The sequence below is a fragment of the Brevibacillus laterosporus genome (genome assembly GCA_007833815.1).
Taxonomy (GTDB): domain Bacteria; phylum Bacillota; class Bacilli; order Brevibacillales; family Brevibacillaceae; genus Brevibacillus_B; species Brevibacillus_B laterosporus_D.
In genome coordinates this window covers 4909187-4966857 of the sequence record CP033464.1, presented here as the reverse complement: position 1 = coordinate 4966857, position 57671 = coordinate 4909187, and the positions used below count along the sequence as shown (strand labels likewise).

The following is a 57671-nucleotide window of genomic DNA, read 5'->3' as shown; positions in this document are numbered from 1 at the left end:
ATCGATGAACAAAATTGTAAAAATGGAAGCACAGGATCATCTCATCATCCCGCCGTTCACAGGGAACAAGCAGATGCGGTTCATGAAACCGGTGAAGTTAAAAGGAGATTCATAATAATGTGGTTGCCGATTGTAGGGTTGATTGCAGGAGTAATAGCGGGATTTTATCTAAACATCAATGTACCTCAAGAGTATAGTAGTTACGTATCGATCGCATTGTTGGCTGGTTTGGATACGATTTTTGGTGGCATTCGATCTTATTTGGAACGAGTGTTCAATGTTCGGGTCTTTTTATCTGGGTTCTTTTTCAATACGCTGTTTGCCGCTGGACTAGCCTTTCTTGGAGCTTTTCTAGGCATTGATCTGTACATGGCAGCCATTGTAGCATTTGGGGTACGCTTATTTAATAACCTAGCCATCATACGTCGGATTTTGCTGGCAAAATGGTTAAATAAGCGTGATGTGTAAATAAATGAGCATCGGGTTCAACCAAATTATAACTTGGTTACAATTACCAATATGATTTTTAAAAAAGATTGTAAGAAAAAAAAGGGAATGGGTATCCTGTGTGGAATAAAATATGCAGATGTCATCACTTAATTAAAGTACAAGTTGAACTAGGGGAGGTGTCACTGGTTTGGTAAACAGTCAAAATGATCTTATTGTCAGCATCGATATTGGTACCTCTAAAGTACGCGTTATGATTGGAGAAGTAAATAACGGCAATATCAATATTATTGGTGTAGGCCAATCCCATTCAGAGGGCATTAGTAGAGGAACTATTGTAGATATCGACCAAACCGTGCATGCAATCCGAGAAGCAGTCGATCATGCTGAACGTATGGTAGGGGTAACAATTGAAGACGTTTATGTCGGAATATCTGGCACCCATATAGAGCTATTCGAAACGCAGGGCGTGGTAGCCGTTTCCAGTGAAGACCGCGAGATCCGTGAAGAAGATATTGATCGTGTTGTTCAAGCTGCAAAGGTTGTCGCACTGCCGCCAGATCGTGAAATTATCGATGTCGTACCGACGGAATTTGTTGTTGACGGTTTAGGAAAGATAAAAGATCCTCGGGGAATGATCGGCGTTCGTCTTGAGATGGAAGGCACCATTGTTACTGGATCCAAAACAGTGATCCACAATGTTGTACGATGTGCACAGCGAGCTGATTTACAGGTTGCTGGCATCTTTTTGCAACCATTGGCCGCAAGCTCCGTCGCCTTGACCAAAGACGATAAAAATCTAGGTGTTGTTCTAGTCGATATTGGCGCAGGCTCGACCACCATCGCAATTTTTGAACAGGGTCAATTAGTAGCTACTTCCACGCTCACAATCGGTGGAGACCATATCACCAATGATATTGCTCTCGGTTTACGCACACATACAGAAGTAGCAGAAAAAATGAAACGAAAACATGGGTGTGCTCTGATTGATGAAGCATCCGATGAAGAAAAATTCAAGGTAACACGTATCGGTAGTGAAGTGGAGAAACAATTCACTCAAGTCGATCTTGCCAATATTATCGAGCCACGGGCCGCAGAGATTTTCAACTTGATTGAAGATGAAGTATATCGTCTTGGGTTCCAGAATGAAATCGCTGGTGGATACGTTTTAACTGGTGGCACGGTTTGCATGCCAGGAATGTTAGAGCTTGCTAATGAAGAGCTAGCAGCACCTGTACGCATCGCCATACCTGATTATATTGGTGTACGTGACCCGGGATATACCATCGGTGTGGGCCTCATTCAATATGCCTCGATGCTGACGAATTATAAGTCCAAGAAGCCTGCCCCTGCAAAAGCGGCAAGCCGTCCGGCACCATCAGCACCGAAACGGGATTCTCAAGGGAATTTCATTGAAAAGATGAAGAATTGGTTTAGCGAATTCATTTAATCAAACCAACCGAACAGATAAAGAAGTTCAATAAAATTCGCCCCGTCGTCCTATAACAACGGGTTTTTAACAAAATTGAGAAAAGCGTGTATGAATGAATGAGGAGGAACTTTCAAGATGCTCGAATTTGACTTGGATATGGAACAATTAGCGCAAATAAAGGTTATTGGTTGTGGCGGCGGCGGTAGCAATGCTGTGAACCGAATGATTGCAGGCGGTGTAAAAGGTGTCGAATTCATTACGGTGAATACTGATGCCCAGGCGCTACATCTATCTAGCGCTGATATCAAGCTACAAATCGGGGAAAAGTTGACACGCGGCCTTGGTGCCGGCGCGAATCCTGACGTAGGTAAGAAAGCAGCAGAAGAAAGCCGTGAATTAATTGAGAATGCTCTACGCGGTTCTGACATGGTGTTTGTTACTGCAGGAATGGGTGGAGGTACCGGTACAGGTGCAGCCCCTGTGATTGCTGAAATTGCTAAAGAATTAGGTTCTCTAACAGTTGGTGTAGTAACAAGACCGTTCTCTTTTGAGGGCCGTAAACGCTCTCTGCAAGCAGAAGCGGGTATCGCTGCTTTAAAAGAAAAAGTAGATACGCTTATTGTCATTCCAAATGATCGTCTACTTGAAATCGTTGATAAAAATACGCCTATGCTAGAAGCTTTCCGAACAGCAGATAATGTACTAAGTCAAGGTGTACAGGGTATCTCTGATTTGATTGCAACCCCTGGTCTGATTAACCTTGACTTTGCTGATGTCAAAACAATTATGACTGAACGTGGATCTGCTCTTATGGGTATTGGTGTGGCTAGTGGAGAGAACCGTGCGGCTGAAGCAGCGCGTAAAGCAGTCTCCAGTCCATTACTAGAAACATCTATTGATGGAGCTCGTGGTGTTCTAATGAATATTACAGGTGGTACCAACCTGAGCTTATATGAGGTAAATGAAGCAGCGGATATTGTCTCTTCTGCGGCTGATCCGGAAGTAAATATGATTTTCGGTGCGGTTATTAACGAAGACCTGAAAAACGAAATCCTGGTAACGGTTATTGCAACTGGTTTTGCAGATAACCAACGCCATGTACCAGCGGCAACGCGTCGTCCACAGGCTGAAACGCAACAACAATCTGCTCGTAATATAGCACCACAACAGTCATCCTCTCCTTCCCGTTCTCGGGAAATGGAAGAAGAAAAGTCTATTAATATAAGCAACTTGGATAATCTAGACATCCCAGCATTCTTGCGCAATCGTCGTCGTAAGAATTAAGTAAGCGGATAAAATAGAGTGGAATAAGGATAACCTGAGGCCACAACCAACAAACATAGAAACCTTGTTCTCCTATAGAGAGCAAGGTTTTTTGCTTTGTAATTTTATTTTTTAACTTATTTGAAAGTGCACCATCTTCCCCATATGCAAGAACATGAATTTACAGAAGAACAGATGGAAGTTGTTTCCCATCTTATAAAACGAGGATATGTGTACAATTCAGAAGCTGAAGAGGAAGAGCTTCTAAAGCAAGCGATGGTGTTTGCTAGAAAAACACAAGTCATGCAGTATGTGATTTGCCCGACTTATACTTGCAATTTTCGTTGTCCTTACTGTTTTGAAAGCCATGAAATCCACGAGAAAATGTCTCTTTTAACGGATGAACAACCCAATGAGATATGGAAAGCCATTGATTTTTTTCACCAAGAGAGTGGTTTGAAAAAAGGAATGATTAACCTATTTGGTGGCGAACCATTATTACCATTTACACACAAAATCGTGCAAAAAATTTGTGAAAAAGCTGTTGAACTAGATTTTGAAATAGGTTGTAACACAAACGGGTATCATCTACCAACTTTTGTAGACCTCTTGGAAAACTATAAGGATCGACTCAACTTGACGATCACAATAGATGGTCCAGAACATATTCATGATCAAAGGCGAATCCTTGTGGGAGGAAAAGGTACGTTTAAAAAAATTGATAATAGCATTGTTGATGTACTTAATCGGGGAATATCAATAACAGTGCGTGTCAACATTGACAAGACAAACATAAATACCGTTTCCACTCTGATAGAGCATTACAAAGAAAATGAGATATTAGGCAGAGAAGGTTTTAAGATACATTTTGCTCCTGTAACCGATCATACGTGCCAAAGTACAGGTGATAACCTCATGCAAGGAATTGAGATTCTGAAACAATTGCGTCGAGATATTTCAAATCTGGAGGAATTGGAAAATCAGCAGAAGATAATAGTTGGCTCTGATATGTATCGATACATTTATTCTGTATCGCAGCTAGATCCCGAATTGCAAAGAAAAGCAATCCCATTTCTTCCAAACATCGTATTTTGTGAATCAGTGCAGGGTAGAAAAATTACTTTTGGCCCTGATAATCATATATATGCTTGTGCAGATTTGATTGGACGAGCCGAATATAAGATTGGTGATTATTACCCTGATTTTCTTCTTAAAGAATGGAAGTGGGATAAGTGGAAATCATTCAATTCTCTTACTATTCCACAATGTCGCAGTTGTTCATCTGCACCAATATGTGGTGGAGGGTGTGCCGCGGAAGCATTGGTGGTGTATGGAAATTTAGATCAACCGCATTGTACGCATGCAGGGGAACAAGTTCTTTCATATCTCGATTCCATTCGAAAAGAACTCACCACCATTTAATCATAAGAATAAGTGAGAAATTCTTTGGGTAAAGAGGGAGTGGTAAGCATGTTTTTCAGTACGTACAACTCATTTCATAAGCTTTCAAACGGAAGCTATGTTATCGTCAACTCTTTAAGCGGAGCGATTGACACGATTGAACCGGATGTAAAAAAAGTTCTAGATCAGATAAAATCAAAAACACAATGCGATTCAAATGCTGAACTAGACAATCTATTATCTTACTTGTTCAAGCGCGGATACCTCTTTGAAAGTAGGGAACAAGAGTGGGAGAAGCTGATTAAGCTTAGAGATGAAATGAATGCTCAGTTACAAGCTTCTTCACTGGGTGTCGTATTTAGTGTTTGCACAACGTACATGTGTAACCTACGCTGTCCCTATTGCTTTCAAGGACATGATATTCATAAAATCAATCATTCGCTTTCACAGGAAGAAATGGACAACATGTTTTTTGCGATTGATCGTATTCTGGAGACTGAAAAAGCGAGAGGCCGGTTCCAGAATGCCCAGCACACCATGCTTCTATATGGTGGGGAACCGCTACTTCCTACTTCAAAGAAGACGGTGCATGAAGTAGTACGTCGCGGCATAGAAGAATACGGTTTTCGTTCTTACGCGATTACAAACGGTACTTTCTTACATGAGTTTCTAGATTTTTTTGAACAATATAAATCAATGTGGGATTTTTTTCAGATCTCTATTGATGGACCAAAACATATTCATGATCAACGACGAGTCACAGCTGGTGGTCAAGGAACTTTTGACAAGATAGTCAGTAACATCGACTTGGCACTAACACGTGGATTCAAAATTGCTCTGCGAGCGAAGTATAAACATTTACGTAAGCAACTACAAATGAGGCAAACTGCTTCTTCACGTAGACGTTTGAAGAAAATCGGTCAACGAGAAAACCGTTGGATGACAGATGTTAATCACACTGTCAGTAAGGCACTCGTAGAAAAATATGGAGCAAATACACTCTTTGTTGTTGAAGACTTGACAGGTGTACGCAATGCTACTGAACGTGTACGTGTCAAAAATCGTTATGAATATGTATCTTGGGCATTCTATCAGTTGCGTCAAATGATAGAATACAAAGCTTTGATGCACCGATCAAAGGTGATGGCAGTTGACCCACGATACACATCGCAAACTTGTCCAAAGTGCGGGCATACAAAGAAAGCCAATCGAAACAAAAAAATACATGTATTCTGCTGTAAAGCCTGCCATTACACCTCAAACGATGATCGTATTGGGGCCATGAATCTTCAACGAAAAGGAATAGAGTACATCGTTGAAGTAACAACAGGAGCATAGCTTCTTTTGTTGGGTAGATGTCAACCTGCCCTGATGTAACACCACGCTTGTAAAAGCGAGAAAAGATAGGAGTCGAAAGATGCTTGTACTATCGGGTAGTTACAAGCTCGTGACTTTAGTCATGAGTTGTTGACCAGAATCATCTCTATTAGGGGGATTGTGGCAACGCTGGTGCTCGTCTCTTCATGCAACACAATTTTGTTATAGGCAATTGAACCTCTCATGGCTAAAGCCACGAGATTCCTGCGCTATCACATCCAACGAAGTGAGAATTAGCAGGCTATCCCCGTAGTCCCTACGGTTATTGAAAAAAAGTGTACGTTGGATTCTTCTCTCTGACCTACTGCTTGGTTTTCGCTTTTCGGTCAGAGAGGACGAAGGTGCTTGAATGTTTTACGCCACAAAGCATTCCTTATGGCAACCCCATACATTCAGTTTTCAATGAGCAATCTGTACAAGATTAGTATACCTGTTCTTGTTAGTTATTCAAAGAAGTAGTCGGACAATTAGCGTGTCAGAAGACACGTTTTGTCCGAAGCCGATTCATCTCATGATTAAAATCACGAGTGTTCTCGGCTAATTCATAAATTTGCTAGAATCATCTATGTTATAAGCAGTGAATATGAAACTAAAATATGAGTTTCACTATATAACAAAGCAGTTCTCCCAAAAACAGGCGAGAGACTGCTTTTTTCTTTACATCTTTACTCCTACATCCTTAACGCAAATACACATAAGAAAGAGACCGACCAACGGGAGGGAGAGGCGAATGGCTGGGGATATTTGTGCGACTCCAAACAGGAAAAGGTCTAGAATTCTACTATTGCCAAAATAAGCTACTGCCAAGGGGAAATGGGCCAACATCCCCAGTTTTTTCAACAAAAAAAGGGGAAAAACGCGGTCAAGTTTTGACAGACTTTACATATACATTGAGATATACTGTTTTTGCCAGACGGAGGTGAAGACAGTATATGGTGGTCTATCTGGATATCATTCTACTCCTAAATTTTGCAATTGATGCCTTATTGTTATGGTTTACCGCTTATTTTCGAAAAGAACGAATTGTTTGGTGGAGACTGTTAATTGCATCAGCAGTAGGGAGCTGTTATGTGGCCTTCTTCTTTTTTCCGTCTTTTTCGGGTATGTATGCGTGGTTTACAAAGCTACTCTTCTCATTATTTATTTTATGGATAGCCTTTGGGTGTAAACGTTTAACACATTTTTTACATCATCTAGCTATATTTTATTTTGTTGCATTTGTGTTTGGTGGAGGGGTATTTGCCCTTACTCTATTGACAACGAGCCAAAATGAAATTATTCAAGGCATTTTAGTTACCCATAACGATAGTTTCGGCGTAGGGACAAAACCAACACTACTCATCGTGTTTCTAGGATTTGTACTGGTATTTCTGTTAAGTAAAAAAAGCTATCAGTCTATCCAAGAGCCACGAAAAATAGAAGCATTCTTAGTGGAGGTAGAGGTGAAACTTACCGATCAAATCATTTTATGCCGTGGGCTTGTAGACACAGGCAACCAATTGCATGAGCCAATAACACGCATTCCAGTCATGGTTATGGAATGCAAATTGTTTAAAAAAATTTTACCGCTACCTATTTTACAAGTAGCAAGAGAGGAGGGAGAAAAGCTTCAGCGACTGGAGAACATTATGGATGAACTCCCGCTAGAGTGGCAAGGGAAATTGCGCCTTGTACCGTTTCGTAGCGTGTCTAGAGGAATGGATTTCATGGTAGCCATTCGTCCTGATCAAGTGGTGGTGGTACATGATGGGATGCGCCTCGTTACCGAACGTGTATTAATCGGGTTAAATCCGATTGAGTTATCAGCAGATGGCAAATATGAATCTATCGTGCATCCTGCATTAATTCAGCAAGAGGGAATAAACGAGAACACGAAAGAATCCAAAACAGTTCAATCAGCTAACATGATACAAGTAGTTCATACATCATCATTAGAACAGGAGGGCTAGCATGTACGTAAAAATTCGTCTATATGTCCAGTTAATGTGGTATCGCTTCTTGCTGAAAATCGGAGTGAAAGCGGAAGAAATATATTACATAGGTGGCAGTGAAGCGCTTCCCCCGCCCCTAACACGCGAAGAAGAAGAAGTCTTGCTCATTCGCCTTCCATCCGGTGATGGGGCAGTTCGAAGTATGTTGATTGAACGCAATTTACGTCTAGTTGTCTATATTGCCCGTAAGTTTGAAAATACGGGGATTAACATTGAGGATTTAGTTAGCATTGGAACAATTGGTTTAATTAAAGCGGTCAATACGTTCGATCCTGAAAAGAACATCAAGCTGGCTACCTATGCTTCCCGTTGTATCGAAAACGAGATTTTGATGTATTTGCGCCGTAATAATAAGATACGTTCGGAAGTATCATTTGATGAACCATTAAACATTGATTGGGATGGAAATGAGCTTCTGCTTTCTGACGTACTTGGCACAGAGAATGATACGATCTACAAAAATATCGAGGATCAGGTAGACCGTAAATTGTTGCATAAAGCGCTCGACAAGCTCTCGGATCGAGAGCGCGTGATTATGGAATTACGCTTTGGTTTGGCTGGGGAAGAAGAGAAGACGCAAAAGGATGTAGCTGATTTGCTAGGTATCTCGCAATCCTATATCTCACGTCTAGAAAAGCGAATAATCAAACGACTACGAAAAGAATTTAACAAAATGGTGTGACGCATAATTTATCCTCCTCTGGAAATACTGTTCCTATCCATACCAGAAAGTGGTTTTTTACAAACCATTTCTCCTGCCACCCTATTTTATAAATGGGATCATTTGCTTCTTTTCCTCGAATGCGGAGGGGGACGGAAGATAAGGCAGGGTACATACGGATAGGGACTTTTTTTCTCTGAGGAGGGAATGGTGTGTCACGCAACAAGGTTGAGATTTGTGGAGTAGACACTTCAAAGCTTCCAGTATTAAACAACAAAGAAATGCGGGAGCTCTTTGAACGATTACAGAGCGGTGAGCACTCTGCCAGAGAAAAGTTGGTGAATGGGAACTTACGTCTGGTGTTAAGTGTTATTCAACGGTTTAACAATCGTGGTGAATATGTTGACGATCTGTTTCAGGTGGGATGTATCGGCTTGATGAAAGCGATTGACAATTTTGATCTGGGACAGAACGTTAAGTTTTCAACATATGCTGTTCCCATGATTATTGGAGAAATCAGACGCTACTTGCGTGATAACAATCCGATTCGTGTATCCCGTTCCTTGCGAGATATCGCTTATAAAGCGTTGCAGGTACGCGACAGTCTGACGAATAAGCACTCGCGTGAGCCCACCATCGTGGAAATTTCTAGTGCATTAAATGTATCCAAAGAAGATGTCGTGTTTGCTCTCGATGCGATTCAGGACCCTGTTTCTTTGTTTGAGCCAATCTATCAGGACGGCGGAGATCCCATCTTTGTAATGGATCAGATCAGCGATGAAAAGAACAAAGATATCTTCTGGGTCGAGGAGATTGCTCTTCGTGAAGGCATGCAACGTTTAGGCGATCGAGAAAAAATGATTTTGTCTATGCGCTTCTATGAAGGGAAAACGCAGATGGAAGTAGCAGAGGAAATCGGGATTTCGCAAGCACAGGTCTCAAGACTGGAAAAAGCAGCGATTTCACATATGCAAAAGCATGTTCAATCGTAGCTAATCAATCACAGTTCCCATTAGCAGAATTATAGCAGGCTTTATACCACGCCTTGTTCAAGCAATGTTATGTTGCTTGGCAAGGCTATTTTTAACGGAGCTACTTTTTCAACGAAAGATACATATACATAAATAAGGGCTGTAGGCGAGTAGTTGAAAAGAAAGAGTGGTGAACTCCCATGGTGAAAATTTCCGAATTCCAAACCAAAGAGGTCGTCAACATAATAGATGGAAAGCGTTTAGGCCAAATTTCTGATTTAGAAATCGACTTAAAAGTAGGACGTGTCGAGGCTATCGTTGTCCCGGGAGAAGGACGATTTTTTGGATTATTTGCGGGGTCAAATGAGCATGTTATTCCATGGCGAAATATTGTTAAGATTGGCAAGGATGTTGTGTTGGTACGATTAGAGGAACCTATCAGATTGGATACCAAACGTACGGATGAAGAGCTTTCTTGAAAAGGTAGTAGTAGGATATAGCAGATGTCGTAAAAATAAGATCGATTTACTTGCCCTGACTGCTACAAAACCAGTAAGATATTAGAAAGGACTTTAGATACGAAAGGAGAGCAGATATATGGAGCCATTTCAGTTAAACGATACTACCCACACTTTGCATCTGAAGAAATGGGAGTCTGCTTATCCAGGACTGACAGCAGGGTTTACGACAAGGTGGGGTAAAGAGAGCACAGCTAGTTCTCAAACGTGTAATTTGGGATTACATGTGGGAGATAATCCTAACCATGTGATTAAAAATCGTCAGGGACTTGCTGATCAGCAAGGATTTTTGTTTGAAACATGGACCTGCGCTGATCAGATACATGGCAATAAAGTAACCAAAATTACTGCCGGCCAGATTGGTGCCGGCAGAGATAGTTTAGAGAGTGTCGTTGCAGATACAGATGGGTTATATACCACTGAGCGGGGAGTTTTTTTAACCTCTTTTTATGCTGATTGTGTTCCCCTCTTTTTTCTTGATCCAATCTCGAAAGCAATAGGACTGGCTCATGCAGGATGGAAGGGCACTGTTTCCTTGATCGCTCGGGAAATGGTTGAAGCCTTTAGCCGGGAATATCAATCCAACCCAGAGGATATCTATGTGGCAATTGGACCTAGTATCGGGGGCTGTTGCTATGAAGTGGATGAGCGCGTAATGCAACAGGTACGTATGGCGACTTCCCAATGGGAACAAGCTGTGCAATCCAGCAGCACTAGCGGTCATTTTATGCTAGATTTACGTCACTTAAATCAGTTGATAGTAAAGGAGGCAGGGGTTCTTGCTTCCCATATTAGTACGACTCATTATTGCACAAGTTGTCGTAACGATTTATTCTTTTCTCATCGAAAGGATCAGGGAAAAGCAGGTAGAATGGCTTCATTTATTGGGTGGAAGGAGCAAACAACATGACTAGAATGGTAGCAAAAGCTACAGTTGAACAGCGTATGGTTGACATTGAACAGAAAATAGCAGCAGCCTGTGAGCGGTCAAATCGTCAGCGTGAAGAGGTAAAAGTGGTAGCGGTGACGAAATATGTAGATACACCTGCGATTGGGGAAATCATCGATGCTGGACTTGCCCACATTGGGGAAAATCGTATCCAAGATGCACTTCCAAAATACGAAGCGTATAAAGACAAGGCGGTTTGGCACTACATCGGTCATTTGCAAACCAACAAGGTAAAAGATGTAGTGGGACGTTTTACATACATACATTCCTTAGACAGATTATCGATGGCCGAAGAAATTGAAAAACGAGCTAGCAAGCTAGGAATTGTCGTTTCTTGCTTGCTACAGATAAATATCTCCCAAGAAGAAACAAAATTTGGTTTACATCCGGATGATGTCTTGGCTTTTGTCAAAGAAATTAGTAATATGGAACACATAAGTATTGATGGATTAATGACTATGGCACCGCAAACAGAAGACCCTGAAGAGATTCGGTATGTGTTTCGTGGTTTGCGCGAATGGCAACAACGGATCAAAGAATGTAACTTACCTCGTGTGACAGTTCAGGAATTATCAATGGGCATGTCAGGAGATTTTGAGATAGCTATCGAAGAAGGGGCCACGTTTGTGCGTCTAGGCTCCGTGCTCGTGCAACCGGAATAGCGGAATAAGAGCGGCTTTTGTCCGGAGAGGAGGAAGGAATTTGGGAGTCATGAATAAACTAATGAATTTTTTTGGTCTGGAAAATGAAGAGTATGTGGAAGAGTATGTGGAAGAAGATCGTGATCAGGAAGCTCCTCCTAAGAAGAATGGGCAAAGAGCATCAGCTGGAAGTAATGTGGTGAGCCTGCATGCGGCTAGAGATCGTGAAGGTATTAGACTCATGCTATTTGAGCCACGCCATTATAGCGATGCGCAGGATATTGCAGACAGCTTGCGTAATAGACGACCTGTTGTAGTTAATTTGCAGCGTGTGGAGAACGATCAGGCAAAACGCATTATTGATTTCCTCAGTGGAACGGTATATGCCCTGAATGGAGACATCCAGAAGGTAGGGGAACAAATTTTTGTTTGCACGCCTGATCATGTGGATATTCAGGGAACCATTTCAAGCGTCATAGTAGAAGAGTAAGACATCAAGTTACTGGGGTGAATAAATGTATATATTGGGTGCAATTATTAACTTTGCGTTTCAAATCTATTTTTACATGGTAATTGCCTATGTCTTTATGTCATGGGTGCCACAAATGAGGGAAACGTCAATTGGTCAATTGTTGGAACGATTGGTAGAGCCATATCTATCTATTTTCCGCCGGTTCATTCCGCCTCTTGGCTTTATTGACTTGTCCCCGATGGTTGCTATGCTTGCGTTGTATTTTGCTAGAGAGGGATTATTTTCTCTGTTGAGTAGGTTCCTGTAAGAAAAGAGCGATGAGCAGATGAGTATTTACCATCATTTTAAAAAAGAAGAATATCCTTTCGTAGAACGGGCGCTGGAAATGCTAAGGCTAGTAGAAGAGCGGCAGATCACACGCTTAACGGATTTTCTTGATCCACGCCAACTTTTTATCTTACAAAGTCTTACATCACAAGTCCAGGACGTCAAAGTATCGGCTTCCGGTGGATATGATGAGGCAGAGAGGGTGCGCGTTTTGTTGCATCCCGCCTATATCGTACCTGAGGATGCCAATTTTCGCTTGTGTTTGTTTGAAATTACGGGTAACCAGCGTTTTGTTGCACTGGAGCATCGGGATGTAATGGGCGCATTGTTACATGTAGGCATAAAACGGGAAAAATTCGGTGATATTTTGCTTAACGGAGAAACATGTCAAACGGTTGTAGCCGAAGAAGTGGCTGATTTTGTTCGTATGCAGGTTACTCACATTCATCGCATTCCAGTTAGCTTACAAGAGTTACCTTTAACGGATGTCAAAGCATCCGAGAAAAAGGGGAAAAACAAAAGCTTCACTGTGCTCTCTGCCAGGCTTGATGCTATTATTGGAGAGGTATGTAACCTTTCACGAGCTAAGGCGTTGCTTCCTATTCGTGCTGGGAAATGCAAAGTGAATCATAAGGTAGTTGAAGACCCCTCGCATAGTATTAATCAAGGTGATATGATCTCGCTTGGTGGCTTCGGGAGATTTGAAATTACTGAGGTAACTGGACCAACTAAGAGTGGGCGCTTACGTCTGACCGCCTTTATATTTACGTGATTACTCGCATTTTTTCCCGAAGTGTGGCAGGATTTTTTATAGAAACTGTCGAAAGTATGGGGTAACTTGCCAACATAAGAAAACGGGGAAAGTGAGGAACTGTCTATGCCATTAACGCCTCTTGATATACATAATAAGGAATTTAGTTCCGGTTTCCGCGGTTATAATGTGGATGAAGTCAATGAGTTCTTGGACCAAATCATTAAAGACTTCGAGCTTATGATCAAGGAAAAAAGGGAAGTTGAAGAGCGCATGTCGCTGTTAACTGAGCGTTTGGACCATTATAAGAACTTAGAAGAAAATTTGAGTAAATCAATCCTAGTTGCTCAAGAAACCGCAGAAGAAGTGAGAACCAACGCGCGTAAAGAATCGCAGTTGATTTTAAAAGAAGCTGAAAAGAACGCGGATCGAATTATCAATGAAGCCTTGGCTAAATCACGTAAGGTAGCTATTGAGATTGAAGAGCTGAAAAAACGTGCTTCCGTCTATCGCATGCGTTTTCGCACGTTGCTCGAAGCACAATTGGAAATGCTGGAGAACGGCGATTGGGACGATTTACAAAAAATGGATTCTTCTTATGAAGGGTAACCAAAGGAATAAAGCATTGACGTTCTGTTAAAGATGGAATTATAATGTATACCAAGTTTTTATTCAGTTTTTACCCATATAACGAACAACGATGATTGGGAAAGTAAAGGTGTAAGTAATCCGTAACAGAGAGCCAAGCGGGTGGTGAAAGCTTGGACGGAGTTGACCCTTGAAGATCACCCAGGAGTTCATATCTGAAAGCATCATAAATGATGCGACTAGGTGAGCGTTACATTCACGTTACGAATGAATGAGTGGACATGAAAAGGCTTAGACATTTTGCCAAATCATGTTTATTAGGGTGGTACCACGGGAAGCTTTTCTCGTCCCTACGGGGATTAGAAAGGCTTTTTTTGTTGAGTAAAAATAGCTATACATGCTAATGGGCCTGTAATCACCCGGCAATAAGACTGGTATCGTAACTATAATCAAGGAGTGAATACAGATGAGTATCGATTATGGAAAAACGCTTAACCTGCCAAAAACAGAATTTCCTATGCGTGGAAATTTGCCCGTACGTGAACCTGAGGTAGAAGCAAGATGGGAAGAAATGGACATCTATAAACTAGTTTTGGAGCGTACGAAGGACCGCCCAAGCTTTATTCTACATGATGGCCCTCCTTACGCGAACGGAGATATCCATATTGGTCATTCTTTAAATAAAACGTTAAAAGACTTTATCGTTCGCTACAAATCCATGTCTGGTTTTTACGCACCGTATGTTCCAGGCTGGGATACACATGGTCTACCAATTGAGCAAGCAATCGTAAATGCACAAAAATTAGATCGTCGTAACATCGAAGTAAACGACTTCCGCAAACGTTGTGAAGAATATGCGTGGAGCTATGTAGAAAAACAACGTGAACAATTTAAACGTTTGGGTGTTCGCGCAGATTGGGAAAATCCTTACGTAACTCTGCAACCTGAATATGAAGCAGCGCAAATCCGTGTGTTTGGTGCCATGGCAACGAAAGGCTATATTTACAAAGGTCTGCGTTGTGTATATTGGTCTCCATCTTCTGAAACTGCATTAGCCGATGCAGAAATTGAATACTACGACAAGCGTTCTGCCTCTATCTATGTGCGTTTCATGGTGAAGGATGGAAAGGGCAAGCTAGATCAAGACACAGGTGTTATCATTTGGACAACTACTCCTTGGACCATTCCAGCTAACATGGCAATCTCGCTAAATCCTGAATTGGAATACAGTGTAGTGGTTGCAGATGGGAATAAATATTTAGTGGCTTCTGGTCTAGTGGAATCCGTAACCAAAGAAATTGGTTGGGAGCAAGTAGAAACCGTTCAAACCTTCAAAGGCTCTGACTTAGAAGGAATTGAGACACAACATCCATTCTATGATCGTATTTCCCCAGTAATTTTGGGTGATCACGTCACATTAGACGCTGGTACGGGTTGTGTTCATACTGCTCCAGGACACGGGGAAGATGACTTTAACGTTGCTAAAAAATACAATATCGAAGTGCTGTGCCCAGTGGATCATGAAGGGAAACTGACGAAAGAAGCACCGGGCTTTGAAGGGTTGTTCTATGAAGATGCCAACAAAGTGGTATCTGAAAAACTGAAAGAAAACGGCGCTTTGCTGAAATTAAGCTTTATCACTCACTCCTATCCGCATGACTGGCGTACGAAAAAGCCAATTATTTTCCGTGCGACAGAGCAATGGTTTGCGTCTGTGGAAGGTTTCCGTAGCCAAATGCTACAAGCCATTAAAGATGTGAAATGGACTCCACATTGGGGCGAGACTCGTCTTGCTAACATGGTGGCAGATCGTAATGATTGGTGCATTTCTCGTCAGCGTGTTTGGGGTGTACCAATTCCAATCTTCTTCTGCAAAGCGTGCAACGAACCGATCATCAATGAACAAACCATTGATCATATCGCTAACTTGTTTGCTAAAGAAGGTTCTGGCGTGTGGTTTGCTCGTGAAGCGTCTGAATTAATTCCAGAAGGATTGACTTGCGCTTGCGGTTGCAACGATTTCCGTAAAGAAACAGATATCATGGACGTTTGGTTTGATTCGGGTTCCTCACATGAGGCAGTATTGCGTCAACGTGATAATCTAAGCTGGCCTGCTGATCTGTATTTAGAGGGATCTGACCAATATCGTGGTTGGTTCAACTCCTCTTTATCTACCTCGGTAGCTGTTCATGGTCAAGCGCCATATAAAAGCATCTTGAGCCATGGTTTCACATTGGATGGTGAAGGACGTAAGATGTCCAAATCACTTGGTAATACGATTGTGCCAAAAGAAGTAACAGACAAGCTAGGAGCTGATATTTTACGTCTGTGGGTTTCTTCTGTTGACTATCAATCAGACCACCGGATTTCTGATGCGATTCTTGCACAGAATGCAGAAGTATATCGTAAAATCCGCAATACATTCCGTTTCTTGCTTGGTAACCTGGATGGCTTTGATCCAGCTAAAGATCGCGTAGAATACGATCGCTTGCCTGAGCTAGATCGCTTTATGTTGGCAAAGGCGGCAGAGATGGTAAAACGTACACGCAAAGCATATGATGAATATCAATTCCATACTGTATATCAAACTGTGCATAACTTCTGCACCATTGAGCTTTCTTCTTTCTACATGGACATCTCCAAAGATCGTTTATATGTAGAAGCACCAAATAATGAAGAGCGTCGTGCAGCACAAACGGTTATGTATGATATCTTGCTTAATCTAGTGAAATTGTTGTCTCCAATCATCCCGCATACAACAGATGAGGTATGGCGTTACATCCCAGGCGTAAGCGAGGCGAGTGTACAGCTTACCGATATGCCGGAAGTAAATGAACAACATTTGTTCAGTGCAGAAGAGCAAGCAAAATGGACAGCTTTCTTAGAAGTGCGCGATGAAGTGTTAAAAGCAATGGAAGAAGCACGCCGTAACAAAGTATTTGGTAATTCCGTTGATGCTAGATTGGTTCTATATCCACACACAGCAGAGGTTTACCAAACACTTATGAATATGGAGTTCTTGGCAGATCTATTCATCGTGGCAGATATTGAAATGCATGAAGCTGGTACAGAAGCCCCTGCGGAAGGTACTAAACTAGAAGGTATTTCTGTAGTTGTACTTGCGGCTGAAGGCGAGAAGTGTGAACGTTGCCGTGTCGTGAAGGAAGATGTAGGGAAAGTGGCATCACACCCATCTACATGCGAGCGTTGTGCAACGATTGTTGATGAACATTTTTCACATGTAACCGAATAAAACTATAAGTATCGATTAGTATATTGGGCACCAATTTCATTCGTTTTACAAAGAACGTTCTTATCAGGGAAAAAAATTCCCTAGTAAGAACGTTTTTTTGTCGGGCATACTACCAAAACGAGAGAGCTCTACATTTTTAAGTAAGGATGGTGCCCAGATGGATAAACAGATGCTGGCTCATGTAAAGGAAAGACTCCTTGATGAGAAAGAGAGCATAATGAAGCGTTTGGAGGAGAACGATCACTATGGAATGAAAAGTGCTATGGGTCAAGCTACCTCTGAACTTTCCACATATGATAATCATCCTGCAGATGTTGCTTCTGAATTGTTTGAGCGGGAAAAAGATATTGCGTTGTACCAACTGGATCGTGAAACATTAAACGAGATAGATCAAGCACTAGAGCGCATGAATGCGGGTACGTATGGGATTTGTACTGTCTGTGGAAAAGAAATTCCAACGGAGAGATTAGAAGCATTGCCACAAGCGCTGACGTGCAAAGAACATGCTCCAGCTCCTGTTGTTAACAATCAGCGTCCTATTGAGGAACAATTTTTGAAGCCAGCCTTTGGGCGAACTTCGATGGATGAAAAAGATACGAATTTCTTTGACGGGGAAGATGCATGGCAAATTGTAGAATCGTGGGGAACCTCCAGTACACCATTTTCTTTTCAAGACTCCGATAAAACAGACTACAACCATATGTATATTGAGTCAGACGAAGCAGAGGGCTATGTAGAAGCTGTGGAGCAAATTGGTTACACTGATATGTACGGCTACCAAGGACCGGACAGCGTTCATTTTATGCGGAGCCACACGTATGATAAGTACATGGCCCAAAACGAGGGAAAGGGTCTAATTATGTCATATGAGCAGTACTTGGATGATTTGGCCAAGCAGGAAGCGGATGACGATCTTAGCAACTTATAATATGGAGGTATTCTGTTGATTATTGAACGGGTCGAGACATACCCCTGCCTGCACAGGTTACGTGAACCTTATGGGGATGCTAATGGCTATAAAAAGTATCGTTCCTGTTACATGATTAAAATCGTGACACGCTCTGGGCTGGAAGGCTGGGGAGAATGTATTGATTGGCTACCGACGCTTGAAATAGGCTTTCGAAAACGAATCATTCCTTACTTGATTGGCAAGCAGGCAACGGATCGAAGCAAACTGGTTACGGTCGTGAAAAAGTGGCATCAACGAGCTGCTGCCGCCGTTAGTATGGCTTTGACGGAGATTGTGAGTAAGAGTGGGGGGCTGTCGGTATGCGATCTATATGGAGGGATGTGGCGAGATACGATACCTGTCTATGCTTCCTTTCAATCGTATCGTGATACGCCTAACTGGGAACAACAATCTTGTGAGCAAGTAGAACAGGCCTTACTTAGTGGGTTTCAAATGGCAAAAGTTAAAATTGGTGGTAGGACTATTAAGGAGGACCAAGCTCATGTAAATCTCTTAATGGCAACGCTTGGCTCACAAATGTCTTTTGCCTTGGATGCAAATCAGAGCTATGACGTGGCTGGTGTAGGAGCATGGCAACAACTATTTTCAGAATGGAGTAATCTGTTGTGGCTAGAGGAACCTATGCCGATGGACCGCTTACATGATTATGTTTTATTACGGGCTAAGCTATCTATTCCATTAGCTGGTGGAGAAAACATCCTAAATGTAAAGGCTTTTCACAGCCTGTGTCAGATCGGAGCGATTGACATTGCCCAGCCTGATCCTATGCATGAGGATGGAATAGATGGGTATCGTCATACGTTGCTAACCGTGCGTAGTTTTGGTTATCGTGTCTCTCCACATGTATTTGACGGTGCCTTAACACGGCTGTATGCATTGTTTGGGCAAGCCTGTCTACCTGCATGGAGCAAGATGACAGGGGATGAAATAGAACCTGTTGAGTGGGACGTTATGGAGAATCCCTTTACCCAGTTGATTCCTCTCTCAGCACAGCAAGGAACTGTTACGTTGCCAACAGGAGTGGGACTTGGTATAGAGATCGATACAGACATTCTGGCTCACTATACCTGGGATGGTAGTATGTATCAAGCCTAAGTTGTCATTTCATGATTACGTTGATCGTTTAAGAAAAGAGGACGTATGATGGCTCAATCGCAAAACAACTCGAAAAATCTCATAGGGTTAACGGGTGTTCCGTTGGTCATGGTTCTCGGGAATTCTATGTTAATTCCCATATTACCAACAATGAAAGCGGAGTTGCACCTTACTTCTTTCCAAACCAGTTTTTTGATTACAGCCTTTTCTATTGCGGCTGGAATCATTATTCCATTGGCAGGTTACTTATCTGACCGGTTTAATCGGAAAGTGGTTATAATGATTGCTCTTACTTTATATGGAGCAGGCGGTTTGCTCGCTGGATTAGCGGCATTGTGGGTAACGAATCCCTATTGGTTGATTATTTTAGGAAGGGTGTTACAGGGAATAGGTGCAGCAGGGACATCGCCTATTGCTATGGCTTTAGTAGGAGACTTATTTGATGGTGCTTCCGAAAGTAAAGCCCTTGGATTATTGGAAACCTCCAACGGCTTGGGTAAAGTGTTAAGTCCGATTTTAGGCTCTCTATTTGCTTTATGGACATGGTATGCTGTCTTTTTGGCGTTTCCAGTCATTTGCGCTGTGGTGCTAGTCATCTTTTTATTGTTAGTAAAAGAAAAAAAACAAAAAAAACAGCCTAAGTCAGTGAAAGAGTACCTTGGTTCGATTGGTAAGGTATTTAAACAAAACGGCAAGTGGCTAATTCCGGCCTTTTTTATCGGGAGCATATGCTTATCTACACTGTTTGGCGTGCTTTTTTATCTATCTGATTTGCTGGAAGAAACCTACAAAATTGATGGTGTGTTAAAAGGAGCTTTTTTAGCTATTCCCTTGCTAGCCATGAGTATTATGGCTTTTATTACAGGGGCGATTATTAAAAAGAAACTAACCGTGATGCGCTACTTTATTATTACGGGAATGCTCCTACTTACATTCTCCTATGCAGGGGCAAGCTTTGTATCCAATGTCTATTTCTTAATTGGAATTCTTGTATTTGGTAGCGTGGGAACAGGAATGATTTTACCTTGCCTCAATTCCATGATCATTGGGGCGGTTACTAAGACAGAGCGTGGAATGATTACGTCTTTGTATAATGGTGTGCGTTTTATTGGAGTAGCGTTAGGGCCACCGATTTTCACCTGGTTGTTGGGATTTTCGACTAAGGTCATGTTCTATTCGATTGCCTCAGTCACGCTACTATTTGCCATAATCGCTTTTTTTACCATAACACCACAAAAAGCTACAGATTCAAATGGAGCTACCGAGGAAGGGGCTGCAAAAGAGATTTCAACAGTGAGAAGTCCGACTGATGCGAGAAGCTCAACAGGTTCGAACGAAGAAGAATCCTCACAGGACAAGAAGCTGGTGGATCAAAAGGCTTTGGATGAAATAACAGTGTTGTTAGAAATTCGGGAGGAAACAAAGGAGCAAAAACAACAGGAGCAGATAAAAAAAGAATTGGGTTTGGACCCAGGAGATCTGTTTGAAAAAGTATTTACAAAAAAAGAAAAAGAGAAATCGTAATAGATCATTAGGCCTCCGAAGAGGAGGCTTTTTCTGTTGTGGCAAGGTTCTATATAAAAAAATTACTACTAACAATAATAAACAAATGTAAAAATCAGTATGATTCTATTGACATTTTAGGTAACGATGATATGATGATTTATAAATTGATTCCGATAACTTTATACAACTTCTTATCAAGAGCGGTGGAGGGACTGGCCCTATGAAACCCGGCAACCTTGATTCATTCAAAAGGTGCTAAATCCAGCAGAAATTTCTGAGAGATAAGAAGAATGGCACATACATATACATGAAGCCCTTCTTCTTAGAGAGAAGGGCTTTTTTGCATAAATTTTCCTTTTGTAAAAAAACACCAAATTACATGTAATAAAGACAGGTTGTGAAGGAGATATGTACTCTTACAAGCATATAACCAAGTATTCCGATATATAAATGGGGTTATGAAGAGAAGTGGAGGAAATTATGCATGTATCTGTTAAAACGAATTTTCACTATGCTGGTTACATTGTGGATTATTGTGACACTAACTTTTGTCATTATGCATCTTATACCGGGTGATCCTTTTGCGACTGATTCACAAATGCTACCAGCAGATGTAGTCCAAAATATGCGAGAAAAATATAATTTGGATAAACCAATTGCCCAACAGTATTTGTTATATCTAAAGGATTTGGTCCAATTTGATTTAGGGCCTTCCATTCAATCTAAATCACGTGATGTAAATGCACTGATCGCTTCCGGATTTCCCGTATCAGCTACGCTAGGCTTGCAATCGTTGTTCTTGGCATTGACGCTCGGTATTTCCTTGGGGATTATCGCGGCGCTTTATCATAACAGGTGGTTAGATTACGTTTCTATGTTTATCGCTATTATCGGGATTTCTGTCCCAAGCTTCATTTTAGCTCCGTTGCTAATCAAATTGATTGCAGTTGACTGGAAGCTCTTGCCCGCGGCTTCTTGGGGGTCTTGGAAGCACTCTATCTTGCCGTCAGTTACTTTGGCAGTTGGTCCAATGGCAATCATTGCTAGATTTGTTCGGGCTAGTATGCTTGAGGTTTTTAGTCAGAATTACATGAAGACGGCGGAGGCAAAAGGCTTGACTACATTTGTGATAGTAGTGAAACACGGGATTCGCAATGCATTGATTCCTGTTCTGACGTTTATCGGCCCTTTGTTTGCAGCATTGATTACCGGCACGTTCGTGGTTGAGAAAATCTTTGCTATTCCAGGCATTGGTAAATATTTTGTAGATGGCATTTTTAATCGTGATTACCCAGTTGTGATGGGAACAACGGTCTTTTATAGCATGGTCCTGATCTTGTCATTGTTTTTGATTGACGTATCTTATCGACTAGTGGACCCGAGAATTAAAATTACGAGCAAGGGGGACTAAGATATGGCGCAATCTTCACTCCATTCTGAACAAGATCATCTTTTTCGACCTGTAGATAAGCGAATTTTTGAAGAGAATCGAATTGAGCGACCAAGTCTAAGCTATGGAAAAGAAATGGTACGAAAAATAGTTCAGAACAAGCTAGCAATGCTCGGATTCAGCTTATTGATTTTAGTGATTATGCTTTCGCTCATCGGTCCTCATCTTGTAGTCTTTAGTCCAGCAAATCAGGATTTGTTGCTAGGGAATCTAAAACCTTCCGAAACACATTGGTTCGGAACAGACGATTTGGGACGAGATATGTGGGCACGCACATGGGCAGGTGGGAAAATTTCCCTATTCATAGGTTGTATCGCAGCTACCATCGATTTGTTGATCGGTGTAGCTGTAGGCGGCGTCTCGGGTTATATGGCAGGGCGAGGCAAAATGGGGGATCGAATTGACAACATCCTGATGCGGATCGTGGAAGTCTTGTATGGAATTCCGTATTTGTTAGTAGTTATTTTATTGATGGTGGTCTTAGAACCAGGGTTGTCTACTATTATTATTGCCCTATCAGTAACAGGCTGGGTTGGTATGGCTCGCTTAGTACGTGGTCAAGTGTTGCAGTTAAAACAGCAAGAATTTGTGCTAGCAGCGGAAAAATTAGGAACCTCTCACGCCAAAATTATTTGGAAGCATCTGTTGCCAAATGCCTTAGGAATTATCATTGTTAACCTGACCTTTACGATACCACAAGCCATCTTTGCTGAATCATTTTTAAGCTTTCTAGGTCTTGGTGTACAAGCACCTAATGCAAGCTGGGGAACAATGGCCAACGATGGAATTGGTGTTATTTTAAACGGACAGTGGTGGAGACTTTTCTTTCCAGGACTATTTATCTCCCTAACCATGTTTGCGTTTAATGCTTTCGGAGATGGATTACAAGATGCACTTGATCCTAAAAATAAAAAATAGAGGGGAGGGGTAATCATGAATCATTTGTTAGAAATAAACGAATTGCAAGTGGGCTTTAAGACATATGGAGGAGAGGTTCAGGCTGTTCGTGGCATTTCGTTCTTTGTGGATAAAGGAGAAGTGGTAGCGATCGTTGGAGAGAGTGGCTGCGGTAAATCAGTTACAGCGCAGGCTATCATGGGGATGGTAAAGGCAGGAAACGGTGTCAGAACGGAAGGCTCCATACGCTTTGCTGGTCAAGAAATTGCGGGTTTGTCCAAAAAGGCGTTGCAAGAGATCAGAGGTTCCAAAATAGGTATGGTGTTTCAAGATCCGATGACTTCACTTAATCCAACGATGAAAATTGGTAAGCAAATTGCAGAGGGCTTAGTAAAGCACCAAGGTCTATCCCTACAAGCGGCACAGCAAAAGGCGATCGAGCTGTTGCACCAAGTAGGTATTCCAGAAGCAGAGAAGCGATATCATCAGTATCCACATGAATTCTCTGGAGGAATGCGTCAGCGGGCCGTTATTGCCATTGCGATAGCCTGTAATCCACAGTTGTTGATCGCTGATGAGCCAACAACAGCTTTGGACGTGACCATTCAAGCCCAAATTCTTGATTTACTACTTGAATTACAACAAAAAACGGATACTTCGATCGTTATGATCACTCATGATTTAGGTGTCGTAGCAGAAATGGCTCAACGCGTTGTAGTGATGTATGCAGGTAAAATCGTAGAAACAGGGACAGTAGATGAGATTTTTGAATCGCCGAGCCATCCGTATACGAAAGGGCTGCTGGACTCGGTACCAAAGCTAGATCAAGCTGGGAAGCAAAGATTAGTTCCGATTGAAGGAGCTCCGCCTGATTTATTTGCTCCGCCAAAAGGATGCCCATTCGCTCCTCGATGTTCCTATGCGATGGAAATTTGCGTGGATCATCTACCACAGACGACCACATTTTCATCTACGCATCAGGCAAGCTGCTGGTTGCACGATCCAAGGTCTCCACGACAACAAGAATTTAGAGTAGCAGGGAGGGCTTAGGAAATGGTACGAAACGTTAAAATAACAGAATATAGAGAACAACCTGAAGTAATTTTAGAACTAAGCAACATGAAAAAATACTTTTCCTTAGGCTCCGATCAAACGGTGAAATCGGTAGACGGTATTACGTTGTCCATTAAAGCAGGTGAAACATTTGGCCTGGTGGGGGAAAGTGGAAGCGGAAAATCGACGCTGGGACGTACAGTGGTCGGATTGTATCAGCCCACAGAGGGACAAATTCGCTTTGCTGGCAAAGATATTACAACCTACAGTCGTCAAGAAAAGCGCGAATTCGATCGGAATATGCAAATGATTTTCCAGGACCCCTACTCCTCCTTAAATCCACGCATGCGAGTAGGTGACATTATCGGAGAGGGCATTGACGCTTACGGCATTGCTAAAGGATCAAAGCGTACTGAACGGATTTATGAGCTTTTGGAAAAAGTGGGCTTGCGTCCAGAACATGCGAAACGGTATCCTCACGAATTTAGTGGAGGACAGAGACAGCGGATCGGGATAGCCCGGGCGTTAGCTGTGGAGCCTATTTTTATTGTGGCAGATGAACCCATCTCTGCTCTTGATGTCTCCATTCAAGCGCAGATTGTCAATCTATTGGAAGATTTGCAACAGGAACAAGGGCTTACTTATTTGTTCATCGCGCATGATTTAGCGATGGTGAAGCATATCAGCGATCGAATTGGTGTCATGTATTTAGGTCAAATGATGGAGGTAGCAGATAGCGAGACATTGTTCCAAGAGCCTTTGCATCCCTACACGCAAGCATTGCTGTCTGCTATTCCAGCAACATCTACGACGGAGTTGGCAGAGAAAGAACGTATTGTATTAACAGGCGAGCTACCAAGTCCTCTTCAACCACCGATTGGCTGCCCGTTTTCGACTAGATGTCCAGTTGCAATGCCGGTCTGTAGAGAGTCTAAACCAGAGTGGAGGGAGGTGAAGCCGGATCACTGGACGGCTTGCTACTTGCACCACTAAGAAAAAAAGAGAGATTGACGAGGAGGAACCATCATTGAAAAAGCTATTATTACCAGCATTAGCCATTCTATTATTCCTAGTACCTACCCTAACTGCGTGTGGTAATCAAGAAGGTACAGCAGGTATACCTGAATCAGGAGCAAGTGCCAAACAAGAATTGACAGCCAATCTGGCAGGTGAGCCATATTCACTTGATCCTGCCATTGCTACCGATACAAAATCATTCTGGATTATTGATCATCTTTATGAGGGGCTCTATGCTTTTGACAAGGAAGGAAATGTAGTAGAAGGGGCGGCTCAAAAAGTAGAGATCTCTCCAGATGGAAAAACCTATACATTCACGATCCGTGACGATGCCAAGTGGTCAAATGGTGATGCGGTTACAGCTAAAGACTATGAATATTCATGGAAACGTGTCTTGAATAAAGAGACAGGAGCTACCAACGCTTTTTACCTGTATTACATAAAAGGCGCTGAGGCTTATAATAAAGGCGAAGGTAAAGTAGAAGAAGTCAAAGTAAACGCAACTGACGACAAAACACTGGTAGTGGAGCTGAACGCACCTACCTCCTATTTCCCAAAAGTAATGATGAACAATGTCTACTTTCCCGTGAATCAAAAGGTAGTAGAAGGAAATAAGAACTGGGTAGCAGAAGCGAATACACTGGTATCAAATGGTGCGTACAAATTGGCTAGTTGGGAGCATGATAGTCAATTAAAGCTAACGAAGAGTGAAAACTATTGGAATAAATCTAAGATCAGCATGGATACACTCAATTTTAAAATGGTACCAGATGCAACGACTTATTACCAAATGTACAAAACAGGTGAGCTAGATATCATTGATACGTTGCCGATCGATGCTATCGACCAAGAGAAGAACAATAAGGAATATGTAAGCCTCCCTAAATTTGGAACTTATTTGTACACTTTTAATGTGACACAAGAACCATTTACGAATGCTAAAATACGTCGTGCATTTGCTTTGTCAGTCGATCGTGACCTATTGACCAAAAATGTAACCAAAGCAGGCGAAACACCAGCATATGCCTATGTACCACAAGGCGTTAAAACAGCGGACGCAGATTTCCGCGGAGAAAAGCCAACCTACTTCACTTTTGACCCAACTGAAGCGAAAAAGCTATTGGCTGAGGGAATGAAAGAAGAGGGCTGGAGCAAACTTCCTACCGTAACCTTGAAGTACAATAACGCACAAAACCATAAAAAAGTAGCGGAAGCCTTGCAACAAATGTTTACAAATAATCTTGGCGTCGATGTGAAATTGGAAAATCAAGAGTGGAAAACCTACATTGATACTTATAAACAAAGTAATTTCCAAATGGCTCGCATGGGGTGGGTTGGCTCTTTCCTTGATCCTGTAGCCATGCTAGATTACTATTTAGGTGAGAGTCCAAATAACCAAGCCAAATGGGTAAATCCAAAATTTGATACGTTAATGGAAAAAGCGAAAGTGGAGCAGGATGAAGCGAAACGTAATCAATACTTACATGAAGCCGAAGATATCTTCATGCAGGATTTACCGGTTCTTCCGATCTTCTTCTATTCGCAAAACTATTTGAATGCCAATTCATTGACAGACGTAACGTACAGTGTGTATAAAAATCCTGACTTGCGCTGGGCTAAAAAAGTAGCAGAGTAATAAGGGACAATGTTCAACAAGCTTTGATTCTTGAATCTAAAACCAATGTATATGTATACCTGACATCTTAGGTCTGCTTCTGCCTTAAGAGGAGCAGACTCTTTTTTCAAAAAGTAACATGTTAATCAGTTTACTAATAGTAGAGTAACAAGCTTTGTTCAGTAAGTACCTGTATACAGATGTTTCACCAGTAGAGGAGACTGTTATGGATACAATTATGGATACGATGTTTCTTACAGGTTTACTCCTGTTGCTGGGAGGGGCAATTGTTTTTGTATGGCTTACAGGTTTTTTTGCTTTGTTTCTTAAAGGTTTTTACATACTAGGCAGCACCTTTTTTAAAAAATCAAAAGCTCTTCAGCAAATTGATGCGCAGCTTGCAGAGGATATAACCCTGCAAGAGTGGAAAAGAAAAAAAGCAAGGCAACTGATGGTCATACTGCTAGTGGTAGGAATGCTTTTTGTTATTCTATCCCTTATCTGGGCAGGCATCCAGTTGTCGTGATATTCATATGGACAATAAAATGATACATAAAAAGGGGAGTATGCATATGTCAGCAACAATCATTACTAACGCAACAATCATCATTGGCGATGGTCATAAATTGGAACAGGGTACCATTTTGTTAGCAGAGGGGAAAATTAAGGCAGTAGGTACGACAGCAGAGATTACTGATCAAATCAATCAGATAAAAGCCCAATATGCAGAGCTACTAACAATCAATGCGGAAGGTAAGTATGTGACACCAGGAATCATTGATGTGCATACACATCTGGGCGTCCATGAAGAAGGTATCGGAAAAGAAGGGCATGATTTTAATGAGACAAGCTCTCCAGTAACTCCTTATGTGAGAGCCTTAGATGGAATTAACCCTTTTGAGAGAGGTTTTGTCGAAGCTCGAAAAGCAGGTGTAACAACTGTTCAATCCATGCCAGGTAGCGCTAATGTGATCGGCGGAGAGATGGTTGTCTTAAAGACGGCCGGTACGATTGTAGATCAGATGATTGTCCGAGAGCCATCTGGAATGAAAGCAGCTTTTGGTGAGAATCCCAAGCGGGTGTTTGGCGCCAAAGATAAAGCACCGGTTACACGGATGGGAACTGCGGCTTTGTTCCGTCAAGAATTTATTAAAGCGAAAGAATATTTGGAATCTAAAGAAAAAGGTGATCCTGTTAAGCGTGATTTAGGCCTAGAAAACTTGGTGAAAGTGTTAAAGCGAGAGATTCCATTACGTGCTCATGCTCATCGTGCTGATGATATTGTAACAGCGCTACGTTTAGCTGAAGAATTTGACATTGAGATTACAATTGAGCATTGCACAGAAGGTCATAAAATCACGGATTTCTTACTAGAAAAAGGGGTTCGTGTTTCCTTAGGACCTACCCTTTCCTCACGGTCTAAGATCGAATTAGCAGATAAAGGCTTCCATACACACCTTGCCTTAGCAGAAGCGGGCGTACCTTTTAGTATTACTACAGATCATCCGGTTGTAGGAATTGAATACTTAGTGACCAGCGTTGCTCATGCCGTAAGCGATGGGTTGGATGAAGCCTTGGCATGGCAAGCTATCACGCTAAACGCTGCCAAACATTTAGGTGTAGAAGATCGTGTTGGTTCTTTGGAGAGTGGGAAGGATGCCGATGTGGTTATCTGGAGTGGGCATCCATTTCACATACAAAACAAGGTGGAGAAGACGTTTATCAATGGTGAAGTGGTATATGAGCGTGTGGATAAATAAGCAGAATGAAGTAGGAGGATTACATGAAGGTAGACCAAACAATCCAAACGGAGATAAACAAAACTCAGTCAGCATTGGAAAATAGAATCATTACCTATGTAGAGCAAAACAAGCAACAATTTATTTCGATTAGCCATGCTATTCATGAGCATCCTGAGATCGGCAATGAGGAAGTGTATGCGCAAGGGCTTTTAACTTCTTTGTTGGAAGAGGCAGGTTTTCAGGTAGAAAAAGGGGTGGCTGGTCATGCTACAGCCTTTCTGGCACGTAAACAGGTAGGCGAAAAAACAGGACCTACCATTGGTTATTTAGCTGAATATGATGCTTTGCCAGGTCTAGGTCATGCGTGTGGACATAATATTATCGGAACAACAAGTGTGCTTGCTGCGATTGCGCTAGGGGAGACGCTCCAAGAGACAGGTGGTGAAGTTGTAGTGCTGGGAACGCCGGCAGAGGAAGGCGGACCTAATGGCAGTGCGAAAGGCAGTTTTGTTACACATAATTTATTAACAGGTATAGACGCATGCATGATGGTGCACCCATTTAGCCACAACCGCATAACGGGGACAACGCTTGCTGTCATCCCGCTTGATTTTGAATTCATCGGCAAGGCGGCACACGCAGCGGCTGCACCAGAAGAGGGGATTAACGCACTTGATTCTGTTATTCAGCTTTTTAATGGAATCAATGCCTTACGTCAACACGTGACCGATGACGTGCGGATTCATGGGATTATCACGCATGGCGGTGACGCACCTAATATTGTACCCGAATATGCTAAGGCTAGGTTTTATATTCGGGCGTCCACACGTAGCACATGCCGAGAAGTGACTGAACGAATCAAGCAAATCGCTCAAGGGGCGGCATTAATGACAGGCGCGACTGTCAATCTCATCGCTTTTCAAAATGAAGTAGATGATTTGGTGCTGAACCGCACATTCGATGGCGTGTTTCAAGCACAAATGGAACGGTTTGGTTATGAGGTGGACACTCGTCATCAAGCAGGACTTGGTTCTACGGATGCAGGAAATATCAGTTATGTGGTGCCGACCATTCATCCATATATTAAAATTGGATCAGATGAGTTAGTCTGCCATACCGATGCGTTTCGTGAAGCCGCCAAATCACCAGAAGGGGACGCTGCCATAATTGTTGGAGCTAAGGTATTGGCTTTAACGGGGTTTACATTAATGACAAACGAGGCTGTATTAGCAGCGATTAAACAGGAATTCTCTCAACAAAAACAGGGGTTGTCCTAACAGTCGTAAAGGAAGGTTATTTTTCGACTACTCGTTGATTGGATGGAGTAGTATACTTAAGCACATGGTATTCTGAGAATGAACCATCTTTACTTGAACCTCTCATGGCTAAAGCCACGAGATTCCTGCGCTATCACATCCAACGAAGTGAGAATTAGCAGGCTATCCCCGTAGTCCCTACGGTTATTGAAAAAAAGTGTACGTTGGACTCTTCTCTCTGACCTACTGCTTGGTTTTCGCTTTTCGGTCAGAGAGGACGAAGGTATGAATGTTTTACGCCACAAAGCATTCCTTATGGCAACCCCATACATTCCGTTTTCAATGAGCAATCTGTACAAGATTAGTATACCTGTTCTTGTTAGTTATTCAAAGAAGTAGTCGGACAATTAACGTGTCAGAAGACACGCTTTGTCCGAAGCCGATTCATCTCATGATTAAAATCACGAGTGTTCTCGGCTAATTCATAAATTGGACTGCAATCTGCTCATATATCTATATGATCTTCTTAAGAAAGGGGAAGAGAATGATGAAGAAAAAATTAAATAAATTATAACCCATTCAGCGAACTAGCATTCGTACAATTCGGACTCGTGGACCGCCTACTGGCATTCTGAATTGATCTAATATAGAGAATACGGAGGTTAGAAAGCGAGTATGAGAAATGAAAAAGAAATGCTAGGTTTAATCCTCGGGTTTGCAAAAAATGATGAACGAATTCGTGCAGTAGTATTGGAGGGTTCACGGACGAATCCAAATGTGCCCAATGATATGTTTCAAGATTTTGATATCAGTTATCTTGTAAACGAAATGGATTCTTTTGTTCGAGACCCTAATTGGATTAATGTATTTGGTGATCGAATCATTATGCAAACTCCCGAAGCTATGTCCATGTTTCCCCCTGAGTTGGGCAGGCGGTTCTCTTACCTGATGCTGTTTACAGATGGAAACCGTATTGATCTGACCTTAACTCCTTTAGACGAAAAAGACGAGTATTGCAAAGAAGATAAGCTAATGGTCATTTTAATGGACAAAGATAACTGTCTCCCTGAAATCCCCACTTCAACCGATGAAGATTATTGGGTAAAACGTCCGTCTGCTGAATTCTTTGCGGATTGTTGCAATGAATTTTGGTGGGTCTCCACTTATGTAGCAAAAGGTTTGTGGAGAAAGGAAATTCTTTATGCACAAGATCATCTCAACAAAAATGTTAGACCGATGCTGCTCAAAATGCTGGAATGGCAGGTTGGTATCCAAACAGATTTTTCAGTTAGCATAGGTAAAAGTGGTAAATACTTGGAGAAACATATTTCGGAACAAAGCTGGCAAGAGCTTCTGTCCACCTATGCCGATGGAAGCTACGATGGTACATGGAAAGCGCTTTTTGCTATGGGAAATTTATTTCGCAGTACAGCAAAATACGTTGCAGATCATTTGCATTATAGATATCCTCAAGAAGAAGATCATCGAGTTACTGCCTTTTTAAAACACACCCAAAATTTACCATCCAATGCCACTGAAATCTACTGATCCTGAAGAGCCGTTTGAAAATTTACTACATTTTCTGAAAGACACGAATTAGATATATATAGTAATAAATAAAAAACCAGTCTAACACTTTGTTTTCGTGTGTTGACTGGTTTTTTGTTTATTTACCTATTTCCTCAAAAGGATTTGCCATAATCCAATTACAGGAGTTATCATCGTGTTTGGCGCATGTAGAAATCGTTTTTCTGAAAATTAGATTTATTATTGTTTTTTAAGAAAGACGGATGCTAAGAGGTGTGACATATTTACATTTCATTGTCTGTAGAGGTGGTTAATTTGTTATTTGTCAGGAGAGTATTAGTTGCTTGCTTATCACCTGTTGTATATACCTACTTATTTGTTTTTGTAAATGAAATATCACAAGGTCAATCGTTAGATTCATCTCGTACTATGATGATAGGATTTGAGTCGATTTTTCCAATTGTACTCATGTTTTATATCACGGTCGGACTGTTCAGTTCATATGCAATCGATTGGATGGAGAGATTTGTACGGAAGGATAGTCAATCTTCTTATCTGTCAAGCTTCATGGCGTATGCAGTAGGTGGATTGCTTGTTGTGCTTCTGATGGAGCTCATATTTTTCAGTAAATTTGAAATACCAATTGCAGCCTTACTAGTATTTGGAGTTGCTCCAGGCCTGGTGTTTTATCATGTTGATCTGATTCTGTTAAAATTCGTGCCAATCCTTGCAAAAATTGCTCAAAAATAAATTTTACCAAAAAATACTGATAAATGTAATCCTGTTGTATCGGGGATATGTTATAATTTTCCTTACTACAATAGCTTACTTTCACGAGAGTGGTCGGCTCACCCCTAGAAATCAATGCGGAGAGGGGGTGAGAACATGGAGGTTTACCAAGTGCTGTCCCTGCTGTTCATGTTTGGGATGTTTTTGTTAGCATTGTTAACCTACCTGAAAAAGAAATGACCTCAAGCTGTGCACTAAGCGCAGGAGGTCATTTCTTGTCTATAGCTGATGAGCTGATTCACCAACGGGAACCAACTATTGTAGAAGGCTGTGAGTGCGGCAACACTCACGGCTTTTTCTATATTACCATATGCAAGTAACTACATTTTAACACAAATGGGACAAGGTGACTAAGTCTGTCCCTGAAATAGGATCAAGATCAGGATTATTTTATGTAGCCCAAGTCGCGTAAACGAGCGATGGTCAAGGGATAGACGTCATCTTTTAGAAAAGCACTATATCGTTTATCTGAGCGCAACTCTTCGGCTGTTGGAATCTTATTACTGACAAAAGCCCCACCAACCGATCCTTCTACAATAGTAGCTACCTGTCGCTCTGCTTCTGCTACATAAATATCTTTGACGATCGAATCACCGACCGTATACTGACCAATTTTTGTGATGGAGGATAGGTGATAGCCTGTCTCCTCGTACGTCTCTCTAATGGCAGCTGCAATGCTTGATTCACCAGATTCCACTTTCCCTCCTGGGAGTTCATACCCTCGTGTGGTGTGGATGGTGAATAAAAGCTTGCCTTGATAAAAAGGAAAGACCAGGACATGCTTAGCTTGTTCCTCTCGAAATTCCGCCGGGTCAAAGCTTAACGTCATAGGTACGCCTGTCGTATCGTAAAAAGTGTCCATGTTAGGCCTCCTTAGCATGTAGGGCAATGTGTTTTGCGGTTTTCATAGCCTGACCGATTGCAAGTGAAAGACTAGCATAGTGACTTCCATTTGTAATGTCACCAATAGCGTAGACCCATGCATGAGAAGTACGCAAATGCTGATCTACAGTCAAAAACCCGCTCATTTCGTCTACTAGTTCAAGCACGGTGTGACTATTTGCAGCGATTCCGATACGAGGCAAAATCCAATCTACTTGCAAGCTATGCGTCTCTTGCTGGCATGTTTGCAAGTGAACAGAACATCTATTACCTTCGGATTTTGCTGCTTTCACTTCCGTTTCCATCCAAATGCTCACGTTAGATAGAGAGGAGGCCTTTTGCACCCATTCCTGCCTGCCGCGAAACTGATGACTACGGACTGCAAGCCAGATATGTCGTGCGTACACCGACAGATTACAAACACTTTCTAACGCACGATCTCCACCACCAATGACGAGAATGTCTTTTTGATCCAATAAATGAGCCCCCAAAGAAGTTGAAAAATCTGGTCCTAACACATGAGTAGGAACCTCTGCAAGCTGTGGCAAATGAATGGGACTTACACCTGTAGCAACAACTACATAATCCACTTGATACGAGGTTTGATCTGTATGTATGATTTTGGTTTGATAATCAATGCTACGCAGGCTTTCTTGATAGTTAATAGGTATTTGTAGCTCCTGCACACTTTCATGCAAGTCGGTCAGTAATTCTTGTCCGTTTGCATAAATTCTGGGGGGAGGTCCCAGATGCGATTATGGATATAGCGAATTTGTCCGCCAAGTGTATCGTTTTTTTCTATGACGAGGCAAGAAAGCCCAAGCCGTTTGCACCAAATTGCAGTGGAAATACCTGCCATTCCAGCGCCTGCGATCAGCACTTGAACATGTTTCAATTTCATTTCCCCCGCTTCTTACTAAAATGATTGCTTCTCTTCATTATAGCAAATTCCGCTGAGCTGGGGGATAAATTAAGCAGCTATGACCTTCACAACAAATGATTTCTCCTACTCGAGATTGTATAAGTGGACAAAACACGGTAAACTAGAAAACAGTTTTTTTACTGGATCAGAAGAATAAAGCTGTTCATAAAAGGGAGTCATTTACATGAAAGTCATTATTGCTGAAAAACCTGATCAGGCCTCAAAACTCTCAGGCCCATTTACATATAAAAAACAACAAGGATATATTGAAATTGCTCCGCATCGCTTATTTCCTAAGGGAGCCTTAGTGACATGGGCTGTAGGGCATATTTGCGAATTAGTTCCACCCGAAGAGTATAATCCAGCTTGGAAAAAATGGAGCATTCAGACGCTCCCTATGATACCAGAACGGTTTCGTTATCAGGTCATGGGATCAAAGGCCAAGCAGTTCACAATTATTAAACAGTTGCTAAGACGCTCAGATGTAACAGAAATTATCCATGCGGGTGACGCCGGACGTGAGGGTGAGCTGATTATTCGTACGGCTATAGAGCTTGCTGGCGTAAAGAAACCAATGAAACGATTATGGATTTCTTCCTTAACAGATCGCGCCATTGTAGAAGGTTTTGAGCACTTATTAGATGAGACACACACGCGAAATTTATACTACGAAGCGTACAGTCGTTCTTGTGCAGACTGGCTAATTGGGATGAATGCTTCCCGAATTTATACGATTCTCTTTAAGCAAAAGGGCGTTTCGGATGTGTTTTCGGCAGGACGTGTACAGACTCCTACCCTGGCGCTCGTAGTCAAACGGGAAAAAGAGATTGCTAATTTCAAGTCAGAGCCATTTTGGGAAGTGATTGCTTCCTTTGATATAGAAGGAAAGAAATATGAAGGCATTTGGCAGAAGAATGGTGAGTCTCGCTTATTTGAAGAGCAAATGGCTGTACGCATTGCCCAATTCTGCGAGAAGAAGTCTGCGAGTGTACAAGAGGTCAAAAAAGAACGCAAGGAATTCTTGCCACCGTTCTTGTTTAATCTCTCCTCCTTACAAGCAACTGCTAATAAAATTTTTAAGTTCTCACCAAAAAAGACATTGGATGTGGCTCAGCAATTATATCTGAAGGGATTTTTGTCCTATCCGCGTTCCGACTCCAGTTTTGTAACACCAGGAGAAGCCAAGACATTTCCAGAAATTTTGTCTAAGCTCTCCAAAAAGAAAGAGTTTCAATCGTTTTTTCCTACACCAGTACAATCAGTTGCTACTAATAAACGCTACGTAAATGAAAAGAAAGTAACGGATCACTACGCTATTATTCCTACTGAGCAAGTGCCTCATTTGGATAAGCTCTCTGCTGACGAACGCCATATCTATGATTTGGTGGCACGACGTCTGATTGCTGCACATTACGAGCCTGCGATTTTTGACTATACTACCATTACCACCTTGGTTGATGGACGGGCAACGTTTATACGCAAGGGAAAATGCCAAGTACAAGCAGGCTGGAGAACGGTTTTATTTCAAGGTCAAGAAGAGGACGATAAGGATAGGGATGAAGAAAAACTGCTACCACCGGTTGAAAAGGACGAAACGGGGAAGGTAAGCCGAGTAAAAGTGAAGGCTGGGAAAACACAACCGCCTAAACGCTATACAGAGGGCCAATTAATTACGCTGATGAAGACAGCAGGCAAGCATTTGGAGAATAGTGAATGGGAAAAAGTGTTATCTAAAACGGAGGGACTGGGCACAGAGGCTACACGAGCAGGCATTATTACGATGCTAAAAGATCGAAAGTATATTGATGTGAAGAAAAACCTAGTATTTGCCTTAGATAAAGGAAGCTTGCTGATTGATGCAATTGGGGATAAAATTCTCGCCTCTCCAGAGATGACGGCTCGCTGGGAGCAACGGCTTGCGGAAATTGGCCAAGGCCAGGCCTCTCCGCAAGAGTTTATGGAACAAGTCAAAAAGCTATCTCATAAGATTGTCCAGGATGCTACAGAGCAATCAGCTACGTGGGATTTTACCGGCATGGATATCGAAGCGATGCCTAAGCAAGCTTCTAAATTCACTGTAGGTAAAAAGGTAGCTATTTGTGCTGGATGCAAAGGCGCTATAGTAGACAAAGGAAATTTTTATGGCTGTGATCAGTTTAACAAGACTGGTTGTAAAATCACTCTTCCAAAAAAATTACTGAGTAAGTCACTGTCTGCCACAAATGTGAAAAAGCTGATGGAGGAAGGAAAAACCGGTCTGATTAAAGGCTTTAAAAAAGGTGAGAAGACGTTTGATGCCTATTTGGTTTGGGACCTTGAGAAGGCGCAATTTCAGTTTGAATTTGAAGCGAAGGCAGCCTCTTCAAGTGCAAAGGAGTACAAAAAGGCAAGCTCTAGAGCACCGAAAGGGAAAAAGATTACAGAGGCGCTATATTCTACTGAGTAGATCAGAATAAAACAAGGCAAAGTAACAAACAAGAAAGGAAGGGGGTGTGGTGTATGAATCCAGCAAGTCCAGTTTCACCCAAAGATCGAATAACCTCTATTGATACAGTGAGAGGCATTGCTATCTTGGGTATATTCCTAGTGAACTTCCCAGCCATGTTGGGGATTCAACCTCTAGACTCAAGGGGATATGCCCAAGGAACGGATGCAGTGTTTCGCTTTGGGTATGACTTATTTATTCAGACGAAATTTTACTCTTTGTTTGCCTTTTTGTTTGGATTAGGATTTTATCTATTCATGAGTAGAGCAGAAGCTAAGGGATACGCGCTGAGAGCTTTGTTTTCCATGCGTTTAACAGTTCTGTTTCTTATTGGTTGCCTACATTTTTTGCTGTTGTGGTATGGTGATATTTTACATATGTACGCACTGGTAGGCTTTTTACTTTTATTATTTTATCGACAAAAGGCATCAGCTCTGTTGGTTTGGAGCATTTTTCTAATGGGTCTGTTTATGTTGTTTATCTGGTTTGCTTTTTCCAGCGACGTTGTATTAGGTCAAACGGTTTTATTGGAAGCCCCTTGGTTCAATGGGCTAGAAGACTATGCCCAAAAAGTAAGTCAACGCTATGAAATTTTGACCGGAATACAGATTCTTAATGTAATCATTTATATTCCTGAGTTACTGGGACTGTTTTTGTTAGGATTGTGTGCAGGAAAGGTCAACTTTTTTCAACGTGTGCATGAATGGAAACGTGGCTTGCGCGTCACGCAGATAGTGAGTCTTGTGTTGACTATTCTGTTGTTTATCCCGATGTTTCGTTATTATTTCAGCCATGATGTGTATGTATCCGAAGAAATTCAAAAGTACATTCAAATGACAGGAAAAACGTTGGCGGTCTTTTATCTAGTCTCCATCGTTTTGTTGTTGGAAAACAAACGCTGGCAAGAGCGGCTCCACGGATTTACGTATGTGGGGCGTATGGCATTGACCAATTATTTATCGCAGACAATTATAACAGTCATGTTGTTTTCACTGTTTGTGCCGAATACAGCGGGAATCCCACTGTGGATTGGATTTATCTTTTGTATTACTCTCTATCTATTGCAGATCATGTTTAGTAAGTGGTGGTTATCGCAATACGCCTTTGGACCGATGGAGTGGCTGTGGAGATGTGGGACTTATATGCAAAAGCAACCATTGCGGTTGAAGGAACGGAGTCACGATTGATATAGGGGGATGAAAGGTGGCCTATCTAGAGGTCATCTTTTATTTGTATGGAAAGCGATCAAATATAGAAAAAAACGTGAAAGATTGCATTTGTATAAAAGGTTATGGAAAATGTAGTTGAACTTTACTCCTTTTTCATTTATAATTACATTATCTTTTTTTAATAAAATAGCAAACCCTCATCATATCTGGTGAGGTAGAGGTTGCGGTATTTAAGAGTATGCTGGACGAGACACAGAGAAGTTGTAGACTCCATCAGAAAGGAAAGACCGCCGAAGTTTGTACAAAGACTCTGTGATGTACAGGCTGGGGCTGTTTCCGAAAGGGGCAGAACTGTCACGTTTATTTTCCGAATAAGCGTGTTGTGCTATCTTCATGGAAGGTATGATGCGGGTCATGTATAAATCCGTCGTCAGGTTTTGATTGGCGGATTTTTTATATTCCCACTCCTTCCTTGCATGTATCTATGAACAGACAAAGGAGCGTTTTTTTATGCCACAGGCAACATCAAGGAACGAAAGGTCAACAAACATATCGGCTACTAGAGACGGGGGACAACCACAAGAACTGAAGCGCGGTCTAAAAGCTCGTCACCTTACCATGATCGCTCTTGGCGGTTCTATTGGTACGGGGCTATTTCTTGCAAGTGGTGGAGCCATTTCCCAAGCAGGTCCTGGTGGCGCGATTTTAGCATATTTGGCTATTGGTATTATGGTATATTTCTTAATGACCAGTTTGGGTGAGATGGCGGCTTTTATGCCAGAGTCAGGCTCTTTTAGTACCTACGCAACCAGGTTTGTAGATCCTGCTCTTGGCTTTGCGTTAGGTTGGAACTATTGGTATAACTGGGCCATTACGATTGCAGCCGAGTTATCTGCGGCGACGCTTTTAATGAAATTTTGGTTCCCAGAGAGCTCTTCAATGCTGTGGAGCGGTTTATTTTTAGCCTTGATGTTTGGATTGAACTATTTATCTGTAAAAGGCTACGGGGAGTCCGAGTTTTGGTTCTCCATGATTAAAGTAGCAACGGTTATTATTTTCCTAGTAGTTGGTATTTTAATGATCTTTGGTATTATGGGTGGAGAGGCTGTTGGCTTTAAGAACTTTACCGTTGGCGATGCACCATTCCACGGAGGCTTTATGGCAGCCCTTGGGGTGTTTATGATTGCTGGCTTTAGTTTTCAGGGCACAGAATTAATCGGGGTAGCAGCAGGAGAGAGCGATGATCCACGTAAAAACATCCCGAAAGCTATCAAGCAAGTGTTCTGGCGTATTCTGTTGTTCTACATTTTGGCGATTATGGTTATTGGTTTGTTGGTTCCGTACACCAGCCCGAATTTGGTGGGTGGCGATATAGATACGATTGCGATTAGTCCGTTTACGATGGTATTTGAAAAAGCAGGTTTGGCATTTGCCGCTTCTGTGATGAACGCTGTTATTTTATCGGCTGTATTGTCTGCGGGTAACTCCGGTATGTATGCATCTACACGTATGTTGTGGGCGATGGCGAAGGATGGAAAAGCACCTAAATTCTTTATGAAACTAAACAGTCGCGGTATTCCAATCTATTGCTTGCTGATGACAGCATCAGTTGGGATGGTTGCTTTCTTTGCTTCTCTATTCGGTGATGGTGCTGTATATACGTGGTTACTAAATGCTTCTGGTATGTCTGGATTCATTGCCTGGTTGGGTATTGCGATCAGTCATTATCGCTTCCGCCGTGCGTTTGTGGCACAAGGGCATAGCTTAAGTGAATTGCCGTTTAAAGCAAGATGGTTCCCATTCGGTCCTCTATTTGCCTTTATTTTATGCATGGTCGTTATTCTGGGACAAGATTACGAGGCATTTTTAGGCAACCAAATTAACTGGAATTCCATGCTGGTATCCTATATCGGTATTCCAATCTTCCTTGCTCTGTGGTTAGGTTATAAATGGACCAAGAAAACAAAAATGGTGAAATTAAACGAATGTGATTTCAGCAGTGGACATGTAAGAGACTAAAGTTAAAACCTTTTTTGCAACACCATAGATTATTACAGTAAAAACCACTCAACAAGCATGTAGGCAAAGTCCTGAAGCTTGTGAGTGGTTTTTTTGTATATATGTGTGTTCTATATGATGGCTTCTATCAATCAGAGTTTTTTTCATTTTATTGAAATTTTTAGTGAATATAAAAAGTTTGTCGAACGACCAGCCTCTATGCCGAACGTTTTAGCTGGTATCGACAAAAGAAGAAAAGTTATGCGTTCAGCGTTCGACATGATTTTAAGACAAGCTCTTTTATACTGATAGCAATGAGTTAAGCAGAAAGGAGTACAACCTTCATGATTACAAAAATCCTACAAATGCGAGCACAATCCCTATCGCTTCAAGAGATTTCTACAAGGTGTGGAATGACAATTGGCCAAGTGAAATACCAACTTCACAAATTTGGTCTGAAGTCGCAGGCGGATGGAGAGAACAAGGGTATAACAGAGGCGATCTTCGTCAATTTGTTCATGGGGAAGGTTGTAAGCCCCCCTTTTTATCCTCCTGTCTATCCATTGGAAACGGACAAGGGAGATAGCTATACGACTCAGGCAAAAGGTTTTTTAGCAGAACAAATGCAGGGGCAAGCTCAACAAGAGGAAAAACGTGTCCCGGTCATAACTGTGATTCCGACGGCACCTGAGACTGTGTATGTTCACTGGTATATTTCTAAATATCGCCTGCATATGATTGCAGGGTACTTGAATGAAGATTGGACGAATATTAAACAAGGAATTCGTCTGTATGAATTGGAGGAAGGCGTGACATCTAGAAGGGAAGTGGGGTATAAAGACGTGTATATCAGAGGAGAAGCAGAATCTTGCTATGTGGAGCATCTGCAAGTGGGCAAACAGTACGTGGCGGAGTTTGGTCTATATGCTTCTGGCCAATTTTGTCCCATTATGCGCTCAGAGGGCGTGACATTAACATCTTACCGGTATGCTGCATGGTAAAGCACCAAGGGAGGGCACCCCCGATTGCTTAGAGAAGAAACAGAGGATACTTGAACCTCTCATGGCTAAAGCCACGAGATTCCTGTGCTATCACATCCAACGAAGTGAGAATTAGCAGGCTATCCCCGTAGTCCCTACGGTTATTGAAAAAAAGTGTACGTTGGACTCTTCTCTCTGACCTACTGCTTGGTTTTCGCTTTTCGGTCAGAGAGGACGAAGGTGCTTGAATGTTTTACGCCACAAAGCATTCCTTATGGCAACCCCATACATTCCGTTTTCAATGAGCAATCTGTACAAGATTAGTATACCTGTTCTTGTTAGTTATTCAAAGAAGTAGTCGGTCAATTAACGTGTCAGAAGACACGCTCTGTCCGAAGCCGATTCATCTCATGATTAAAATCACGAGTGTTCTCGGCTAATTCATAAAATGATTAGTAGGCGACCACAGTGTCGCTTTTTTTATTTTGTTTAAGAGCTCAGCCTTCTATTCTGCTTTCCACCTTCATAAAGTATGAGTGGAGTATTTGACGTGACCATTACTTGTCTAGCATGGAGGGAATCAAATGAAAAAGCAGATTGTTTTTGGAACGGATGGATGGAGAGCTGTGATGGCTGATCAGTTTACGATGGAAAATGTACGGACGGTGGCAAAAGCAATTGCTTGTTATACAGAGGAGAATGGTTGGATAGATCGGGGCATAATTGTCGGCTATGACACTCGTTTTATGGGACGAATGTTTGCTCAAGAAGTTGTGCGTGTGTTGACTGCTCACGGCATCCTTTCCTTTTTGGTGAGCGAGCCCACACCAACACCTGTCGTTGCATTTGGAGTAAAGCATTTTGGTGTGAGCGGAGCGGTAATGTTGACTGCTAGCCACAATCCGGCGGAATACAATGGAATCAAATATATTCCCGAATATGCAGGACCAGCCTCTCCTGCTATTACGCAACGGTTAGAAGTACTGATTCAAGAGATTGAAGCGAGTGATGAACAGGTAGAGACACGCACCATCGAAGACGCTAAAATTCGTAAGCTATATCAACCGATTCACTTGAAACCTCACTATGAGGCACATATTCGACGGATTATTCGCATGGATGTGTTACAAAAAGCCAATTTAACCATAGTGGTAGACGCCATGCATGGGGCAGGGAGTGGTTATATGAGTGCGCTGTTGCAGGAGGCTGGTGTAGCGGTTAAAAGCATACGTGAAGAGAGAGATCCGTTATTTGGTGGCGGTCTGCCAGAGCCGAATGAACACCATTTAGCAGAATTATCTCGTCAAGTGCTGGTGGAAAATGCTGATTTGGGAGTAGCTAATGATGGAGATGCAGATCGGTTTGGTGTTGTGGATCGACAGGGTAGATATCTTCCGCCTAATGAAGTGCTGACACTACTCACTTACCACATGGTGAAAAACCGAAATGGTCAAGGCAAAGTCATTCGTACTGTAGCTACCACTCATCAATTGGACCGCATCTGTGAGCATTATGGGTTGGAATTAATTGAGACACCTGTGGGATTTAAATATATTGGGGCGCAGATGCTAAAAGGGAATGTGCTCATTGGTGGTGAGGAGAGTGGAGGAGCAAGCATTCTCGGCCATATTCCTGAGAAAGATGGAATCTTAATTAATTTATTAATTGCGGAAATGTGTGCGGTTGAGGGGAAGAGTTTAGAAGAGATTAAAGCGGATATTCACCGTAAATTTGGGCGCATGTATAGCATTAGGCTAGATATTCGCTTAAAACAAAAGGAAGATTTTTTGCGCCGTTTTAAGGAGAAGCCTCCACATGCGATTTCTGGATATGCAGTTGAATCCATTAAAACGGAGGATGGTTTTAAACTCTTGCTAGAAGGCGGACATTGGGTGCTGATTCGTCCATCTGGCACAGAGCCATTGTTACGGATTTATTGTGAGGCGACTGGGTCAGAAGAATTGGATCGGTTGAAAGAGGCAGTAAGGGATTGGTTTGAGGAGATCAAATAAATGAGCTACAGGAGTTTTAAACCACAAATAAGAAAAAGATTTTTAAAAAGGAACCAGCTTCTAGTGAGTTGGTTTTTTTCTCGTGTAAGTAGTAAGTAGGCAGGTCAAATGAAATGCATGGCGAAAAGTTCTTTCTAGATAATGATACTGGGTAAAAGGAACAATGTTTCTCGCATCATTCTTTGTTACAATAAAAGCTGAGATGCGAAGATGAAGAGAGGGTATCAATGAAATTGGAGCAGGATCTTTTGGAGCGTTTTTTAGAAGAAGTAGTATTAGAATCCCCCTCTCCCTATGACCCCGTTCAAGTCATTCATGCTCCTCATCCGTGGGAGATTGTAGGAACTGGTAATTACGCAGGCGTGTTCTGCCATCCTGACTATCCTGACGTTGTTATTAAGCTATATGCACCAGGTAAGCCAGGGATTTCTGAAGAGAGTGAAGTATATCGTCGTCTGGGTGAATCAAAATACTATCCGATTTGTTATCAGAGAGGGGAAAACTATCTAGTCATCAAGCGTATGAGAGGGATCTCATTGTTTGATTGTGTACGGTATGGTATTCCTATCCCTGAAAATGTAATAAAAGAAGTAGATGAGGCACTAGATGAAGCGAGAGCCAAGGGCCTATACCCTCAAGATGTTCATGGCAAAAATGTACTGATGTATCAAGGACATGCCTATATCATTGACGTGAGCGACTATATTCATCCGGGAGAAGATCGCAAATGGAAGGATATTCGAAGTGCTTATTATCGCTTTTACTATCCTTATCTTAAAGAACGTCGTATCAAAATTCCTCTGTGGACGCTTGATCTTGTTCGAAAAGGGTATCGTTTGTATCGGAAGCTGAAGGGTTTGACTTCTGTTAAACAAAAAGGGAAACAAAAAAAGAGTTCGATTTAACTGATCTAGCAGGAACTTATTGAAAAAAATTGCCCAACTGATTTTGCCTGTGGTACAATTTGCGGTGTTACTCTACGCCATTTCTTGAGGAGGCTGTTATGTATTTCTACTACATAATTGCGCTCGCGGTTATTGCATTGGATCAATGGACTAAGCATCTCGTGGTGAAGTATATGGAATATGGAGAGTCAATTCCGTTGATTGAAAATGTGTTCCACCTCACTTCACACCGTAATATGGGTGCTGCGTTTGGTATGCTCCAGAACCGTCGCGTGTTCTTTATTATTATCACCACTCTGGTTGTAATTGGGATTATCTATACTCTTTACAAACAAGGAAAAAGCAATCCGCGCATGTCGGTTGCCTTATCTCTCGTATTGGGAGGAGCCATCGGTAACTTTATTGATCGGGCTTCAACTGGACAAGTGGTGGACTTTTTACATGCTGTAATTATCAACTTCCCAATCTTTAATGTAGCCGATATGGCGATTACGTTTGGTGTGGCAGTGATGATGCTTGATATTTTTATGGAATCTCGCAAGCCATCACATTCTTCCAACAAGTAAGTGCATACTAGGATTGGAATGAATACATTTAGGAGCTTATACATGACAGAGCAAACTTTCGAACGTTTTGATTGGACAGTGGAAAAAGAAGTAGCAGGAGAGCGTATTGATAAATTTCTAACCATGCAGGAGGGAGAATGGTCTCGTTCTCAAGTACAGGCATGGGTAAAAGATGGAAGAGTTACGGTCAATGATGCACCGATTAAAAATAATTACAAGGTAGCAATGGATGACGAGATCAGTTTGCGTGTACCACCTCCAAAAGAGCTGAAGATCGAGGCCCAACCGATGGATTTGGACATTGTCTATGAAGATTCTGATGTCGTGGTAGTGAACAAACCGCGTGGCTTAGTCGTACATCCAGCACTAGGTCATTATACAGGAACGTTGGTAAATGGTCTGATGCATCATTGTAAAGATTTATCTGGCATTAACGGTGTGATGCGTCCAGGTATTGTACATCGCATTGATAAAGATACCTCTGGGTTGTTAATGATCGCAAAAAATGATAAAGCTCATGCCAGTCTAGCTGATCAATTAAAAGAACATACCGTTAATCGTAAATACGTAGCTGTCGTGCATGGAGAAATCCCTCATGAGATGGGTACTATTGATGCCCCGATCGGTCGTGACCCAAAAAATCGTCAACAGATGGCGGTTGTTTTTGGAAATAGTAAGCCTGCCGTGACTCACTTTGTTGTGTTAGAGCGTTTAAAGGATTTTACCATTGTGGAATTAAAGCTAGAGACAGGACGTACCCATCAGATACGTGTCCACATGAAATATATTGGCTACCCGTTAGCGGGTGATCCGAAATATGGACCACGAAAAACACTGAATATCAATGGTCAAGCTTTGCATGCGAAAACATTAGGATTTATACATCCTCGTACAGGTGAGTACATGGAATTTGATGCGCCAGTACCAAAAGAATTGCAAGCAGAGATTCAGTTCTTACGCGAGCAATAAAATTAGATGGGTTGACAGGTGTAAAAGGGTATGACATAATCATTCTTAACAAAAGGAAACCTTTAAATCCAGTCCCGTGAGGCTGGCAAGGGCGACGGTGAATAACGTAGATATCGATGGGATGATTATGCCCCTCTTTATGTACGCACACGGCTTCTTGTCAGTGAGACAAGAAGCTTTTTTTGTGCCAAAACACCAATGATGTGTGCATGAACACTAACTAGTAGTACAGTAGCCTCTCGAGCCTTGTAAAGGTCATCTACTTCTGCCGAAAGGAGCGACTCACATGAACGAAAAAAGCATCATGATGGATGAAGCAGCTATCAGACGAGCCTTAACTCGCATTGCTCATGAAATTATTGAACGTAATAAAGGCGTAGAAGACTGTGTGATCATCGGCATTAAAACACGCGGCATATATTTGGCAGAACGGTTAGCCAAACGAATAGAACAAATTGAGAATGTACAACTACCGTTTGGTGAATTGGACATCACTTTGTACCGCGATGATTTAACGCACAGATCATCGGAAGCGGTCGTTCATGGAGCGAAACTACCCCAGATTACGGGTAAAACGGTTATTCTGGTGGATGACGTGCTTTATACAGGTCGTACTGTCAGGGCTGCTCTGGATGCCTTAGTGGATCAAGGCCGCTCAACAATGATTCAACTTGCCGTATTAGTGGATCGTGGTCATCGTGAATTACCGATCCGACCTGATTATGTAGGCAAGAACATGCCAACATCCCGTTCTGAAATCATTGCTGTTCAACTGCAAGAAGTGGACGGTACCGATAAAGTTTCACTGATGCAAAAAGAAGAATGAATCGACAAGTTTATATCGCCTCTTTAAGGCTAATCCCGTGAGGTTAGCAAGGGGACTTGATCTAATGCTGGAGGTATGCGTACCTCTGTGCTTGGACCTGCCTCTTTGTGTACACACGAAGAGGTTTTTTTGTGCAAAAAATGAGAGAAAGCAGGGGAGAAAATGAGCAAACAAGATTTTGTAGATGTACATGAAACACCAGCTTTGACTCGTTTGTTACCACTAAGCATTCAGCACTTATTCGCCATGTTTGGCTCCACAGTATTAGTGCCAATTTTAACGGGTTTGGATATTTCAGCCGCACTGATCGCCAGCGGCTTGGGCACCCTTATTTTCATGATTATTACAAAAGGAAAAATTCCTAATTATCTCGGTTCTTCCTTCGCTTTCATCGGACCGATCATTACGGTGACAGCAACATACGGGCAAGGAGTTGCCTTGTTGGGCTGCTTTCTATCTGGTCTGGTTTATGTGCTGGTAGCAGCAATGGTACGAAAATTCGGAGTACGTTGGCTTGATCGCTTACTTCCACCAGTTGTAATTGCATCGATCATCGTGGTTATTGGATTAAGCTTGGCAGGAGTAGCTGTAGATATGGCTACAAAAGTAACGGTAGAGGGAACGTCGGTAATCTCGCTAACCTCCATTGAAATCTCATTGGTTACCCTGTTCGTAACGATTATCGCCGCGGTCATGCTACGTGGATTCTTCTCACTGATCCCCATCTTGCTTGGAATAATTGGTGGATACGGTTATACAGCCTTGCGACATGCTGAGTTGATTGATTGGGCTTCCATTACAAATGCTCCCTTTCTCATTAGCTTCTCAGAAATGTTTTCGCAACACTTGCATGTAGGCTTGTTAACAACTGCCATGATGGATAAAGGCGCATGGTTATCAGCCTTAATCATCGCACCGATCGCGTTTGTCTCCTTAACAGAGCATCTTGGTCATTTACTGGTGACAAGTAAAATTATGAATCGTGATCTAATGAAAGATCCCGGTTTGCATCGGAGTTTGCTAGGTGATGGTGTAGCTACCGCGGTAGCCGCTTTTCTCGGCGGACCACCTAGTACGACCTATGGAGAGAATATGGGGGTTCTAGCTATCACTCGCGTCTATAGTCGGGCGGTCATTGCTCTAGCGGCAGTGTTCGCAATCTTATTCTCCTTCTGTGGAAAAATCAGTGCTTTTCTCTTGACCATTCCAACTCCAGTGCTAGGCGGAGTTTCCATCGTACTCTTCGGGATTATCGCATCCCAGGGGTTCCGCATGTATGTTGAAAATAAAGTGGATTTCTCGGATAAACGCAACATGATTATTGCTGCCTCCATCCTTGTAACAGGAATTGGCGGATACAGAATTAGCTTTGAAGGAGTTACTTTCTGGCAGAGTTTCCTTACGAACTTAACGATTGATAACGTAGCATTTGCTACTTTCATAGGCATTTTCCTGCATGCGATCTTGCCTGGTAAAGAGTCAGCTATGGGTGAGGCGCACAAGGATAAGGTAGAGTCGGTAGCATAGATCAGATGACAGATAAGACATGTGGAGGAGTGGGGAATGATGAAGAATCTGCTGGGAATAAATGACCTTGGTAAAGGCGACATCGAAGCAATCTTGCGAGAAGCCGAATACTTTGCAGCACGGTCAAATGAACATAGCGACCTATTACACGGACGATTCGTAGCTAACCTATTTTTCGAAGCAAGTACGCGAACACGCTTCTCTTTTGAAGTAGCGGAAAAACGCTTGGGTGCTCACGTATTGAATTTTAGTGATAGCAACTCTTCCACTACTAAAGGTGAGACTATCTATGATACCTTGCGTACGCTCGAATCTATGGGTGTAGAGACTGCGGTTATTCGTACAGGGCAGAACGGATTGTTCACTGAACTTGCTAAAGAACCGAATTTAAACATGCACCTTGTGAATGCAGGAGAAGGCACGATCGATCATCCTACTCAATGCTTGTTGGACCTTCTCACTATGAAGCAACATCATGGCGGCATTCAAGGTTTACAGGTAGCGATCATTGGTGATTTACGTTACAGCAGAGTTCTAGGTTCACACCTGACTGCGTTACCGAAGCTAGGAGCCAAACTCATGATCGCAGGACCGGATCAGTTGATGCGCGATCAGGCAACCTTGCCAGAAGGTGTGAGAGTGGTAAGTATGGAGGAAGCTGTGGCAACAGCAGATGTAGTGATGATGCTACGGGTACAGCTAGAGCGTCATGCAGGCCAGCTCTTTTCTTCCAAAGAAACGTATCATCAGTCTTATGGACTTACAATGGAACGCGCTGCAATGATGAAGCATGATGCAATCATCATGCATCCAGCTCCTTTTAATCGCGGGGTGGAGATTGATGGTCGACTGGTAGAAAGTAAGAAATCAGTTATTTTCCCGCAAGTCACAAATGGAGTAGCTGTACGTATGGCTGTAATCGCTGGAATAATGACAGGAGGAATGAACGCATGGGAATCATCCTTAAAAATGGCAAGCTGCTAAACGAACAAGGGGAACTTTCGAGCAAGGATTTGTTAATTATAGACGGTCGCATTGTTAAAATAAAGAGCAATATAGAGATAGAAGAAGGTCATGAAGTGGTGGAATTGAATGGGCACTTCGTAGCACCAGGCCTAGTGGATGTACATGTGCATTTCCGCGAGCCAGGATTTGAAGCTAAAGAAACAATAGAAACAGGCGCCCATGCCGCTGTAGCAGGTGGTTACACAACAGTATCCTGCATGCCAAATACACGTCCAGTGATCGACAGTGTAGAAACAGTAGAATTGGTGCTAAATAAAGCAAAACAAGCGAAAATGGCTCGTGTATTGCCTTACGCTGCCATCACAGTTCGCCAGCTTGGATTAGAGCATACGGATTTTGCAGCCCTGCAACAAGCGGGAGCCTTTGCTCTGACTGATGATGGGGTAGGAGTACAAGCTACTGGAACGATGGTAGAAGCGATGAAACGGGCTAAAGCATTAGGTATGTCCGTGGTTGCTCACTGCGAAGACAACGATTTGTTACCTCTGGGTGGAGCTTTGCACGATGGAGTGACCGCAGCAAAGCATGGTTTACCAGGTATCCCGTCTGCATCAGAATCCGTGCATGTAGGACGAGATATTCTACTGGCTGAAGCGACAGGGGTTCACTATCATGTATGCCATATTAGTGCAAAAGAATCGGTGCGTTTAGTACGTGACGGTAAACGTGCAGGCATCAACGTTACGACGGAAGTAACACCACACCATCTTCTGTTATGCGATGAAGATATCCCAGATAGCCTAGATGCCAATTGGAAAATGAATCCTCCCCTACGTTCTCGGGCGGATCGTGAAGCATTAATCACTGGGTTAAAAGAGGGGAGCATTGACATTATTGCTACCGATCATGCGCCACATACATCGGAAGAAAAAGCAAAAGGATTAGAGCGTGCTCCATTCGGAATAGTCGGATTAGAGACGGCTTTTCCACTCCTATATACATATTTAGTAGAAAAAGGGATTTTTACACTTGCTGAGTTGGTGGACAAGATGGCGACAAAACCAGCCGCATTGTTTGGACTACCCTATGGAAAATTGGAAGAGGGAGCAATTGCTGACTTGGCGGTATTTGATCTCACGACTGAGAAAAGCATTAATCCAGATCATTTTAAAAGTAAAGGGAAAAACACACCATTTACTGGGTGGGTGTGCAAAGGATGGACTGTACTCACGATGGTAGATGGAGAAATCGTATACAACAACAATTAGGGCAAGGGGGACAACGGCATGAAAGCACGTTTGATATTAGAAGACGGAACGATTTGTATAGGAAAAGCGATGGGAGCCACCAATGAAAGCATCGGTGAGGTTGTATTTAACACAGGATTGACGGGCTATCAAGAGGTATTATCCGATCCTTCTTATTGTGGACAGATCGTCGTCATGACGTATCCCTTGATTGGTAACTACGGGATTAACCGCGATGATCTAGAGGCGGTTCGACCGTTTATCCATGGTTTTGTAGTACGCGAGCATTGCGATATGCCAAGTAATTGGCGCTCCACGCAAACCTTAGATGAGCTATTAAAATCATATGAAATACCAGGGATTTCTGGTGTAGATACACGTATGTTAACGCGCAAAATTCGTCATTTTGGAACCTTGCGTGGACTGATCACGACAAGCGAACAACCAGCCGAAGAGTTGATTGCACGTTTGAAAGGCACAGATGTAATGACGGATCAGGTTGCTCAGGTATCAACAAAGAGTATCTTCTCTAGTCCAGGTAACGGCGATCGTGTGGTTCTAGTAGATTTTGGTTCCAAGCACGGCATTATGCGCGAATTGTCCAAACGAGGTTGCGACATTGTAGTTGTTCCGCATAACGTTACAGCAGATGAGATTCGCCGTTTGCAACCAGATGGCATACTGTTGTCTAACGGCCCTGGCGATCCTAAGGATGTGCCGCAAGCCATTCAGATGATTAAAGAGATTCTCGGTGAATACCCGCTGTTTGGAATCTGCTTAGGACATCAGCTGTTTGCTCTGGCTAGCGGAGCGGACACGGAGAAATTGAAGTTTGGTCATCGTGGTGGTAATCATCCTGTAAAGGAATTACCAACTGGACGTACATACATCACGTCCCAAAACCATGGTTATGCAGTAAACGAAGCTTCCATTACAGGAACGGAATTAGAGGTAACTCATCTTGCGCTTAATGACGGTACGATTGAGGGACTGCGTAATAATGGAAAGCAAGCCTTCTCTGTTCAATACCATCCAGAAGCGGCACCGGGCCCATACGATTCAGGTTATTTATTCGACCAATTCTTAGACATGATGAAACAATCCAAGGAGGAGAAATGGTATGCCAAAAATAGATAATCTGAAAAAAATTCTGGTGATTGGCTCCGGTCCTATCGTAATTGGACAGGCGGCAGAGTTTGATTATGCAGGGACACAAGCTTGCGAGGCTTTAAAAGAAGAAGGCATGGAGGTAGTTCTAATCAACTCCAACCCAGCCACAATCATGACGGATACCAATATGGCTGACAAAGTATACATCGAGCCAATCACACCTGAGTTTGTAGCGCGTGTGATTCGTCAGGAAAAACCAGATGGATTGTTGCCAACGTTGGGCGGACAGACAGGTCTGAATATGGCAGTAGCTCTAGCAGACCTTGGTGTACTTGAAGAAGAAAATGTAACGCTACTAGGAACAAAGCTAACTTCAATTAAACAAGCGGAAGATCGCGAGTTGTTCCGCTCTCTCATGCAAGAATTAAATGAACCAGTACCTGATTCTGTGATCGTTAGCACGGTGGAAGAAGCACTCGATTTCGCAAATGAAATTGGCTACCCGATCATTGTTCGTCCCGCTTACACACTTGGTGGAACCGGCGGAGGTATTTGTGAGGATGAGGCTTCTTTGATCGAAATCGTCACAAGTGGCTTGAAATATTCCCCGATTACTCAATGCTTGGTGGAAAGAAGTATTGCCGGTATGAAAGAAATAGAATATGAAGTGATGCGTGACGCTAACGACAACTGTATCGTGGTATGCAATATGGAAAATATTGATCCAGTTGGCGTACACACAGGTGATTCAGTAGTCGTAGCTCCAAGTCAAACACTATCTGATCGTGAATATCAAATGCTACGCTCCTCTGCATTAAACATTATCCGAGCCTTGAAAATTGAGGGTGGATGCAATGTTCAGTACGCACTTGATCCGGTCAGCTTCCAATACTATGTCATTGAGGTAAATCCTCGTGTCAGTCGCTCTTCTGCACTGGCGTCTAAAGCAACTGGCTATCCGATCGCTAAGATGGCGGCGAAAATTGCTATTGGCTATACGCTGGATGAGTTAAAAAATCCAGTAACCGGACAAACCTACGCTTGCTTTGAACCAACTCTTGATTATGTGGTTAGCAAAATTCCACGCTGGCCTTTCGATAAATTTCAATCCGCTAATCGTCGTCTTGGTACGCAAATGAAGGCAACGGGTGAGGTGATGGCGATTGGACGTAGCTTTGAAGAATCTATGATGAAAGCGATTCGCTCACTGGAGATCGGTAGTCATCACCTGGAAATACCAGAAGCAAAAGAACTATCTGATGAAGAACTGGAACAACGTCTGGTAATCGCTGATGATGAACGCCTCTTCTTACTAGCGGAAGCGATGCGTCGTGGCTACCATATCTCCCGTATCCATCAGTTAACCAAGATTGACCTGTTCTTCTTACACAAATTCTGGAACATCGTTGCCTACGAAACAACCTTAGCTGAGTCTGGCTTGACTCAAGAAGCCCTGTATGAAGCAAAACGCCTTGGCTTTACCGATCGAAAAATCGCGGAATGTACAGGACAAAAAGAAGAAGAGGTATATAACCTACGCACACAATGGGGAATGAAGCCCGTTTATAAAATGGTGGATACTTGCGCTGCCGAGTTCGAAGCCCAAACACCATATTATTACTCGACCTATGAGCAAGAGAATGAATTTGTTGATACAGGTAAGAAACGTGTTATCGTGCTAGGCTCTGGTCCCATTCGCATCGGGCAAGGGATTGAATTTGATTATTCTACGGTGCATGCAGTCTGGGCTTTGAAAGAAGCTGGATACGAAGCCATCATTGTCAATAATAATCCTGAGACGGTATCAACAGACTTTAACACGTCTGATCGACTCTACTTTGAACCCTTGTATCTAGAAGATGTCATGCATATCATCGACCAAGAGCAACCAGAAGGTGTCATTGTTCAGTTTGGTGGGCAAACAGCGATCAATCTTGCTGATAAACTCTCTAAACGTGGTGTCAAAATCTTGGGTACAAGTCTAGAAAATATTGATGCAGCAGAGAACCGAGAGAAATTTGAAGCCTTGTTGCGAAAGCTAGATGTAGCTCAACCGCCGGGAAAAACAGTGACTTCTGTAGAAGAAGCAGTGGTTGCAGCTGACATGCTAGGCTTCCCTGTACTGGTTCGCCCTTCATATGTATTGGGAGGACGAGCGATGGAAATTGTTTACAACGAAGAAGAGCTAATCTCTTATATGAAAAAAGCAGTAAAAGTAAATCCAGAGCATCCCGTTCTCATTGATCGATATATGCTGGGAATCGAAGCAGAAGTAGATGCGATTTGCGATGGGGAGAATGTCTTGATTCCTGGCATCATGGAACACATCGAACGCGCAGGGGTTCATTCTGGTGACTCTATCGCAGTATATCCGCCGCAATCCTTGTCAGAGGAAGTAAAGGCAGAGATCATCGACATGACTACAAAGCTTGCACGCGCTCTCTGCATCAAGGGTTTACTCAATATCCAATTCGTTATCTATAAAGGAAAACCGTATGTCATCGAGGTCAACCCACGCAGTTCCCGTACAGTGCCGTTCTTGTCAAAAGTAACGGGTATTCCAATGGCAAACATTGCGACGAAAGCAATTCTTGGCTACAGCATTCCAGACCAGGGCTTCACGCCAGGCTATCATCTAGAAGAAGAGATGGTATCTGTAAAAGTACCTGTCTTCTCCTTTACAAAACTGCGACGTGTGGACATCACTTTAGGACCTGAGATGAAGTCAACTGGGGAAGTAATGGGACGTGAAACTACTCTAGCAAAAGCTCTGTACAAGGGATTGCTAGCGGCTGGCATGAATATTCCAACCAAAGGAACTCTTTTAGTAACGGTAGCAGACAAAGATAAGGAGGAAGCGTTATCTATCACAAAACGCTTCCAACAGCTTGGTTTTAACCTACTTGCTACAGATGGTACAGCAGACCACTTAGAGCAAGCAGGTTTGTCTGTACGTCGTGTACAAAAGTTATCGGAAGGTACACCGAACCTGCTAGATGAAATTCGCACAGGTCAAGTAAACCTAGTGCTTAACACCTTAACGAAAGGTAAAACACCACAACGCGATGGCTTCCGCATTCGTCGTGAGGCAGTGGAGAATGGGGCAGTATGTCTGACATCTCTGGATACAGCGAGTGCAATTTTGCATGTATTAGAGACGATCACATTCTCTACAGAGGCGATGCCAAAGCAACAGATGGGTAAGGTGCTGATCACAAAGTAACAAGAGATAGAGTTGACACAGAACGGGAAGTGCTCATCAAGAGCACTCCCTTCCTATATCTGAACAAATAAGTGGGCTACAGCGGAGAGGAGTTTCATGCATGGAAACAGCTTTATTTCAAGACCATTCGCTGCATCAGGTGGACGAGCGGATTATTTTAGCGCTTGATTTTCAAACAAAAGAAGAGGTAATGAACTGCCTTGCTAGCTTAGAGAATCAGGTCCGCTATGTGAAAGTAGGCATGGAGCTTTTCTATGCAGAAGGGTCAGCAATTGTTTCTTTTTTTAAGGAACGGGGGTTGCAGGTTTTTGTCGATTTGAAAATCCATGATATTCCGAATACAGCCAAAGGTTCGATGAAAAGTTTGGCTAAGCATGGCGCTGATATGGTGAATCTACACGTAGCAGGCGGAGTAGCTATGATGGAAGCGGCACGAGAAGGATTGGAGCAAGGAACCTCTGCTGGCAGTAAATCTCCGTTGCTGATTGGAGTAACCATGCTGACAAGCAGCAGCCAGCAGATGATGAATGAACAAATCTCTATTCCTGGTAGATTGGAAGATGCGGTAGTTCACTATGCATGCTTGGCTAATCAAGCTGGGTTGGACGGTGTTGTTGCTTCTCCATTGGAAGTACCAATCATTAAACAGGCCACTAGGAACGATTTTCTAACGGTAACACCTGGTATTCGCACCGTAGGATCTGCGTTTGGAGATCAAACACGAGTCACCACACCAGCCAAAGCATTTGAACTAGGTACAGATTATATCGTTATCGGTAGGTCCATTACACAGGCAGAAGAACCGGCAAAAGCATGGGCTGACATGATTGTAAGTATTCGGGAGGGAAAATAGATGAGTACAACCATTGCAAAACGAGTAGCACAACATCTGTTAACGATTGGAGCTGTACATCTCCGTCCAGAAGAACCGTTTACTTGGACATCTGGCATTAAGTCTCCCATCTATTGTGATAATCGTATCACGATGACATACCCAGAGGTACGTAGCTATTTAGCAGATGCTTTTGTTCAGGTGATCCATGAGCGTTTCCCTGAAGTAGAAGTTATTGCTGGAACAGCGACGGCAGGAATCCCTCATGCGGCATGGATTGCTGATCGTATGGGTTTGCCAATGATCTATGTGCGCGATAAGGCAAAAGGTCACGGTCGTCAAAATCAGATCGAGGGACGTATCGCTGCTGGACAAAAAGTGGTCGTTATTGAAGACTTAATTTCCACAGGTGGAAGCTCTATTAAAGCGGCGAAGGCTGTTGAGCTGGAAGGGGCAGAGGTACTAGGGGTAGTAGCGATCTTTAGCTACCAATTTGCAGACGCGGAGCATGCTTTTGCCGAGGCGAACTATCCGTTGCACACGTTGTCGAACTATACAGCGCTATTGGAGCAAGCGAAAGATAATGGAACAATCAGTGCTGAGCAAGAAAAAGTATTGTCCCGGTGGAAAGAAAAGCCTCATAGCTTTTATACGGAGCAAGGTATCCCCTTTACGTAGACAGTAAAAAGAGCGACAGTTACACAAAAAAAGCGGGCTACCAAGCAGAATAGATATGCTTGGATAGCTCGCTTTTGCTCATTTAACCAATCTTTTATACATAAACAACATAGCAACCCGCCACGGTAAAATCATACCATAAGCAAGGACAAAGAATAAACCTGCCGTCTGCATGGGAGTGAACGTATCTCCAACCCAGATTTTAATGGCGAGTCGAATTGCCAAGAGAACAAATAAAACAGCGATAAAAGCATTGGAACGACGTAAAAAGACATGATTCCCTACTTGTTCAAAGCGGGAGGACAAAATGAGCGGTATGGAAAACAAACACCCAATAAAGAAAGCGATAAAATCATAGCTGATGGGTGTGGGCACGCCCGGATAATGAAACATCGCAAACCCTGTTGCCATAGCAACGGGTGGGATAATAATCTTACGTGTGGATACAGGTTTTTTGGCTGAACGCAACCGAACAATAATGACTGTGGTTGCCATGAACAGACCGATAAGTATACTACCTACTGTAGGAGAGATGCCAAGAAATGTATTCATCATTTTGTACGGCTCCCTTCTCGATTCACCCTAAATATTTGCTTCTTATCTAAAATCTATACTACAAAAAAAGAAGAGGTGGTGTAAATACACCCCTCCTCTCTAAGTTTTGGAATTGTGACAAAATACAAAACATGAGTGCCCTGCTTTTACCCATTCGATGGGAATAAGCAGTTATGCCATTTTAGCAGGAGGTGCTTCTGAAACTTGCCGGACATCTAGGGCATGTCGCTTGCCATAGTAGTAGGAAAGACCACCGACAACAAGAGAAGCGAAGCCCATCGCGAATAAATAAGAGTGAATGCCCATCAGATCAAGACAAAGACCAGTGCCAGCTAGTGATAGTAAGAACCAAGCACGATCTAGCATGGTTTTAAAGGAAAAGAAGCGTCCACGTGATTCAGCAGGCAATTGTTTTTGAAAGAGGGTGGCATTAAGAGGTACAACCGTCCCAAAACAGAACCCGAATAGCGTATAAGATAAAAGTAATGGAACCAAGTCGTACGACATAGCCATCCCAATTTGGGACAATGCCAACAAAAATAGGAACAGGGTGGAGGACATGACCAAATTCGTTTTTCCAAAAAAACGTTTGACCAGAACACCAGCAATAAGTGCTGTGAGTCCCTCTGTTGTATAAATCCAGCCCATCAAGCCGGGCACTTTTAGCATCTCACTGAAATTGATAACTAATAGATTGGAGCCACCTACGAAATAAGAGACAACCAATGCATTCGTAAGACCAAGACTTAGCGTCCGATCTGATTTAAGCAAGGAGAAAACCTCTCGAAAAGGCATTTTAATGACTTTACCAGCTGTTTTTAATGAGTTGATAACAGGGATATGAACAGGAAGAATGAAAAGAATAAGGACAAAATAGCAGGCGAGTGTAATGCTATACAGCGTCCATAATTGCATAAAGCCAATCAATATCCCACCGATCGCCGTTCCCCCAATTCTTGCGAGCGTGGAAGCATTTACATAAAACCCGTTGGCACGGAGTAATTCCTCAGCTGGCACAATTAATGGAATAGATGCTTGGGCAGCTGGTTGATAGAATGTGGCAGCTAATTGAATAAAAATGGACGAGGCAATCATCCAACCTACAGAATCGTAATGAATCGCAAATAACATACAAATGGGTGCTAAACAGCGAATCAAGGTGGCATAAAACAACACATGCTTTTTCGAAAAACGATCGATCCATTCGCCAGCTTTAGGGGAAAAGAACAGACTGACAAAGAGACCCACCATTAACAATAAACCTTTTAAAAAATCGGAATCAAACAAATGTTGCAAAAATTTAAGGTTTCCGATAATTCCGATCCACATGCCTGTACCAGCGATAACCTCACCTACAACCAAGCATAAGTAAGATTTATTCCGTGATAAAATAATGACCACCCCTCATCCTGAATGTGTAGGTAAAATGTTTCAGTGTTATTATTATACCAATTTTTACATAAATAGGCATATCTTATTTTTGGCTTTTTTCTTATCTATGCGAACTCGTAATTTTTCATTCATAACAAATAGAAAGGGAATAAACATCGCACACTAGAGTAGAAATCTAGGTGGAGGGGGTTTTTACATGTGTACAAGCAAAGTAGAAAAAAGGAAAAGGCATCCTTTATTAATACTTATATGCTATAGCTGCTTTGCGACCCTCACTATATTCTATGGACTGGTAGAGAGACATAGCTTACTTATTACTTTTGTTGGATTTCATTTCGTGACCTGTCTTATCATTCCAATTTTTCATGCCTGTTGGGAAGGGAACTTGGCGGTAAAGTGGAGAGAAGCATGGGGGTTGCATAGGCATCAGGAAAGAAAGCTAAAAGGAATCTGGTGGGGAATCATTTC

Annotated in this window: 50 protein-coding genes, 1 pseudogene and 1 riboswitch (2 of these 52 running past the window's edge); of the genes and pseudogenes, 47 read left to right on the top strand and 4 right to left on the bottom strand. The window is 42.5% G+C overall.

Annotated elements, in window-relative coordinates; all coding sequences use genetic code 11:
- From EEL30_24470 to EEL30_24325, 30 genes are all read left to right on the top strand, one after another.
- Positions 1-115: the 3' end of a DUF881 domain-containing protein gene (locus EEL30_24470; GenBank protein QDX95169.1), read on the top strand. The gene continues 632 nt to the left of window position 1, outside the view; the window shows 115 of its 747 coding nt (coding positions 633-747); its start codon lies beyond the left edge, outside the window; its stop codon occupies positions 113-115.
- A gap of 2 nt (positions 116-117) precedes the next feature.
- Positions 118-468: a DUF1290 domain-containing protein gene (locus tag EEL30_24465; protein QDX95168.1), complete on the top strand. Its 351-nt coding sequence runs from the start codon at positions 118-120 to the stop codon at positions 466-468.
- Between the two features lie 169 nt (positions 469-637).
- Entirely contained in the window at positions 638-1897 is a 1260-nt protein-coding gene (gene ftsA / locus EEL30_24460; GenBank protein ID QDX95167.1) for a cell division protein FtsA, read from the top strand.
- Between the two features lie 117 nt (positions 1898-2014).
- Entirely contained in the window at positions 2015-3163 is a 1149-nt protein-coding gene (gene ftsZ / locus EEL30_24455) for a cell division protein FtsZ (protein QDX95166.1), read from the top strand.
- 144 nt (positions 3164-3307) lie between these two features.
- Positions 3308-4564, top strand: a complete 1257-nt coding sequence (locus EEL30_24450) for a radical SAM protein (GenBank protein ID QDX95165.1) — start codon at positions 3308-3310, stop codon at positions 4562-4564.
- Between the two features lie 297 nt (positions 4565-4861).
- Positions 4862-5881: a radical SAM protein gene (locus EEL30_24445; protein QDX95877.1), complete on the top strand. Its 1020-nt coding sequence runs from the start codon at positions 4862-4864 to the stop codon at positions 5879-5881.
- A gap of 971 nt (positions 5882-6852) precedes the next feature.
- Positions 6853-7869 (top strand): sigma-E processing peptidase SpoIIGA, encoded by a 1017-nt coding sequence (spoIIGA, locus tag EEL30_24440; protein ID QDX95164.1) that lies wholly within the window; start codon positions 6853-6855, stop codon positions 7867-7869.
- A gap of 1 nt (position 7870) precedes the next feature.
- Complete coding sequence (sigE, locus tag EEL30_24435) at positions 7871-8593, top strand: RNA polymerase sporulation sigma factor SigE (GenBank protein QDX95163.1); 723 nt, start codon at positions 7871-7873, stop codon at positions 8591-8593.
- 191 nt (positions 8594-8784) lie between these two features.
- Positions 8785-9564, top strand: a complete 780-nt coding sequence (gene sigG / locus EEL30_24430) for an RNA polymerase sporulation sigma factor SigG (GenBank protein QDX95162.1) — start codon at positions 8785-8787, stop codon at positions 9562-9564.
- Between the two features lie 179 nt (positions 9565-9743).
- The gene (locus tag EEL30_24425) at positions 9744-10022 is read left to right on the top strand and encodes a YlmC/YmxH family sporulation protein (GenBank protein QDX95161.1); all 279 of its coding nucleotides are present in this window, start codon (positions 9744-9746) and stop codon (positions 10020-10022) included.
- A 118-nt stretch (positions 10023-10140) separates the two neighbouring features.
- Positions 10141-10971 (top strand): peptidoglycan editing factor PgeF, encoded by an 831-nt coding sequence (gene pgeF / locus EEL30_24420; protein ID QDX95160.1) that lies wholly within the window; start codon positions 10141-10143, stop codon positions 10969-10971.
- Positions 10968-11672 (top strand): YggS family pyridoxal phosphate-dependent enzyme, encoded by a 705-nt coding sequence (locus tag EEL30_24415; GenBank protein ID QDX95159.1) that lies wholly within the window; start codon positions 10968-10970, stop codon positions 11670-11672. Before pgeF ends, EEL30_24415 begins: the two co-directional genes overlap by 4 nt.
- 40 nt (positions 11673-11712) lie before the next feature.
- Positions 11713-12141, top strand: coding sequence for a cell division protein SepF (locus tag EEL30_24410; protein QDX95158.1), 429 nt, complete (start codon positions 11713-11715; stop codon positions 12139-12141).
- A gap of 25 nt (positions 12142-12166) precedes the next feature.
- Complete coding sequence (locus tag EEL30_24405; protein QDX95157.1) at positions 12167-12430, top strand: YggT family protein; 264 nt, start codon at positions 12167-12169, stop codon at positions 12428-12430.
- 18 nt (positions 12431-12448) lie between these two features.
- Positions 12449-13222: a hypothetical protein gene (locus tag EEL30_24400; GenBank protein ID QDX95156.1), complete on the top strand. Its 774-nt coding sequence runs from the start codon at positions 12449-12451 to the stop codon at positions 13220-13222.
- A 105-nt stretch (positions 13223-13327) separates the two neighbouring features.
- Positions 13328-13810, top strand: coding sequence for a DivIVA domain-containing protein (locus EEL30_24395; GenBank protein QDX95155.1), 483 nt, complete (start codon positions 13328-13330; stop codon positions 13808-13810).
- A 445-nt stretch (positions 13811-14255) separates the two neighbouring features.
- Positions 14256-17042: an isoleucine--tRNA ligase gene (locus tag EEL30_24390; protein ID QDX95154.1), complete on the top strand. Its 2787-nt coding sequence runs from the start codon at positions 14256-14258 to the stop codon at positions 17040-17042.
- A gap of 157 nt (positions 17043-17199) precedes the next feature.
- Positions 17200-17970 carry a molecular chaperone DnaK gene (locus EEL30_24385; GenBank protein QDX95153.1) on the top strand — a complete coding sequence of 257 codons (771 nt, stop codon included), beginning with the start codon at positions 17200-17202 and terminating at the stop codon, positions 17968-17970.
- Positions 17971-17985: 15 nt separating this feature from the next.
- Positions 17986-19107, top strand: a complete 1122-nt coding sequence (locus EEL30_24380) for a mandelate racemase/muconate lactonizing enzyme family protein (protein ID QDX95152.1) — start codon at positions 17986-17988, stop codon at positions 19105-19107.
- A gap of 45 nt (positions 19108-19152) precedes the next feature.
- Entirely contained in the window at positions 19153-20631 is a 1479-nt protein-coding gene (locus tag EEL30_24375; GenBank protein ID QDX95151.1) for an MFS transporter, read from the top strand.
- A gap of 170 nt (positions 20632-20801) precedes the next feature.
- Positions 20802-20901: riboswitch (SAM riboswitch) on the top strand.
- A 196-nt stretch (positions 20902-21097) separates the two neighbouring features.
- On the top strand, positions 21098-22024 hold the full coding sequence (locus tag EEL30_24370; GenBank protein QDX95150.1) for an ABC transporter permease: 927 nt from the start codon (positions 21098-21100) through the stop codon (positions 22022-22024).
- Positions 22025-22027: 3 nt separating this feature from the next.
- On the top strand, positions 22028-22981 hold the full coding sequence (locus EEL30_24365) for an ABC transporter permease (GenBank protein ID QDX95149.1): 954 nt from the start codon (positions 22028-22030) through the stop codon (positions 22979-22981).
- A gap of 15 nt (positions 22982-22996) precedes the next feature.
- Positions 22997-24010, top strand: a complete 1014-nt coding sequence (locus EEL30_24360) for an ABC transporter ATP-binding protein (protein QDX95148.1) — start codon at positions 22997-22999, stop codon at positions 24008-24010.
- Positions 24011-24013: 3 nt separating this feature from the next.
- Positions 24014-25006 carry an ABC transporter ATP-binding protein gene (locus tag EEL30_24355; GenBank protein QDX95147.1) on the top strand — a complete coding sequence of 331 codons (993 nt, stop codon included), beginning with the start codon at positions 24014-24016 and terminating at the stop codon, positions 25004-25006.
- 34 nt (positions 25007-25040) lie between these two features.
- A complete protein-coding gene (locus EEL30_24350) occupies positions 25041-26666 on the top strand; it encodes a peptide ABC transporter substrate-binding protein (GenBank protein ID QDX95146.1) in 1626 nt (541 codons plus the stop codon).
- A 205-nt stretch (positions 26667-26871) separates the two neighbouring features.
- Entirely contained in the window at positions 26872-27171 is a 300-nt protein-coding gene (locus EEL30_24345) for a DUF3899 domain-containing protein (GenBank protein ID QDX95145.1), read from the top strand.
- A 40-nt stretch (positions 27172-27211) separates the two neighbouring features.
- Positions 27212-28405 (top strand): amidohydrolase, encoded by a 1194-nt coding sequence (locus EEL30_24340; protein QDX95144.1) that lies wholly within the window; start codon positions 27212-27214, stop codon positions 28403-28405.
- A gap of 23 nt (positions 28406-28428) precedes the next feature.
- The gene (locus tag EEL30_24335; protein QDX95143.1) at positions 28429-29664 is read left to right on the top strand and encodes a M20 family peptidase; all 1236 of its coding nucleotides are present in this window, start codon (positions 28429-28431) and stop codon (positions 29662-29664) included.
- 654 nt (positions 29665-30318) lie between these two features.
- On the top strand, positions 30319-31191 hold the full coding sequence (gene ant(6) / locus EEL30_24330) for an aminoglycoside 6-adenylyltransferase (protein ID QDX95142.1): 873 nt from the start codon (positions 30319-30321) through the stop codon (positions 31189-31191).
- Between the two features lie 294 nt (positions 31192-31485).
- Complete coding sequence (locus tag EEL30_24325; protein QDX95141.1) at positions 31486-31920, top strand: hypothetical protein; 435 nt, start codon at positions 31486-31488, stop codon at positions 31918-31920.
- A 424-nt stretch (positions 31921-32344) separates the two neighbouring features.
- On the opposite strand, the gene EEL30_24320 is transcribed toward EEL30_24325, so the two are convergent.
- Together EEL30_24320 and EEL30_24315 are read right to left on the bottom strand one after the other, a co-directional pair.
- Positions 32345-32821, bottom strand: coding sequence for an NUDIX domain-containing protein (locus tag EEL30_24320; protein ID QDX95140.1), 477 nt, complete (start codon positions 32819-32821; stop codon positions 32345-32347).
- A gap of 1 nt (position 32822) precedes the next feature.
- Positions 32823-33736 (bottom strand): annotated as a pseudogene (locus tag EEL30_24315) (NAD(P)/FAD-dependent oxidoreductase).
- A 211-nt stretch (positions 33737-33947) separates the two neighbouring features.
- Between EEL30_24315 and EEL30_24310 the strand changes: the two are divergent.
- The 16 genes from EEL30_24310 to EEL30_24235 all read left to right on the top strand — a co-directional run bounded on the left by EEL30_24310 (position 33948) and on the right by EEL30_24235 (position 55256).
- Positions 33948-36209 (top strand): DNA topoisomerase III, encoded by a 2262-nt coding sequence (locus EEL30_24310; protein QDX95139.1) that lies wholly within the window; start codon positions 33948-33950, stop codon positions 36207-36209.
- 53 nt (positions 36210-36262) lie between these two features.
- The gene (locus tag EEL30_24305; GenBank protein QDX95138.1) at positions 36263-37435 is read left to right on the top strand and encodes a DUF418 domain-containing protein; all 1173 of its coding nucleotides are present in this window, start codon (positions 36263-36265) and stop codon (positions 37433-37435) included.
- Positions 37436-37927: 492 nt separating this feature from the next.
- Positions 37928-39436: an amino acid permease gene (locus tag EEL30_24300; protein QDX95137.1), complete on the top strand. Its 1509-nt coding sequence runs from the start codon at positions 37928-37930 to the stop codon at positions 39434-39436.
- A gap of 323 nt (positions 39437-39759) precedes the next feature.
- The gene (locus EEL30_24295) at positions 39760-40416 is read left to right on the top strand and encodes a DUF4912 domain-containing protein (GenBank protein QDX95136.1); all 657 of its coding nucleotides are present in this window, start codon (positions 39760-39762) and stop codon (positions 40414-40416) included.
- A gap of 563 nt (positions 40417-40979) precedes the next feature.
- Positions 40980-42407, top strand: a complete 1428-nt coding sequence (locus EEL30_24290) for a phosphoglucomutase/phosphomannomutase family protein (protein ID QDX95135.1) — start codon at positions 40980-40982, stop codon at positions 42405-42407.
- A 227-nt stretch (positions 42408-42634) separates the two neighbouring features.
- Positions 42635-43312, top strand: a complete 678-nt coding sequence (locus EEL30_24285) for a serine/threonine protein kinase (GenBank protein ID QDX95134.1) — start codon at positions 42635-42637, stop codon at positions 43310-43312.
- 98 nt (positions 43313-43410) lie between these two features.
- Positions 43411-43878: a lipoprotein signal peptidase gene (locus tag EEL30_24280; protein ID QDX95133.1), complete on the top strand. Its 468-nt coding sequence runs from the start codon at positions 43411-43413 to the stop codon at positions 43876-43878.
- 42 nt (positions 43879-43920) lie between these two features.
- Positions 43921-44847 carry an RluA family pseudouridine synthase gene (locus EEL30_24275; protein ID QDX95132.1) on the top strand — a complete coding sequence of 309 codons (927 nt, stop codon included), beginning with the start codon at positions 43921-43923 and terminating at the stop codon, positions 44845-44847.
- Positions 44848-45133: 286 nt separating this feature from the next.
- Complete coding sequence (pyrR, locus tag EEL30_24270; protein ID QDX95131.1) at positions 45134-45673, top strand: bifunctional pyr operon transcriptional regulator/uracil phosphoribosyltransferase PyrR; 540 nt, start codon at positions 45134-45136, stop codon at positions 45671-45673.
- Between the two features lie 162 nt (positions 45674-45835).
- Complete coding sequence (locus EEL30_24265; GenBank protein ID QDX95130.1) at positions 45836-47200, top strand: uracil permease; 1365 nt, start codon at positions 45836-45838, stop codon at positions 47198-47200.
- Between the two features lie 39 nt (positions 47201-47239).
- Entirely contained in the window at positions 47240-48184 is a 945-nt protein-coding gene (locus tag EEL30_24260) for an aspartate carbamoyltransferase catalytic subunit (protein QDX95876.1), read from the top strand.
- Positions 48151-49434: a dihydroorotase gene (locus tag EEL30_24255; GenBank protein ID QDX95129.1), complete on the top strand. Its 1284-nt coding sequence runs from the start codon at positions 48151-48153 to the stop codon at positions 49432-49434. The genes EEL30_24260 and EEL30_24255 overlap by 34 nt, the downstream gene beginning before the upstream one ends.
- Before the next feature lie 18 nt (positions 49435-49452).
- Positions 49453-50550 carry a carbamoyl-phosphate synthase small subunit gene (locus EEL30_24250; GenBank protein QDX95128.1) on the top strand — a complete coding sequence of 366 codons (1098 nt, stop codon included), beginning with the start codon at positions 49453-49455 and terminating at the stop codon, positions 50548-50550.
- A complete protein-coding gene (locus EEL30_24245; GenBank protein ID QDX95127.1) occupies positions 50534-53746 on the top strand; it encodes a carbamoyl-phosphate synthase large subunit in 3213 nt (1070 codons plus the stop codon). The genes EEL30_24250 and EEL30_24245 overlap by 17 nt, the downstream gene beginning before the upstream one ends.
- Positions 53747-53846: 100 nt before the next feature.
- On the top strand, positions 53847-54599 hold the full coding sequence (locus tag EEL30_24240; protein ID QDX95126.1) for an orotidine-5'-phosphate decarboxylase: 753 nt from the start codon (positions 53847-53849) through the stop codon (positions 54597-54599).
- Positions 54600-55256, top strand: a complete 657-nt coding sequence (locus EEL30_24235) for an orotate phosphoribosyltransferase (protein ID QDX95125.1) — start codon at positions 54600-54602, stop codon at positions 55254-55256.
- Between the two features lie 78 nt (positions 55257-55334).
- Here EEL30_24235 and EEL30_24230 read toward each other — a convergent pair whose 3' ends face one another.
- Entirely contained in the window at positions 55335-55808 is a 474-nt protein-coding gene (locus tag EEL30_24230; protein QDX95875.1) for a cytochrome c biogenesis protein CcdC, read from the bottom strand.
- A gap of 174 nt (positions 55809-55982) precedes the next feature.
- Positions 55983-57203, bottom strand: coding sequence for an MFS transporter (locus tag EEL30_24225; GenBank protein ID QDX95874.1), 1221 nt, complete (start codon positions 57201-57203; stop codon positions 55983-55985).
- 196 nt (positions 57204-57399) lie between these two features.
- Between EEL30_24225 and EEL30_24220 the strand changes: the two genes are divergently transcribed.
- On the top strand, positions 57400-57671 hold the 5' portion of the coding sequence (locus tag EEL30_24220) for a CPBP family intramembrane metalloprotease (GenBank protein QDX95124.1). Its footprint extends 445 nt past the window's final position; 272 of the gene's 717 nt are visible here — the first part of the coding sequence; its start codon is at positions 57400-57402; its stop codon lies off the right edge, out of view.

Coding starts and splice junctions, on each gene's coding strand:
- EEL30_24465 (QDX95168.1), top strand. CDS start 118: ATGTGGTTGCCGATTGTAGGGTTGATTGCAGGAGTAATAGCGGGATTT.
- EEL30_24415 (QDX95159.1), top strand. CDS start 10,968: ATGACTAGAATGGTAGCAAAAGCTACAGTTGAACAGCGTATGGTTGAC.
- sigE (QDX95163.1), top strand. CDS start 7,871: ATGTACGTAAAAATTCGTCTATATGTCCAGTTAATGTGGTATCGCTTC.
- EEL30_24400 (QDX95156.1), top strand. CDS start 12,449: ATGAGTATTTACCATCATTTTAAAAAAGAAGAATATCCTTTCGTAGAA.
- EEL30_24240 (QDX95126.1), top strand. CDS start 53,847: ATGGAAACAGCTTTATTTCAAGACCATTCGCTGCATCAGGTGGACGAG.
- EEL30_24355 (QDX95147.1), top strand. CDS start 24,014: ATGGTACGAAACGTTAAAATAACAGAATATAGAGAACAACCTGAAGTA.
- EEL30_24285 (QDX95134.1), top strand. CDS start 42,635: ATGAAATTGGAGCAGGATCTTTTGGAGCGTTTTTTAGAAGAAGTAGTA.
- EEL30_24365 (QDX95149.1), top strand. CDS start 22,028: ATGGCGCAATCTTCACTCCATTCTGAACAAGATCATCTTTTTCGACCT.
- EEL30_24300 (QDX95137.1), top strand. CDS start 37,928: ATGCCACAGGCAACATCAAGGAACGAAAGGTCAACAAACATATCGGCT.
- EEL30_24295 (QDX95136.1), top strand. CDS start 39,760: ATGATTACAAAAATCCTACAAATGCGAGCACAATCCCTATCGCTTCAA.
- EEL30_24250 (QDX95128.1), top strand. CDS start 49,453: ATGAAAGCACGTTTGATATTAGAAGACGGAACGATTTGTATAGGAAAA.
- EEL30_24370 (QDX95150.1), top strand. CDS start 21,098: ATGTATCTGTTAAAACGAATTTTCACTATGCTGGTTACATTGTGGATT.
- EEL30_24265 (QDX95130.1), top strand. CDS start 45,836: ATGAGCAAACAAGATTTTGTAGATGTACATGAAACACCAGCTTTGACT.
- spoIIGA (QDX95164.1), top strand. CDS start 6,853: ATGGTGGTCTATCTGGATATCATTCTACTCCTAAATTTTGCAATTGAT.
- EEL30_24405 (QDX95157.1), top strand. CDS start 12,167: ATGTATATATTGGGTGCAATTATTAACTTTGCGTTTCAAATCTATTTT.
- EEL30_24385 (QDX95153.1), top strand. CDS start 17,200: ATGGATAAACAGATGCTGGCTCATGTAAAGGAAAGACTCCTTGATGAG.
- EEL30_24450 (QDX95165.1), top strand. CDS start 3,308: ATGCAAGAACATGAATTTACAGAAGAACAGATGGAAGTTGTTTCCCAT.
- ftsZ (QDX95166.1), top strand. CDS start 2,015: ATGCTCGAATTTGACTTGGATATGGAACAATTAGCGCAAATAAAGGTT.
- pyrR (QDX95131.1), top strand. CDS start 45,134: ATGAACGAAAAAAGCATCATGATGGATGAAGCAGCTATCAGACGAGCC.
- EEL30_24375 (QDX95151.1), top strand. CDS start 19,153: ATGATGGCTCAATCGCAAAACAACTCGAAAAATCTCATAGGGTTAACG.
- EEL30_24335 (QDX95143.1), top strand. CDS start 28,429: ATGAAGGTAGACCAAACAATCCAAACGGAGATAAACAAAACTCAGTCA.
- EEL30_24280 (QDX95133.1), top strand. CDS start 43,411: ATGTATTTCTACTACATAATTGCGCTCGCGGTTATTGCATTGGATCAA.
- pgeF (QDX95160.1), top strand. CDS start 10,141: ATGGAGCCATTTCAGTTAAACGATACTACCCACACTTTGCATCTGAAG.
- EEL30_24245 (QDX95127.1), top strand. CDS start 50,534: ATGCCAAAAATAGATAATCTGAAAAAAATTCTGGTGATTGGCTCCGGT.
- EEL30_24425 (QDX95161.1), top strand. CDS start 9,744: ATGGTGAAAATTTCCGAATTCCAAACCAAAGAGGTCGTCAACATAATA.
- EEL30_24230 (QDX95875.1), bottom strand. CDS start 55,808: ATGAATACATTTCTTGGCATCTCTCCTACAGTAGGTAGTATACTTATC.
- EEL30_24445 (QDX95877.1), top strand. CDS start 4,862: ATGAATGCTCAGTTACAAGCTTCTTCACTGGGTGTCGTATTTAGTGTT.
- EEL30_24340 (QDX95144.1), top strand. CDS start 27,212: ATGCATATGTCAGCAACAATCATTACTAACGCAACAATCATCATTGGC.
- EEL30_24260 (QDX95876.1), top strand. CDS start 47,240: ATGAAGAATCTGCTGGGAATAAATGACCTTGGTAAAGGCGACATCGAA.
- EEL30_24360 (QDX95148.1), top strand. CDS start 22,997: ATGAATCATTTGTTAGAAATAAACGAATTGCAAGTGGGCTTTAAGACA.
- EEL30_24275 (QDX95132.1), top strand. CDS start 43,921: ATGACAGAGCAAACTTTCGAACGTTTTGATTGGACAGTGGAAAAAGAA.
- EEL30_24345 (QDX95145.1), top strand. CDS start 26,872: ATGGATACAATTATGGATACGATGTTTCTTACAGGTTTACTCCTGTTG.
- EEL30_24290 (QDX95135.1), top strand. CDS start 40,980: ATGAAAAAGCAGATTGTTTTTGGAACGGATGGATGGAGAGCTGTGATG.
- EEL30_24390 (QDX95154.1), top strand. CDS start 14,256: ATGAGTATCGATTATGGAAAAACGCTTAACCTGCCAAAAACAGAATTT.
- EEL30_24320 (QDX95140.1), bottom strand. CDS start 32,821: ATGGACACTTTTTACGATACGACAGGCGTACCTATGACGTTAAGCTTT.
- EEL30_24305 (QDX95138.1), top strand. CDS start 36,263: ATGAATCCAGCAAGTCCAGTTTCACCCAAAGATCGAATAACCTCTATT.
- EEL30_24395 (QDX95155.1), top strand. CDS start 13,328: ATGCCATTAACGCCTCTTGATATACATAATAAGGAATTTAGTTCCGGT.
- EEL30_24235 (QDX95125.1), top strand. CDS start 54,600: ATGAGTACAACCATTGCAAAACGAGTAGCACAACATCTGTTAACGATT.
- EEL30_24310 (QDX95139.1), top strand. CDS start 33,948: ATGAAAGTCATTATTGCTGAAAAACCTGATCAGGCCTCAAAACTCTCA.
- EEL30_24255 (QDX95129.1), top strand. CDS start 48,151: ATGGGAATCATCCTTAAAAATGGCAAGCTGCTAAACGAACAAGGGGAA.